Here is a 54,723-nt window from a genome sequence, read left to right as displayed (position 1 = left end):
CGCCCACCTCGGCGGGCGCGAGCTGGAAGCCGCCTGTGCCCTGTCGACGGCCGATCGTGCCTGGCTGGCCGGGGTGCTCGAACGCCTGCGCCTGTCGGCGCGCGCCTACCACCGGGTGCTGCGCGTGGCGCTGACGCTGGCCGATCTGGCCGCCAAGCCGCACCCGGAGCGCAGCGAGCTGATGGAGGCGATCGGGTATCGGCAGTTGGATCGCCAGCTCCGTCAGGGATAGGGGGTCACAGCGCCGTGGCGTCGAAGGCGCCTTCGATCTGGGTCTGCCACAATGCGCTCTCCGCGTCGGGGCGATAGAGCGACAGGGTGAGGCGGTAGGGCAGCAGGTCGCGGTCGGAGAGGGTCAGGCGGGGGGCGGTGGCTTCCAGGCGGCTCTCCATGCGCCACTGGTGATCGCCACCCTCGCCGCTCATGGCGGGCCGCCAGTCGAGCACCTGGGGGCCGTCGCTGGCCCCCAGCAGGGCGCGAGTGAGGCTCTCCAGGAAGCGCTCGCCGTCGATCTCGAGGCTGGCGTCCACCTCCGGCGCCACCAGCAGCAGCACCTGGTCCTGGGGGGGCTGCAGGGCGTCCACGTCCAGCAGGCGGGCGACGGCGCGGTCGCTCAGGTTCTGCAGGGCGCGGCGGATGGGGTCGGGTTCGGGGGGCTGGGCGGCGCATCCGGCGAGCAGCGCGACCAGCACGAGCAGGGCGAGGGGTCTCAGCATCGGGAGAGGCGCTCCCGGGCGGCCGGCGACAGGCCTTGCTCCAGCTCGGCGACGAAGGCGTCGAGGGCGGCGAACAGGGTGGTGCGTATCGGCTCGGCTTCGTTGACCAGATGGTGGCGCGCTTCCGGGTGACGGTGGATACGGGCGTTGGGAAACTTGCGCTCCAGCACCGCCAGGTTCCACTCCCAGTCCACCGTGACGTCCTGCTCCCCCTGCAGGATCAGGGTGGGCACCTGGCTGGGGGGCAGGGCGAGCAGCTGGGGCATCCAGCGGCGCATGGCGCTGACCCAGTTGAGCGAGAGGTGCTCCGGCTGCAGCGGGTCGCGTTCGCGCAGGAAGGCGGCAAAGTCGGCATCGGTGGAGTTGGCCGCGAAACGCCGCGGCACGCTCTGCACGAACGGCCCCACCAGGGTGTGTAGCCACCCCGCCTGGGGCCAGCCGAAGGGCCGCACCAGGGGAGCGAGCAGGGCCAGGCCGGCCCAGTGCGCTTCGCCGGGCCGGCTCAAGGCATCGGTGGCGAGAATGGCGGCACCGGTGCTCTGGCCGATGCCCAGCCACGGGCGAGGGGCCAGGTCGCGAGCGTCCAGCTGCGCCTGCAGCGCATGCAGGCATTCGCCATAGTGGGCGAAGTCGTCGATGCAGGCGCGCTTGCCGCTGGACAGGCCGTGCCCCGGCAGGTCCCACAGCACCACCCGCCAGCGGCGCTCCAGCAGCCGTTCCAGCAGATGGCGATAGAGGCCGAGGTGGTCATAGTAGCCGTGCACCACGAAGGCCGTGCCGACCGGCTCCGCGGGACTCCACACCTGGGTCCACAGCTGGTAGCGCTGTGCGTCCACGTAGCCCACGTAGAGCCCGACCTGCTCGGTGAGCAGCGGGGCGAGGCCGTAGTGCGCCAGGTAGCCGCTCAACGAGGGTTCGCCGGCGTCGGCGCGGAAGGGGGCGATCGGTCCCAGGCTCTGCAGGGGGGTGAAGTCGGTCATGGCGTTCTCCAGCGGGTCAGGACATTATCCCCTCGAATCCTTTCGTCTGCAGCGGCACACGAGCGTGCAGCAAGTCTACCTAACGGCCATGCTGTTGGGTGAGGCATCGCTGTGATAGAGCATCTTTTTCTGACCAAATGGTCAAAATATCGGATCTTAACCCTATGTCTAGTAGGGTAACCCCTCCTTCGGGTTTACATATGGAACAGTTTTCCACAAAATTGGCGCCTTCGCAGTGGTATCACCCCCACGAATTGCGGCTGGCCGAGAGCATGCATCGGCCCGCCACGCAGGAGGAGACTTCCCATGTCAGAACGTGTCACTCGCCATCGTCTCCAGGTGGCCGCTGAACTCGACCGCTTCATCAACGACCAGGCCCTGCCCGGCACCGGCCTGGATGCCGCGAGCTTCTGGGCCGGGGTCGATGCCATCTTTCATGATCTGACACCGAGAAACCGTGAATTGCTCGCCGAACGGGAGCGGCTTCAGGAGCAGCTGGATACCTGGCATCGCGAGAACCCCGGCCCGGTGCGCGACATGAGCGTCTACCGCGCCTTCCTCGAGGAGATCGGCTACCTGGTGGATGCCCCCTCCCAGGTCACCGTCTCCACCGCCAATGTCGATCGCGAGGTGGCCATTCAGGCCGGCCCGCAGCTGGTGGTGCCGGTGAGCAACGCCCGCTACGCCCTGAACGCCGCCAACGCTCGCTGGGGCAGTCTCTACGACGCGCTCTACGGTACCGACGCCATCGCCGAGGAGGACGGCGCCGAGAAGGGCAGCGGCTACAATCCCAAGCGCGGCGAGAAGGTCATCGCCTACGCCCGCGGCGTGCTCGACCTGGCCGCGCCGCTGGCCACCGGCTCCCATCGCGAGGTCGTCAAGTACGCCCTGCGCGACGGCCACCTGGTGGCTTCCCTCGAAGGCGGCCGCGAGACCGGCCTGAAGGAGCCGGGCAAGCTGATCGGCTACCGCGGCGAGGCGGCAAGCCCCGAGGCGATCCTGCTGGCCAACCACGACCTCCATCTCGAGATCCAGATCGATCCCAGCCACCCGATCGGCAAGACCGATCCGGCCGGCGTCAAGGACCTGCTGGTCGAGGCCGCGCTGACCGCGATCATGGACTGCGAGGACTCGGTGGCGGCGGTCGACGCCGAGGACAAGGTCGGCGTCTATGCCAACTGGCTGGGCCTGATGAAGGGCGACCTGGAAGAGGCCATCGAAAAGGGCGGCAAGACCTTCACCCGTCGCCTCCACGCCGATCGCGACTACACCACGCCGAGCGGAGGCAGCCTGACCCTGCCGGGACGCTCGCTGATGTTCGTGCGCAACGTCGGCCACCTGATGACCACCCCGGCGGTGCTCGACGCCGACGGCAACGAGCTGCCCGAGGGGATCCTCGACGGCATCGTCACCAGCCTGCTGGCCATGCATGACCTGAAGAAAGGCGAGAACGATCCGCGCAACTCGCGCCAGGGCTCGGTCTACATCGTCAAGCCGAAGATGCACGGTCCCAAGGAGGTCGCCTTCTCCAACGCGCTGTTCGGCCGCATCGAGGACCTGCTCGGCCTGGCTCGCGACACGCTCAAGATGGGTATCATGGACGAGGAGCGCCGCACTTCGGTCAACCTCAAGGCGTGTATCGCCGAGGCCGCCTCGCGGGTGGTGTTCATCAACACCGGCTTCCTCGACCGCACCGGCGACGAGATGCACACCGCCATGGAAGCGGGCCCGATGATCCGCAAGGGCGACATGAAGAATGCCGCCTGGATCGGCGCCTACGAGCGCAACAACGTCCAGGTCGGCCTGGCCTGCGGCCTGCGCGGCCGCGCCCAGATCGGCAAGGGCATGTGGGCCATGCCCGACCTGATGGCCGCCATGCTCGAGCAGAAGGTCGGCCATCCCAAGGCCGGGGCCAACACCGCCTGGGTGCCGTCGCCCACCGCCGCGACCCTGCACGCGCTGCACTACCACCAGATCGACGTTGCCGCCATCCAGCGCGAGCTGGAGGCCCAGGGCGAGCCGGACTTCCTGGACGAGCTGCTCACCGTGCCGGTGGCCGAGAAGGCCGACTGGTCCGACGCGGAGCTGCAGCAGGAGCTCGACAACAACTGCCAGGGCATCCTCGGCTACGTGGTGCGCTGGGTCGAGCACGGCGTGGGCTGCTCCAAGGTGCCCGACATCCACGACGTGGGCCTGATGGAGGACCGTGCCACGCTGCGTATCTCCAGCCAGCACATCGCCAACTGGCTGCACCACGGCGTGGTCGACGCCGAGCGTGTGCAGAAGACCCTGGAGCGCATGGCCAAGGTGGTCGACGAGCAGAACGCCGGCGACCCGGCCTACACCCCGATGTCGGCCGACTACCAGGGCTCCAGTGCCTTCCAGGCCGCCAGCGACCTGATCTTCAAGGGCCGCGTGCAGCCCTCCGGCTATACCGAGCCGCTGCTGCACCACTGGCGTGCGGTGCACAAGGCCAAGGTGCACTGATCGCGACCTGGCGCCAAGCGCAAGCGCCCCTGCCGGACACCGGCGGGGGCGCTTCATTTCAGGCTGCGGGATCGATGCAGCAGCCTCGCGTCACTCTGGGGGAGCGCCGCGCCAACGATCGAAAGCCGCGGCATTTTCCCTGGTGACCAGTTGGGTGGGGAGCCGGATCACCTGATTCTCCCGCCGCTCGCTCGACGCCAGGTGCCTCAGGCTTTCGCGAATGGCCGTTTCCGCCATTTGCCGGGGGGATTGCGCAGCGGTGGCAACCAGCAAGGGCGGGGACTCTCGCAGCGCTGCAATACCCTCGGGGGAGCCGTCTACCGAAACGATGAACAGGTGCGACTGCCCGGCCAGGCGAGCGGCATTGGCCGCTCCCATGGCCGATGGGTCGTTGATGGCAAACACTGCATCCAGCTCGGGGTAGGTACTGATCAGGTAGGTCATGGCCTCGAGGCCACCACTGAAGGTGCCACCGCCGTTGTGGTCATCGCTGAGCAGTTCGATCCCGGGGTGCCGATTCAGCACCGTGCGGCAACCGCTCACGCGATCCGCCACCGACGAGACCGGCGCGCCGTTGATGATCGCCACTCGCCCGCTGTGTCCCAAGCGCTCGGCCATGTAATCGCAGGCCATCTCTCCCGCCTGTCCGTTGTCGCTGGTGACGGTGAGATCCGCCCCTTGGGCGTCGATGTCGACCGCTGCCACCACGATGCCGGCCTGCTGGGCCCGGCGGACGGCCGGCCCGATGGCTTCGCTGCTGGCGGCGGCCAGCACGATGATGTCCATGCCCGCTTGGGTGAAGGCGTCGAGCTGGCGGACCTGCCGTTCGAGGTCGTAGGCGCTCGATCTGACCTCCAGCGCCACGTCGCCGGGGTGCAGCGCCCGCGCCGAGTCGCCGATGGTCTCTGCCAGGGTGGCGAAGAAGGGGTTGCCGAGATCCGCCACGCTGACGCCGATCCTGAGCGGTTCGGCGTGGAGAGGTGCGGCATATAGCGACAGCAGGGCGATGAGCAGCTTGCGCATACGGTCTTCCTGAGCGAGAGCACGAAGCGGCGACGGATGTCGCCCCCGCTTCGCAGCGGATAATGCCGCATAACGCCCGGGTCATGCCACGCCGGGTTCTACCTCCGTGGCGCCGGTCATGATGGCGACGGCATCGGACATGCTGTGCGTATCCGGGCGGATCACGGCAGCTCGGCGACCCAGGCGATGCACGTGGATGCGGTCGGCGACCTCGAACACATGCGGCATGTTATGGCTGATCAGCACGATCGGCAGCCCCTGGTCGCGCAGCTGGCGGATCAGGTTCAGCACCCGTCGCGACTCCTTGACCCCCAGGGCCGCCGTCGGCTCGTCCAGGATCACCACCTGGCTGCCGAAGGCCGCCGAGCGGGCCACCGCCACTCCCTGCCGCTGGCCGCCGGAGAGCGTCTCCACGGCCTGGTTGATGTTCTGGATGGTCAGCAGCCCCAGCTCGGAGAGCTCCCTGCGTGCCTGGCGCTGCATCTCGGCCTTGTCCAGCATGCGGAACACGGAGCCCAGGATACCGGGCTTGCGGATCTCGCGACCCAGGAACAGGTTGTCGGCGATGCCCAGCGCCGGTGACACGGCCAGCGTCTGGTAGACCGTCTCGATGCCGGCGGCGCGGGCCTCCATCGGGTTGCCGAAGCGCACCGGCCGGCCATGCAGGCGAATGACACCCTGGTCGGGCATCACGGCGCCGGACAGGGCCTTGATCAGCGTCGACTTGCCCGCGCCGTTGTCGCCGATCACGGCCAGCACTTCGCCGGGATAGAGGTCGAAATCCGCCCGGTCCAGCGCGGTGACCCGCCCATAGCGCTTGATCAGGCCGTTCGCTTCCAGTATCGGAGTGACGCCAGTCATGCCGCGACCCTCCGAATCCACTGGTCGGTCGTCACGGCGACGATGATCAGCATGCCGACGGTGAATTCCTGCCATAGCACATCGACCCCGGCCAGGGCCAGCCCGTTGCGAAATACCCCGACGATCAGGGCGCCGATCAGGGTGCCGAAGATGGAGCCGCGCCCGCCGAACAGGGACGTGCCCCCGATCACCACGGCGGTGATGCTGTCCAGGTTGGCGGTGAAGCCGGCCTGGGGACTGACCGAGCCGGTGCGCCCGATCAGCAGCCAGGCGGCGATGGCGCAGATGAGGCCGGCGACGATATAGACCGACAGCAACACCCGGCGCGTGCGGATCCCGGCCAGCTCGGCGGCATCCTTGTCGTCGCCGGTGGCGTAGACATGGCGGCCCCAGGCGGTCCAGTTCAGGGCGTACCAGACGCCGCAGAACAGCGCCAGCATCAGGATCGAGCCGTAGGTGAAGCGCGCCCCGAACAGCTCGAAGGCGGTGCCGCCCCACTGCAGCAGCGGTGCCGTGGCCGCGATCTCCTGGGAGCGGATGGCCTCGCTCTTGGAGTACCACAGGTTCAGCGCGAAGAAGACGTTCCAGGTGCCCAGGGTGGCGATGAACGGCGGCAGCTTCAGCCGGGTCACCAGGCCGCCGTTGATCAGCCCGCAGATGGCGCCGGTGGCAAGGCCGACGGCCAGCGCCAGCGACGGCGGCAGGCCGTAATCGACGGCCATCCGCCCCATCACCACCGACGAGAGCACCATGATGGCGCCCACCGAAAGGTCGATGCCCATGGTCAGGATGATCAGTGTCTGGGCGATGCCCAGCGTGCCGATGATGGTCACCTGCTGCAGCACCAGCGACAGGTTGAACGGCGCCAGGAAGCGCTCCCCCACCAGCACGACGAAGGCCAGCACCGAGACGACCAGCACCAGGGCCGGCGCCGCCGTCGGGTTGGCATGGAAGAAGCGATGGATCCGCCGGCCCAGCGAGAGTGCCTCTTCCTCGAATCGGGCCACCTGTCCGACCGAGGTTTCCGCCGCATGCTCATGGGCCGTCAGGTCGTGAGGGCCTGATGGCTTGGGTTGTGTCATAACTCACCTGTGGGTAGGTCGGCGCCCGGCGGGGCGCCGACGGACAGCGACGGCCTCAGCCCCAGCACGTTTCCAGGCCATTGGCGGAGGAAGCCGACGGCAGCTCGGCCACCGGGGCGTCGGTGATCAGCTCGACGCCGGTATCGACGAAGTCGAGCCCGTCCGATGCCTCGGGTCTCTCCCCGTTCCTGGCGTACTCGACGATCGAGTCGACCCCCATGGACGCCATGCGCAGGGGGAACTGCATCGAGGTGGCACCGATGACGCCGTCGGCGACGTTGCGCACGCCCGGGCACCCGCCATCGACCGAGACGATGAGCACCGCATCCTCCTGACCGGCGGCCTTCAGCGCTTCATGGGCGCCGGCCGCGGCGGGCTCGTTGATGGTGTAGACGAGGTTGATGCCGGGATCCTTCTGCAGCAGGTTCTCCATGGCGCGCCGGCCGCCCTCCTCGGAGCCCTGGGTCACGTCGTTGCCGACGATGCGCGGGTCGTCTTCGTCGCCGATGTCGTTGGGGTCGTTGAGGTCGATGCCAAAGCCCTGCAGGAAGCCCTGGTTGCGCGCGACGTCGACGGTGATCTCGCTGGTGCTCAGGTCCAGCAGCGCGATCCTGGCGCTGTCGGCTGCGTCGCCCATCGTGCTGCGCGCCCACTCGCCGATCAGTTCCCCGGCCTTGAAGTTGTCGGTCGCCAGGGTGGCATCGGCGGCATCGGCCGGGTTCAGGGGGGTGTCCAGCGCGATCACCAGCACGCCGGCATCGCGGGCACGCTCGATGGCGGGCACGACCGCCACCGGGTCGTTGGGGGTGATCAGGATGCCCTGGGCGCCGGAAGACACCAGGTTTTCGATGGCCTGCACCTGGGAGTCGTTGTCGCCGTCGAAGCGGCCGGCAAAGGTGCGCAACTCGACACCCAGCGCATCGGCCTGAGCCTGGGCGCCTTCGCGCATCTTGACGAAGAAGGGGTTGGTGTTGGTCTTGGTGATGAGGCCCACCAGCACCTCGTCGGCCAGCAGGGACGGCGTGACGAGGGTTGCCGCCAGACCCAGGGTCAGCGCGGAGAGCGTCTTCTTCATGGTGTACTCCTGAGCGTTGTTGTTGTGGCAGTGGCTCGGGACACCATGGCCGCCGGATGCTAACCGACGATTTCAGCGCCGCCGGGAGAACTGAAATATTTGCAACAAACCTTCCCGGCTTCAGCGTTCGGCATGGGGCGCGTCGAAGAAGGCCTGCCACTGCTCGGGTCGGATCGGCTTCTGCAGGAACGCATCGCCCATGGAGAGCCCGTATTCCCGCTCCAGTGCCTCGCGCGGCATGCCGGAGGCCAGCACCACCGGGATCGTGGGCCACCGACGGTGTATCCGCTCGCGCAGGTCGACTCCGCTGAGTGCACCGTCCAGGTTGACGTCGGTGAGCACCAGCCCCGTCGTCGCGGCATTGTCGCGCAGCCAGTCGAGGGCCTGCTCGGCATGGCGGAACGACGCGACGTGACGGTGGCTGGCGATGAGGGCCGCCGTGACCCGCCTGACCTCGGCGTCGTCTTCGACCACGACCACGCACGCCTCGGGGGGAACCCGCACGGCGAGCAAGGGCGAGGTCACCGCCAGGGGGGCGGTGCTGGCGCTCGGTAGCGGCCAGCGCAAGCGCACCGCCGTGCCCCGGCCCGGTTCGGACTCCATGCTGAACTCGCCGCCGCTCTGGGTGACGAAGCCGTAGACGCTGCTCAGCCCCAGGCCACTGCCCTGGCCCATCGGCTTGGTGGTGAAGAAGGGTTCCAGCACCCGCGCCTGCAGCTCGGCCGGTATGCCCTGGCCGGTATCGCGGACGCTGATCGTCACCGCCGGCTTCTCGCCCGGAGTGACCTTGGTGGCGATGACCAGCTGGCCGCCCCGTGGCATGGCCGCGCTGCTGTTCAACGCCAGGTTGAGGATCGCATTCTCCAGCTGCGACGGGTCGATATACAGCCGCGTCTGCGGTGCCTGCAACCGGATCAGCAGCTGGGTATGCGCCGAGACGCTGTACTCGAGCAACTCCTCGAGCCCGTCGATCAGGGCATCGATCTCGACCCACTCCGGCTGCAGGTGCTGCTTGCGGCTGAAGGCCAGCAGGCGCTGGACCAGTTGGGTGCCCCGCTCACCGACATCCAGGGCGCGCTGGGTGTAGCGTCGCGCCCTCTCGGGCAGGTCGGTCTGCTGTTCGAGCAACTGCAGGTTGCCGAGCAGCGCCGCCAGCAGATTGTTGAAATCGTGGGCCACGCCGCCGGTCAGCTGGCCCAGCACCTCCATCTTCTGGGCTTGCTGCAACTGCTGCTCGATCGTGCGGCGATCGCTGAGGTCGCTGTAGAGCGTCACGAAGCCGCCGCCGGGCATGGGCTGGCTGCGAAACTCAATGACCCGGCCGTCGTCGTAGTGACGCTCGAAGCTCTGGTAGACCTGATGGCGGCGGAGGTTGATCGTGCTCATGTCGACCGAGCGGTTGGCCAGCGTCACGTTGCGATGGGGGTGGCGCGCCATCTGGCGCTGCACCTCGGCCAGGGGCATGCCGGTACCGATCGCGTCTGGCGTCAGGCCGAACATGTCCAGGTAGCGGCGGTTCCAGGCGATCAGGCGGTCGTCGGCGGAGAACACGCTCAGTCCGTCCTGGATCTCATTGAACACCGTCTCCAGCAGGTGCTTCTGGGCGCGCAGGTCGTGCCCGGCCTGCTCGATGCGCCCGGCGTGGTCGCGAAAGACCTCATAGGCCCTGGCCAGCGTGCCGATCTCGTCGTGGCGGCTGATGGCGATATGCTTGGGGGCCTCGCCGCCCTGCGCCAGTTGCACCATGTCCTGGGTGACGACCCCCAGGTCGCGCAGGGTCTTGAGGTGGCTCATGTAGTGCAGGATCACGCCCAGGATCAGCAGCCCGGTCATCAGCATCATCCCCAGCAGCACCCGGTCGACCTGGGCGTGCACGGTCTGCTGCTGGATCACCACCTCGCGCTGCAGGGTGCCGGCGAAGCCGTTGACCTCGCCGGTCAGGCGCTCGGACCGGGCGCGCAGGCTGGCCAGCAGGAAGGCCTTCTGCTGGTTGATCCGCGCCATCCTCGCGGCGCTGCTGTCAGCCAGCTCCAGCAGCCGCCGATAGGCCTCGGCATGGGGCATGTCGGGATCGGGAGGCGCCGCCAGGGTCGCCCACTGCCCGATCCACTGGTCGGGCTCGCTGAGGCCCTGATACAGCGCCTCCAGGATCTGCCAGCGGGTCAGGGGAGGCGTTCCGCCTAACTCGGCGCCCTGGGCGGCGATCTGGGCGACCTCGAACTGGGCCGTCAGCAGGTCCTCGCGCAGGAAGAGCTCGGTCTCCATCAGGTCGGTCAGGCGATCGATGTCGGCCTGCAGCGCGTTCAGCCGGGCCTCCAGCATCTCTCGGAAGGGCCGGTCGCGGATCGAGGCGGCCACGGCCACCAGCGACTGGAAGCGCCGGGTCAGGCGGTCGCGCTCGATCTGCAGCAGAAAGGGCTTGGCGGCCGAGGCCACGTAGGGGGCCAGGGCGGCCAATTGCGCCACTTCCTCGGAGAGCGTCAGCGCGGTGCGAATCTCCGGCAGCGTGCGGGCCTCGAACTCGCTGACGGCATTGCGGGTCTGGGTCAGGCCGAACCAGGCGACCAGCACCAGGCCGAGCGCCAGCAGCGTGGCCACGACCAGCGCCGCCAGGGCACGGCGCTGCAGGGTCCAGCGTCCCATCAGCGCTTGCGAACCTGGGCCTGGAAGACGTAGCCCAGGCCCCGTTCGGTCAGGATGTAGCGGGGGTGCTTGGGGTTGGCTTCGATCTTGCGGCGCAGGCGCAGGATCAGCACGTCGATGCTGCGATCGAAGCAGTCGCTGTCGGTGCCGCGGGTGCGCTCGAGCAGGCTGTCGCGGCTCAGCACGTGGTTGGCCGAGGTGACCAGGCTCTCGAGCAGGTTGTACTCGCCGAAGGTGAGGTTGACCGGTCGATTGCGGGGGTCATAGAGTACGCGCCGGGTGAGGTCGAGCCGCCAGTCGTCGAACCACAGGCAGTCATGGTCCTGGTCGACGTCCTGCAGCGTCACGCTGAGCTGCTTGGCGCGGCGCAGCAGGGCGTGCACCCGCGCCATCAGTTCGCGCAGGTTGAAGGGCTTCATCAGGAAGTCGTCGGCCGCCACCTCAAGACCCAGGATGCGATCGGTTTCATCCCCCTTGCCGGTCAGCATCATGATCGGCACCGGGTTGGTCGCGCGGATCTCGCGAGCCACCTGCAGGCCGTTCTCGCCGGCCAGCTTCAGGTCGAGCACGACCAGGTCCGCCGGGTCGCGGGCGAGCAGTTCATGCAGCGCCTGGCCGCTGCGCAGGGCACTGACCCGGTAGCCCTCCTCCTGAAGGACATCCTGCAGCACGTCCAGCATGTCGACTTCATCGTCCACCACGGCAATGTGGTAGCGGGCCTGGCTCGTCACGGGACTGGGCGTTGTCATTGTCTCTCCCGCCAGGGCGCACGCGCCCCCCAACCTGTCGAAGGAATCCTTGCACCGGGATGTTAATGGAAGATTTCACCGTTAGCGGTATGCTCGACCATTGAACGATCCGGTTCATGCTGTCGTCGCGCGGGGGCGCAAGGTTTCCTGGGAGGACGACTGGGCGGAAGGGTTGGCTTGCGTTATCTTGAGCCTCGCTTCCATCGCCTACTGCCAGGAGAGTCTCATGCCCGTGATGACCGCCGCCGCCATCGAGGATTTTCTCGACGAGGTCTTCCCCCAGCGCGCCGGCACCATCGAGGCGGTCGATCACATGCGGGCGACCATGAGCCTGGCCATCGAGGACGAGCACCTGCGCCCGGGCTCCAGCGTTTCCGGGCCGACCATGATGGGGCTCGCCGACGTCTGCCTCTACGTGGCGATCCTGGCCCAGATCGGCCCCGAGCCGATGGCCGTGACCACCGACCTCAACTGCCATTTCCTGCGCCGCGCCCGCGGCGACCGCGACCTGATCGCCAACGCCCGCGTGATCAAGCTGGGCCGGCGCCTGGCGGTGGGCGAGGTGCAGCTGTTCTCCGCCGGCGACGAGCGCCCGGTGGCCCACGTCACCGCCACCTACGCCATCCCCGACTCCGACTGAGCGGGGCGCCCGGCGCGCAGCGCAGAGACGGCCAGCGCCAGCCAGCCGGCGATCATCAGCACGCCGCCGAACGGCGTGATCATGCCCAGGCCGCGCAGCCCGGTGAGTGCCAGCGCATAGAGGGAGCCGGAGAACAGCAGCATTCCCGCTGTCCAAAGGCCGAGCACGAGGTACTGGCCGCGGGAGGGACGTGCGGCGCGCCAGCCCAGCACGCCGAGCATCGCCAGGGTGTGCCACATCTGGTAGTGCACCCCGGTCTCGAAGGCTGCCGCCAGCCGTTCGGGCAGCTGGCCCTGCAGGGCATGGGCGGCGAAGGCGCCCGCCATCACCGCCAGCGCGCCCGAGAGCGCCGCCAGGCACCACCAACCGCGATCGTGCATCGTGTCTCGCCTCCTGTGGGCAGGGGATAGCCGCCTACCGTACCGCGGGGGGCGCGAAGGGGCTACAATATCGGCCCGCGACACCCGTCAACGTGGAGAGGACGCCATGCAGATCCAGCTCAACGGCGAGGCCCGCGACCTGGCCCCCGGCCTCACGGTGGCGCAGTTGGTCGACAGCCTAGGTCTGAGCGGACGGCGCATCGCCGTCGAGCGCAACGAGGAGATCGTGCCGAAGAGCGAGCACGACACCACGCCCCTGACCGACGGCGACCGTATCGAGATCGTCCACGCCATCGGCGGCGGCTAGTCCCTCGCCCGACCGTTTCCCGACCCCGACAAAGGCTCATGCGATGACAGACATCTACCAGGACCAACCGCTGCGGATTGCCGGCCACGCCTTCTCTTCCCGCCTGCTGGTCGGCACCGGCAAGTACAAGGATTTCGACGAGACGGCCGAGGCCATCGCCGCCTCGGGCGCCGAGGTGGTCACCTTCGCCGTGCGCCGCACCAATCTCGGCCAGGAGGCCGGGCAGCCCAACCTGCTCGACGTGGTGCCGCCGGAACGCTTCACCCTGCTGCCCAACACCGCCGGCTGCTATACCGCCAAGGATGCCGTGCGCACCTGCAAGCTGGCGCGCGAGCTGCTCGACGGCCACAAGCTGGTCAAGCTCGAGGTACTGGGCGACGACTCGACCCTCTATCCCAACGTGGTCGAGACCCTCGCGGCGGCGGAGGAGTTGATCAAGGACGGCTTCGACGTGATGGTCTACACCAGCGACGACCTCATCGTGGCCAAGGAGCTCGAGCGCCTGGGCTGCTGCGCGATCATGCCGCTGGGCTCGCTGATCGGCTCCGGCCACGGCATCCAGAACCCGCACAACATCCGCCTGATCATCGAACAGGCCGGCGTGCCGGTGCTGGTCGATGCCGGCATCGGCACCGCTTCCGACGCCGCCATGGCGATGGAGCTGGGCTGCGACGGCGTGCTGATGAACTCGGCCATCGCCCACGCACGCCAGCCAATCCTGATGGCCAGCGCCATGAAGAAGGCCGTCGAGGCCGGGCGCGAGGCCTTCCTCGCCGGGCGCATGCCGCGTCGCCAGAGCGCCGACCCCTCCTCGCCCTTTGCCGGCCGCATCAACGGCTGAACCACCGGAGCAACAGCGAATTCCATGAGTGACCCGCAACGCGACACCGCCACCACCGGCCCGGAGGGGCCGGAAGCCCCGCTGCATCGTCGCGGCATCAAGAGCTACGTGCTGCGCGCTGGGCGCATGACCCAGGCCCAGACCCGCGGGCTGGAAGAGGTCTGGCCGAGGCTGGGTTTGACCCTGGCCGACGGGCGCCAGGACCTCGACGCCCTGTTCGGGCGCCGGGCGCCGCGGGTGGTGGAGGTCGGCTTCGGCATGGGGGCCTCGCTGATCGAGCAGGCCGAGACCCACCCCGATACCGACTTCATCGGCATCGAGGTGCATGCCCCGGGGGTGGGCAAGCTGCTCGACGAGGCCGACAAGCGCGGCCTGACCAACCTCCGCGTCTATCGCGAGGACGCCCTGGCGGTACTCGAGCAGTGCCTGCCGGAGGCCAGTATCGACACCCTGCAGCTGTTCTTCCCCGACCCCTGGCCGAAGAAGAAGCACCACAAGCGGCGCATCGTCCAGCCCGCCTTCGTCGCGCTGATCCGCACGCGGCTGAAGCCCGGCGGCAGGCTGCACATGGCCACCGACTGGCAGGCTTACGCCGAGTGGATGGCCGAGGTGATGGCGGCCGCTCCCGGCTTCGTCAATACGGCGTCGCCCGAGACGGCGCCCTATGTGCCGCGTCCGGCGTTTCGCCCGCTGACCAAGTTCGAGGCACGCGGTGCGCGCCTGGGACACGGCGTGTGGGACCTGATCTTCGCGCGCTGCGAATAGCCAGGCCGGCGCCCACCCCGGCGAGTGCCATTCCCGTCAGCCCGACCGGGCCGAGGCGCTCGCCGAACATCGCCGCGGCCCAGACCAGGGTCACGGCGGGGGTGAGGTGCACCAGCGCCGAGGTCCGCGTGACGCCGAGCCGGCGCAGGCTGGCGACGAAGAAGCCGTAGCCGCCCAGGCTCGACAGCACCACCAGCCAGCCCAGCGTGGCCAGCAGGGGCGTCTCGAACCGCGGCGGCGGCAGGGGAGCGCCCTCGGCCACCAGGGCCGCCAGCAGGAAGATGCCGCTGGCCGCGAGCAGCTGGGCCAGCAGCGCGGCCGATAGCGGCATGGCGGGTGCCTGACGCACCGCCAGCACGCTGCCGAGCGTGACCGAGGCCACCGACAGCAGCGGCAGCAGGTAGGCCCAGCCCGGTGCGCCCAGCGAGCGCTGCATGTCATCGCCCACGCACAGCGCCACGCCCAGGGTGGCGATTCCCATCCCCAGCCAGCCGGCCCCTCCCAGGCGCTCGCCCAGCCAGCGCCCGGCCAGGGCCGCCGCCAGCAGCGGCTGCAGGGCGGTGATCAGCGCCGCGATGCCGGCGCTCACGCCGAGGTCGATGGCGAGGATCACCCCCAGCAGGTAGCCGCCCATGGTCAGGCTGCCCACGGCCATCTCGCGACGCATCTCGCGGACCCTCGGCAGCGCGCCGAGCGCCAGGCGGCACCATAGCGCCACCAGCACGGTGGCGAGCAGGAAGCGCCAGGCGAACAGGGTGAGCACCGGGGTCTCGAGGGCGCTGGCGAGCCGGCCGCCGACGAAGCCGGAACTCCAGCACACCACGAAACCGGCCGCGATCAGCAGCGAGAGGAGTTGGGCTGGCATCGTCGTGATCCTCCTTGTCAGGGTGGACTTGAGCTTGCCGCCCATACCGGCTTCAATGAAGCGATATTCCTTGCAGGCAGGTTTCAAGATGGCTGAAGTCTCGACGGCGACGCTGGATCTCGAGCTGCTGCGCAGCTTCCTGGCGGCGGCACGGCTCGGCTCACTGGCGGCGGCGGCCGAACAGCGGCACCGCACCGTCAGCGCCGTCAGCATGCAGATCAAGCGCCTGGAGTCGCTGCTCGATACGCGGCTGCTGGAGCGTGGCCCGCGTGGTGTCGTGCCGACGGCCACGGGCGAGGCGCTGCTGCAGGAGGCGCGCGAGCTGTTGCGCATGCACGACGGTATCGTCGCCCGCTACGCAGGATGCGGCCTGCGCGGCAAGGTGCGTTTCGGCCTGCCCGAGGACTACGCCCGTGAACTGCTCGGCGATGTGCTGCCCGAGTTCACCGCGCGTCACCCCGAGGTGCTGCTGCAGGCGGTAACGGCCACCAGCGGCGAGCTGGCGCGTCAGCTGGGGCGCTCGCGGCTGGACCTGGCGGTGGTGCTGGACCGCCCCGTCCCGCTGGCCGGCGGTGAGCCGCTATGGCGCACCACGCCGGTATGGGCCGCGCCGCGGGCCGCCAACCTGACCGAGCGGGCCAGCCTGCCGCTGGCCCTGCACGAGGTCGACTGCCCCTACCGGACGCTGGCGAGCGAGGCGCTGGAGCGGCTGGGCAGGCCCTGGCACGCGGTATTCACCAGCACCAGCATCCACGCCATCGAGCGCGCGGTGGAGACGGGCCTGGCGATCAGCGTGCTCGACCGCGAGCGGCTGACCCCGGCCATGCGCGAGCTGGGCGAGGCTGAAGGATTGCCCGTGCTTGGGCGCTGCGAGGCGCGGCTGCACGTCGCCCGCCTCGTCGAGCCCGGCTCTCGGCCCGCCATGGAAGCCCTGGCCGACCTGCTGCGCGAGCGCCTGCGCGGGCGCGGCCCCTGGCGCGGCGCCGGCGCGGGGTGATGGGCGGGCAGGCGCAGGCAAGACTCTGATCTTGTAAAAAGCAGCAATGAGGAGTGTTGTCTCGACAAAAAAGCGCCTCCAGAGGAGGCGCAGGCGAGACCCTGATCTTGTAAAAAGCAGCAATGAGGGGTGTTTTCTGAACAAAAAGGCGCCTCCAGAGGAGGCGCAGGCGAGACCCTGATCTTGTAAAAAGCAGCAATGAGGAGTGTTGTCTCGACAAAAATAGCGCCTCCAGAGGAGGCGCAGGCGAGGCCCTGATCTTGTAAAAAGCAGCAATGAGGGGTGTTTTCTGAACAAAAAGGCGCCGCCCGAGGAGGCGCAGGCGAGACCCTGATCTTGTAAAAAGCAGCAATGAGGAGTGTTGTCTCGACAAAAAAAGCGCCTCCAGAGGAGGCGCAGGCAAGACCGTGACTAGCAATGAGGGGGAGAAACCATAGCGGGAAACTGGCGGTTCCCCTAATGGCCGTGGTGCCTCATCAACACCACGCCTTCAATGTAATCCATTCTCATTATCGGTGTCAACACGAATGCGAACGTTTTTTATTATCAGCTTCCGGCCAGGTGCAGCCAGGCGGGCAGCGTGAGCATGGCGAGCAGCGTCTGGCCGGTGATCAGGGCGGCCATCAGCTCGGCATCGCCGCCCAGCTGGCGTGCCAGGATATAGGCCGAGGTGGCGGTGGGCAGGGCGGCGAACAGCAGCGCCACGTCGCGGCTCACGGCATCCAGCCCCAGCAGCAGCGCCACGCCGAACACCAGCGCCGGCATCAGCACCAGCTTGACCAGATTGGCCGCCCACACGCCGCGGTCCAGCCGCAGCAGCGCCTGCGGGCGCAGCGCAACGCCGACCGCGACCAGGCCGAGCGGCAGGGCGGCTTGCCCCAGCAGTGCCACCGCCGTGCCGCTCCAGCCGGGCAGGCCGATGCCCGACAGGTTGAGGCCGATGCCGGCCAGGCAGGCGAGAATCAATGGGTTGCGTACCAGCGCCGCCAGGCTCCTGCCCAGGCTGGAGGGTCCGAGCGTGCCGGCGGCGATGAAGCTGGCGACGCACAGCACGTTGACGATCGGTACCATCAGCGCCACGGCGACCGCCGCCACGGTGGCGCCGGCGGAACCGTGCAGGGCGGCGGCGCCGGCGACCCCCACGTAGGTGTTGAAGCGCAGCGCCCCCTGGAACACCGAGGTGAAGGCCGCGGCCGGCAGCCCCAGCCTCGCTTGCGTCGCCCACAGCAGTGCGGCGAACAGCAGCATGCCGCCCAGCAGGGCCAGCGCGAGGCGGAACACGGGCACTTCGCCCACGTTGGCGTTCGCCAGGGTGGCAACCAGCATGGCGGGGAACAGCAGGAAGTAGATCACCTTCTCCAGTTGTACCCAGAACTCGCCGTTCGGCTGGCGCAGCCGGCCCAGCGCGGCGCCGAGCAGGATCAGCAGGAACAGGGGGCCCAGTGCATCGGCGACGCCTTGCATATCGGTATCCTTCTGGCCGTTGGCCATTAAATGAGCGTTAAACCCTGCGACAACGGTACACGCCTGGCCGCAAGAAAAATGCTGTTAAGCTTACCGCTCTATCCGTTGAAGTGCTGCCTCCGCCGCCATGCCCTCACCCTCCCTGCCCGATGCGGGCGAATCCCGTTTCCCGAGGCTGCGCCTGATGATGCTGGCCACGCTGTTGACTCTCAGCGTGGCGCTCTGGTACCTGGCGGCGCATCTCCTGCGTGGCGAATCCGATGTCGACTGGCACCTCGCCAGCCGCCCCTGCGACCTGCATCAGGCGGCCTGTCGTGCCAGCCTCGGCGACGGGCGCAGCCTCAGCCTCGGGATCGACGCCCCAGGGGCGATCCGCGCCCTGGAGCTGCTGCCGTTGACGGTACAGGTGGAGGGTGTCGAGGTGCTGTCGGCCAGTGTCGAGTTCGTCGGCCGCGGCATGGACATGGGCTTGCATCGCTTTCCCTTGAGCGAGCAGGATAGTGGGCGTTTCGAGGGGGTTGGCCAGGTGCCGATCTGCACCGAATCGGTCATGCCCTGGCAGGCGCGTGTGGTGGTGGAAACCCCGCAAGGGCGGTTGGGAAGCCGATTCGATTTCACGGTGGAGCGGAGTGTGCCATGAGGCGGCAACGGATCTGGATGGGGCTGGCTGCGCTGGTCGCGGTGGCGGCTCTCGGCGTGCTGTACGGCTATCAGCAGTTGCACCGGGCCGGGGAGGACGGCCCGCGAGGGGGGCCGGTGGAGCTGCCCTCGACCCAGGGCGATTTCTCGCTGACCCAGCTCGAGGACGACCAGCTGGCCGTGCTCTTCTTCGGCTACACCTACTGCCCCGATGTCTGCCCGATGAGCATGTCGGTCATGCGCCAAGTGATGCAGGGGCTGGACGAGGAGCAGCGGCGCCGCGTGGTCCCGCTGCTGGTTTCGCTGGATCCCGAGCGCGATACGCTCGAGCGCCTCGACGAGTACGTGGGCTTTTTCGGCGAAGCCTTCATCGGCGCCAGCGGCAGCCAGGAGCAGCTCGAGGAGCTGACGCGGCGCTATGACGTGAAGTGGCGCCGGGTAGAGGCGCCTGACTCGGCGATGGAGTACACCATCGACCACACCTCGTCGCTGTTCCTGGTCGATCGTGACGGCAAGATCCTTCAGCGAGTGCTCTACTCGCCGACGCCGCACGCGCTGCGTGCGGCGCTGGAACAAGAGCTCGGCGAATAGGAGCGTTCGTCGCCGCACCTGGCCGGCCGCTGCCCGGACGGCTACTCTTCCGGCGCTTCCTCGAGGCGTTCGATCATGGCCATCAGGGCCTTCACCTGAGTGCCTTCGCGGGTGTCGTGCAGCGGGTCGAGCTGCCAGGTGCTCTCGGCAAAGCCCCACCAGTCCCAGCAGCCCTGGGGGTTGGCCAGGCTGGTACTGGCCTGGGGATAGAGCACGATGCGGCGGTTGGCCGCGGCCCATTCGTTGAGTCCGCTGTGTTGCACGAAGGCCTCGTCGATCTGCTCCTCGCCCATGCCGCAGCCGTGCAGCGCCACGGTCAGGCTGCAGCCTCCCGACTCGCACTCCTCGGGGACCAGCACGTAGCCGGCATCGGCCAGGCCGCGGGCCTCGAACGGGGCCTGGTCGAAGCGTAGCAGCTGGGCCGATGGCGTCTCGGCGGGAGGCTCCAGCGCGCCGTGCAGCCAGCGCAACGCCTCGCCGGCGATATCCATGCCGCAGGCCAGCACGTGGGTACCGCCGCCGCCGCGGCACTGGGCCAGCTGAGTGGGGGGGATGCGCTCGTCGGCCTCGATCGGCCAGCCATGGCCGATGTCGGGCGACTGGAGCAGCTTCAGCTGCTTCTCGGGATCGGCCAGCCAACCGGACAGCTGCTCGGCCAGCGCCCTGCCGAGCGAGGGGTCCACCACGCTGTCCGCCTCCCCATGCCAGACGAAGGCGCGCAGCTCGGCGAGATCGTCGGCCTCGCCCACCAGGCCGCGCGCCTGGTAGTCGCGCAGGCGTACGTCGAGCGCATCGAGATCGGGGCTCCCTCGGCGCTGCGACATGCACTGACCGAGCGCCTGCCCGAGGCCGCCCTGGGCGCAGCTCCACGGGCCCGCGGCGAGCACGGCCACGCCCCGGAACCGCTCGGGCCAGGCGACGGCCAGCTGGGTGGCCATGTAGCCCCCCGAGGAGATGCCGATCACGCTGCTGTCGCCCGGATCGATGCCAAGCCCGGGCAGCGCCGGCAGCCGATCGTCGGCATGGGCGACCGACGCCAGCAGCGCGGTCGCCAGTAACGGCAGGATTCTCATGCGCGTGCTGTCACTCCATGACCTCGATCAGCTCGACGCGGAAGATCAGCGTCTCGTTGGGCCCGATGGGGCCCTGGCCCTGGGCGCCGTAGCCGAGCTCGGGGGGGACGAAGAGCATCCAGGTGTCGCCGACGCTCATCAGCTGCAGCGCCTCCTGCCATCCCTCGATCACCTGGTCCACCCGAAAGCTCAGCGGCTGGCCGCGATCGAAGGAGCTGTCGAACACCGTACCGTCGACCAGGGTGCCCTCGTAGTGCACCTCGACATGGGAACTCGGCCCGGGGCTCTCGCCATCGCCCTCTTCCAGCACCTCGTACTGCAGTCCCGAGTCGGTGGTGGTGACATCTTCGCGCTCTGCATTCTCCTCCAGGAAGGCCTTGCCCTCGGCCAGGTTGCGCTCGGCCATCTCCTCGGCCTCGGCCTGGCGATTGGCCAGCGCGTTTTCCTGGAACTGGCTCAGGGTCTCGGCCATTTCATCCGCTTCCATGGCCAGGTCGTTGCCCTCGATGAGGTCGCGGATGGCGTCGGTGAAGGCCTCGACGTCGAGGTCGGGATACTCCTGGGCAATGCTCTGGCCGTAGGCGACGCCCAGGCTGTAGCTGAGGCGCTCGTCCTCTGTCTCCGGCGCAGCCAGAACGGATGGCGCCGCAACCACCAGCGCAGCCAGGGAGGCGGAAGTCAGCAGAATCTTCATGCAGAGTCCTATCGATTGGTCATTGGGGCGGCGTGCAACAGTATTCGGACCCTATCAGGGCGGGGCCGGTTCCGCACTTGCCGAACGGAACCGCGTCGCGGGCGCAGACCACCGGCGCGGGGCCGGTGCCGACCTTGCCGCACGGAACCGTGCCGCGGACTCACACTACCAGGGTGGGGCAGTGGGCGGAGCCCGCCACGCGCTGGGCCACGCTGCCCAGCAGCAGGCTCTTCTCGCCGTTGGTGCCCTGGGCACCGATCACGATCAGGTCGCACTCCCGCTTGCGCGCGAAACGCACGATGGTACGCGAAGGGCGCCCGCCCTTGACGAAGGCGCGCAGCCTGGCCGGGTCGGCCCCCAGCTCCACGGCCTCGCTCTTGGCGTGCACGGCGACCTCGGTGGCGTACTCCTTCAGGGCGTCATCGGGGATGTCGAGCCGAGCAGGCCGCACCATGGAGAGCGACGCCTCCAGCAGGCTGTGGTGCTTGAACACGCACAGGATGTAGAGCTCGGCACCGGTCAGCAGGTGCAGGCCCACGGCCTTCTCCAGCGCCTTCAGAGCCCCCTTGGAACCATCCACCGGTACCAGTATGCGGTTGAACATCACTGCCTCCTCAACATCGGTCGGCTCCGCCCTCAGACGTACGCCACGTCACGCAGGAACAGGGCGATCTGGGGGAACATGATCAGCAGCGCCGCGGCCAGGATCAGGATGAAGATGAAGGGCGGGGTACCCTTGATCACGTCCCAGTAGGGCCGCTTGAAGATGGCGATGGCGGTGAAGATGTCGCAGCCGAAGGGTGGCGTCGCCGAGCCGATGGCTACCTGCAGGGTAATCAGGATGCCTACCAGCACCGGGTCGAGGCCGGTGGCCTCGATCGCCGGGGTGAAGATAGGCGTCAGCACCAGGATGACCACGATGGGGTCGACGAACATGCAGGCGACGAAGAACGCCACGCAGATGGCGATCAGCACCCCGGTGGGCCCCGCCTCGTCGATGCCCACCGCGGCCAGGATCTCCTGGGGGATCTGGGCGAAGGAGATGATCCAGGAGAAACCATTGCCTACCGCCACCAGGATGAACACCACCGCGGTGATCAGGCCGGTGGACTTGGCAATGGCGTAGATGTCACGCAGGCCGAGCGAGCGGAACACCACGAACTCCAGCAGCACGGCATAGAGCACGCAGGCGGCGGCGGCCTCGGTGGGGCTGAAGACGCCGCCGTAGATGCCCCCGACGATGATCACGGGGAAGCCCAGCGGCCACAGGGCGTCGCGTATGGCCAGGGCGCGCTCGCGCCAGCTGGACCTGGGCTCGGTGGGGACGTCGCGGACCACGGCGTAGATCATGCTGTAGATCGCGAACATGAGCAGGATCAGCAGCCCCGGTCCGATGCCGGCGATGAACAGCTCGCCGATTGAGGTGCCCGAAATGACGCCGTAGATGATCATGCCGATGCTCGGCGGAATCAGGAAGGCGATGTCGCTGGCATTGATGATCAGGGCCAGGGTGAAGGAGTCCGAGTAGCCGGCCTTGAGCATCCGCGGCCGCAGCGGCGAGCCAACCGCCACCACGGTGGCCTGGGTCGAACCCGAGACGGCGCCGAACAGGGTGCAGGAAGCCGCGGTGCTGACCGCCAGGCCCCCCTTGATGTGGCCGATGAAGGCCATGACCATGTTGATCAGGCGCTCGGCGGACTGGCCTCGGGTCATGATGTCGGCGGCGAGGATGAACATCGGCACCGCAATCAGCGAGGTGGGCCGGATCCCCGCCATCATCTGCTGGATCAGCGTGTCCATCTGGCCGAGCCCATTGAACATCATGAAGAAGCCGAGGGCCGCGGCGGTGGCCAGCGGGATCATCATGGGGAAGCCCAGCAGCAGCAGGACTATCATCGTGGCGATCATTATTGTCGTCATAGTGTGCTCTCCTGGGCACAGCGCCCTGCGTCAGACTTCCGTTTCCGTATCCTTGTAGCCATCGACCACCACGGTGGACAGGTAGACATCACGGGACGTGACATTCTTGATGGCCGTGAGCAGGTACTGGGTGCCGGTCACGGCGAAGCCGATGGGCACCCAGAGATAGATCAGGTAGACGGGGACTCCCAGCGATGGCAGCACCCTCCCCTTGCCGTAAAGGTCGAGGATGTAGACGACGGAGTAGTAGCAGAGGAAGAACATCACCAGCGAGGTGAACAGGGCGATGAGCACCATGAGCACGCGCCTGCCTCCCAGCGGCAAGGCATCGTAGATGGCCGACATGCGGATGTGACGGCCGTGTCGCGCGGCATAGCCGATCCCGGCGAAGGTGATCATCACGATCAGGATGCGATTGACCTCCTCCGAGAAGAACAGGCTCGAGCCGAACACGAAGCGGCCGATCACGTTGGCGACGGTATTGATCGCCATCAGCAGGACACCCAGCGCCAGGATCACCGCTTCGGCCTTGCTGATGGCGGTGTCGATCTTGCCCAAAAACCCCGGCATGCCGGAGCGATAATTCCGTTCGGAGTCTTCTTCTGTCATGGCGGCTACTCCCAGTTCAGGCGTTACGCCGTAACGATCCGTGCCGATGCAGTCTAACCCTCGCCCGGGGCGCGAAGGTCAACGCTGGGTGCACGGTAGCGGCCGGCAAACGACGGGGGGCAGCCGTAGCTGCCCCCCCAAGCGCGGTATCGACCGCGGTCAGTCTTGCTGGACGGCTTCCAGGTCGGCCTTGAACTGCTCCAGCAGCTCCTTGCCACCGTCGCCGGTCATCTCGAGGAACTCCTCCTCGACCTGCGGGGCACGCTCGCGGAAGGCCTCGATCTGGTCTTCATCGAGGCGGGTCACGGTGCAGTCGTCACCGCACTCCTCCTCGATCTTGGCCAGCGCTTCCTCGGCCAGGCCCGTAATGTGCTCGATGGTGTGATCGTAGGCCGCCTCGGCAGCTTCCTGCACCAGCTCCTTGTCCTCGTCGGACAGGCCATCGTAGAACTCCTGGTTGGCCATCATGGCGGTGGTGAACCAGCCATGGCCGGTGAAGGTCAGGTGAGGGGAGACCTCGTAGAGGCCGCCGGATTCGATCCAGAAGATCGGGTTCTCCTGACCGTCGATCACGCCGGTCTGCAGGCCGCCGTAGACCTCGCCCCAGGGCAGCGGTGTCGGCGTCGCGCCGAAGGCCCGATAGGTCTCGGAGAGCAGCGGGTTGGTCATGGTGCGGATCTTCTTGTCCTCGAAGTCCTCCGGCGAGCTGACCGGCTCGTCGGTGGTGATGACCATCTCGCCTTCCGGATACATCTTGAGCAGCTCGAGCCCCTGCTCGGCGTAGAGCTCGGGGAACATCTCGTTGATGGCCTTGCTCTCGTCGAAGAACTCGAGAACGGTCTCTTCGTCGGTAGGCAGCAGGTAGGGGATGAAGAAGATCTGAGCTTCGGGGATCAGCGAACCGGTGAAGCCGGGAGACTGGTTGACGAATTGGAGGATGCCGTTCTGGGTCTGCTCCATGATGTCGTCGGATTCACCCAGCTCGCCGAAACGGTAGATCGTGACGGTGTGGTCGGAATTTTCCTCGATATACTCCTTGAAGGCGACAGCAAAGACATCCTGGACGTCATCTTCGTATTCTTCGTGGGCGTATTTCCATTCGGCGGCCTGGGCGGCGGCCGCCATGCCGAATACCAGAGCGCCCATGCCGGCGGTAGTCAATAGTTTCGTCGTTGCCTTCATTCTTTTGTTCTCCTCGCAAATTGGCCCGTGAAAAAAGCGCAACATCAACAGGCATCGATAGCCACAAAAGGCTACACAACTTTTTTCAGGCTAGCGTGCCGCCTACAGAGGGTCAAGGCGGTATTCGAGGGTTTGGATTGCCAAAAGTTGCGCTTTTTTCTGTAATTTCCAGCGACTTGCCAAGGAAATTTCGAGGCTTGGAGCGGCTGCGGGGAGGGGGATCAGCTCCACCGCCTGGGCGGCGAGGGATTGCAGGCGCTCCAGGGTTTCGCGCTCGGCGGCGAGCTCGGCCCGCTGGATGCGTCGACGCACCTCGGCGACGCCGCTGCCGTGGGCGGCCTCGGCCTTCAGCCGACGCCGCAGGCCACGCAACGGTCGCGTGACCTCCTGCTGCCAGCGGCGAACGTCCGCGAGCCCGGGGGGATCCTCGGCCAGGGTCAGGCCGTGGCGGTAGAGCCAGCAGAGCCACAGCAGCTCGCACACGTCGACGCCCGCTTCGTCCTGCAACCGCAGGCATGCGGCCTCCACCCCGGGTCGCGCGTAGAAGGCCAGGGCAAAGTCCCACAGCGGATCGGCGGATAATCCGAGCCGCAGAGAGGCGGTCGTTACGGTAGAATCGTCACCCATGATCGGCGGTCGTCGGCGGCTGTCTCGATAGCGAGCGGAAGCGACGACCGCACTCCTGTATTGCCAGTTGGAGCCTGCATGATTGCACTGCGCCAGGTTGCCCTGCAACGCGGCACCCAGACCCTGCTCGAGGACGCCGAGCTGACCCTGCACGCCGGCCACAAGGCCGGCATCGTCGGCCCCAACGGCGCCGGCAAGTCCAGCCTGTTCGGCCTGCTGCTGGGCACGCTCGGGCCCGACCGCGGCGAGGTCGAGCTGAGCGGCGGGCAGCGCATCGCCCACATGGCCCAGGAGGTCGACGCACTGGAGCGCGCCATCGTCGACTACGTGCTCGACGGCGATCGCGAGCTGCGCCAGGCCGAGTCGGCGCTGGAGGCGGCGCGTCAGCGCGGCGACGCCCACCGCGAGGCCGAGCTGCACGGGGTCATCGAGGCGCTGGACGGCTACAGCGCCCCGTCGCGCGCCGCCCAGCTGCTGATCGGGCTGGGCTTCACCCAGGCCGACCTGACGCGGCCGCTGTCGGCGTTTTCCGGCGGTTGGCGCATGCGCGCCAACCTGGCGCGCACCCTATTCATGCCCTCGGACCTGCTGCTGCTCGACGAGCCCACCAACCACCTCGACCTCGACGCCCTGCTGTGGCTGGAGCAATGGCTGACGCGCTACCCCGGCACGCTGCTGCTGATCTCCCACGACCGCGACTTCCTCGACGCGGTGTGCGACCACATCGTCCACTTCGACCGGCGTCGACTGGTGCTCTACCGCGGCAACTACTCCACCTTCGAGCGCACTCGTGCCGAGAAGCTGGCCCTGCAGCAGGCCGAGGCGGCCAAGCAGCAGGCGCGGCGCGAGGAGATCGAACGCTTCGTGGCACGCTTCAAGGCCAAGGCGAGCAAGGCGCGCCAGGCGCAGAGCCGCATGAAGATGCTCGAGCGCATGGGCGACATCGCCGTGGCCCATGCCGACTCGCCGTTCCACTTCACCATTCCGGCCTCGGACAAGACCTCGCACCCGCTGCTGGTGCTGGATCAGGCCCGGCTCGGCTACCGCAGCGCGGCGGGCGAGGAGAGGGTCCAGCTCGACGAGGTCAAGCTGACCCTGCTGCCCGGCCAGCGGATCGGCCTGCTGGGTCCCAACGGCGCCGGCAAGTCGACCCTGATCAAATCGCTGACCGGTGAGCTGCCGCTGCTCGCCGGGCGGCGCATCCCGGGCGAGCACCTCGCCGTCGGCTACTTCGCCCAGCACCAGCTCGAGGGGCTCGACATGGCGGCCACGCCGTTCATGCACGTGCAGCGGCTATCGCCCAGCGCCAGCGACCAGGCGATCCGCACCTTCCTCGGCGGCTTCGGCTTCCAGGGCGACGACGCCTTCGGCGAGGTGGGGCGTTTCTCCGGCGGCGAGAAGGCGCGCCTGGCGCTGGCCCTGGTGGCGTGGCGCAAGCCCAACCTGCTGCTGCTCGACGAGCCCACCAACCACCTCGACCTGGAGATGCGCGAGGCACTCACCGAGGCCCTGGCCAGCTTCGAGGGCACGGTGATCCTGGTCTCCCACGACCGCCACCTGCTGCGCGCCACCGTCGACGAGTTCTGGAAGGTGGCCGACCACCGTGTCGAGCCCTTCGACGGCGACCTGGAGGACTACCGCGCCTGGCTCAAGGCGCGGCTCGAGGGCGAGCGGCGCGAGGCGCGGGCCGACAAGGCCGAGCGCCAGGCGGAGAGTGCCGCGCCCCGCGAGGACCGCAAGGCGAGCCGCCGTGCCGCCGCCGAGCTGCGCGAGAAGCTGCGCCCGCTGAAAAAGGCGCGCGACCGCGCCGAGCAGGCCATGGAGAAGGCCCAGGGCGAGCTCGCTGTAGTGGAAGAGGCGCTGGCCGAGGCCGAGCTCTACACCGACCCGGCGCGCAAGGCCGAGCTCACCGAGCGGCTGGCCCGCCAGGGCGAGCTGAAGTCGCGACTGGCAGAGTTGGAAGCCGAATGGCTGGCCGCCGAGGAGGCGCTCGAGGCGATGGAGGCGGAGCTGCTGGAAAGCGGGGCCTGACAGACGCCGGGCAAGACATTACGGCAGCCAATGGCTGCTTTGCCTTGGCCTTGCCTAGGCGAGCGGCGCCGGGGACAGGCCCCTTCAACTCTCCAGCAGAAACGTCACCGGCCCGTCGTTGATCAGCTCGACCTGCATGTTGGCGGCAAACTCGCCGCTGGCAACTTTCGGCCAGGTCGCTTCGGCGCGATCGAGCAGGTAGTGGAACAGCCGCTCGCCGTCGGCCGGCGGCGCGGCGCTGGAGAAGCTCGGCCGTAGCCCCTTGCGGGTGTCGGCGGCCAGGGTGAACTGCGAGACCAGCAGCAGCCCGCCGTCGACCTGCTGCAGGTCGAGGTTCATCTTGCCCGCCGCGTCGCTGAACACCCGATAGTGCAGCAGCTTGTGCAGCAGGCGCTCGGCGGCGGCCTCGTCGTCGCCCTTCTCCACCCCCACCAGCGCCAGCAGGCCGTGGTCGATGGCGCCGACTCTGCGCCCCTCCACCGTGACGCTGGCGCGACGCACGCGCTGTATCAGGGCCTTCATGCGGCGAGCTTCCCCTTTCTGACCATGAATTTGCCGGAAAGGGTATCACGCCCGAAAGAGGTTGTTACCAGGCGCGGCACAGCATGATGTCGCAATGCGGCTCCGCCAGCAGCGCCTCGGTGATATGGCTGTGGCGCCCCAGCTGGCCGCGGCTGCTCAGGGCCAGCAGGTCGGGCGGCTGACGCCGCAGCCGGGTGAGCAGCACCTCGAGCGGCTCGCCCTGCTCGAGCACCAGCTCCACCTCCGGGACGCTGTCGAGCTCGCCGATCAGCTGGTCGGTCTCGCGTTCGAGCTGGCAGCGCAGGCGCTCCACCTCGCGATCGCGCCAGCGGGCGTAATCGTTGTCCGAGCCGAGCTCGCGTTCGCCGGGGATGTCCCAGGCGTGAAGCAGGGTCAGGCGCGCCTCGGGGAAGCGCTTGAGCGCCTCGCGCAGGGTGTTGCGACTGGCCAGCGAGAAATCGACCGGTACCAGGATCTCCTGCCAGTCGCGATTGGCCGGCTGGGTGGCCGACAGCACCGGGCAGGGCGCGCTACGCAGCACTCGCGCCAGGGTGGTGCCGGCGACCAGGTCGGGCTGGCCGCGCTTGCGGTGGGCGCCGAGCACGATCATGTCCACCTCGCGGTCGTGTGCCTCGCGGATGATCTCGGCATAGGTGGCGCCGGCCACCGTCTGCAGCAACACGCTCGGCTCCGGCAACGCATAGTCCTCGCGCACGTCCGTCAGGATGGCCTGCATGTCGGCCACCACGGCCTCTTCCAGGTCGTGCAGCACCCGGCGGGGCAGGTAGGGGTCGAGCACGTGGATGACGTCGAGGCGCGCACCGTTCTCGTTGGCCAGGCGAATGGCGCGGGCGAAGGCGGCACGATTCTCGGCCGAGAGGTCGCAGGCAAACAGCAGGGTCTGAGTCATCGAAGTCTCTCCGTTGCGGGTGAGCCTGGCAGGACAGACTTCAGCATGGGCGGCGCCCGGCGATGTCGCAAGCGCCGTCTCGCTACCACCAGCGGTGGAAGTGGTGCACCGGGCCATGGCCCCGGCCCACGTCGAGCCGGCGGCTCTCGGTCAGCGCGACCTCGAGCCACTGCTTGGCCGTGGCCACGGCTTGCACCAGGGTATCGCCCTGTGCCAGGCGCGCGGCGATGGCCGAGGAGAGCGAGCAGCCGGTGCCGTGCAGGTTGGAGGTGCCGATCCGGCTGCCTTCGATCCAGCGCGGGGCGCCGTCCCCCACCAGCAGGTCGGGGCAGCTCTCGTCGCGCAGGTGGCCGCCCTTGAGCAGCACGGCGGCGGCACCCAGCGCCGCCAGGCCCGGCGCCATGGCGAGCATCTCGCCGCGGCTGGCCGCTGGCGGGCTTGCCAGCAGCACCGCGGCCTCGGGCAGGTTGGGGGTGATCAGGTCGGCCAGCGGCACCAGCACCTCGCGCACCGCGGCGATGCCGGCGTCGTCGACCAGCACGTCGCCGCTCTTGGCCACCATCACCGGGTCGAGCACGATCCAGCGGGGGCGGCGTGGCTGCAGGGCATCGCGGATGGCCTCGGCCACCTCGCGGCTGGCCACCATGCCGATCTTCACCGCATCGAGCGCCACGTCGTCGAGCAGGGTGTCGAGCTGCAGGCGGATGAACTCCACCGGTACCGGATGCACGCCGCGCACGCCGCAGGTGTTCTGGGCGGTCAGCGCGGTGATGACGCTGGTACCATAGGCGCCCAGTGCCGAGAAGGTCTTGAGGTCGGCCTGGATGCCGGCGCCGCCGCTGGGATCGGAGCCGGCGATGGTGAGAACGTTGGGAATGGGGCGGTCGTGCGTCATGGCGTCTCGTCCTTCATGCGCGAACGATGGATGGGAGGCGCGGAATGCTGAGCCTGTTGCTGGTGGCCTTCGTCAGCGCCACGCTGCTGCCGGGCGGTTCGGAGGTCTGGCTGGCGCGCCAGTGGTGCCTGGGCCAGCCGCCGCTGGCGCTGTGGCTGGTGGCCACTGCGGGCAATACCCTGGGCAGCCTGGTCAACGTGTGGCTGGGGCGCTACGCGCGCCGCTTCCAGGACCGGCGCTGGTTCCCCGCCTCGCGGGAGGGGTTGGCCCGCGCCGAGCGCTGGTACTTCCGCTTCGGCGAGTGGAGCCTGCTGGCGAGCTGGGCGCCGGTGGTCGGCGACCCGCTCACCGTGCTCGCCGGGATCTTCCGTCTGCCGTGGTGGCGGGCCGTCCTGCTGATCACTCTGGCCAAGGGGGCGCGCTACGCCGTGGTGCTCTATCTGGCCCAGGCGTGGCTGGCCCCGTTGTGCGCTTGAAGCTACAGCACCGACGGCAGCCAGGTCGCCAGCCCCGGGAACAGCGCCAGCGCCACCAGCATGCCGAGCTGCAGCAGGATGAACGGCACCACGCCGCGGTAGATGGCCGAGGTCGGCACCGAATCCGGCGTCACCCCGCGCAGGTAGAACAGCGCAAAGCCGAACGGCGGCGTCAAAAACGAGGTCTGCAGGTTCACCGCGATCATGATGCCGAGCCAGATCGGGTCGAGTCCCATCATCAGCAGCACCGGCCCGACGATCGGTACCACCACGAAGGTGATCTCGATGAAGTCGAGGATGAAGCCGAGCAGGAAGATCACCAGCATCACCACCAGGGTCGCTCCCACCACGCCGCCGGGCAGCGCCTCGAACAGCTCGGTCACCAGCTCCTCGCCGCCGTAGGCGCGGAACACCAGCGAGAACAGCGCGGCGCCGATCAGGATCAGGAACACCATGCTGGTGACCTTGGCGGTGGAGCGGACCACCTCGCGCAGCATGGCCAAGTCCAGCCGGCGATTGGCCAGCGCCAGCAGCAGCGCGCCCATGGCGCCCACCGCCGAGGCCTCGGTGGGCGTGGCGAAGCCGCCCAGGATCGAGCCCAGCACGGCGACGATCAGCAGCACGGGGGGGATCAGGCCCTTGATCAGCAGCGGCAGGAGGCTGCCGGTATGGCCAAGCTCCTGCTTGAGCGCCTCGCGGTCGGCGGGCGGGGCGCATTCCGGCTTCCACCAGGCCACGACCAGCAGGTAGAGGATGTAGGCCACCACCAGCAGCAGGCCGGGTATCAGCGCGCCGATGAACAGGTCGCCCACCGACACGGTCTTGGGGCTCCACACCCCCATCGCCAGCTGGGCGCGCTGGTAGGCGTTCGACAAGACGTCGCCCAGCAGCACCAGTGCGATGGAGGGCGGGATGATCTGGCCCAGGGTGCCGGTGGCGCAGATGCTGCCGGTGGCGAGCGCCGGCGAGTAGCCGCGCTTGAGCATGGTCGGCAGCGACAGCAGGCCCATGGTGACCACGGTGGCCCCGACGATGCCGGTGGAGGCGGCCAGCAGCATGCCGACCAGGATCACCGAGATGCCGAGCCCGCCGCGCAGCGAGCCGAACAGCATCGCCATGGCGTCGAGCAGGGTCTCGGCGACCCGCGACTTCTCCAGCAACACGCCCATCAGCACGAACAGCGGCACGGCCAGCAGCGTCTGGTTGGTCATGATGCCGTACAGGCGGTTGGGCATGGCGCCCAGCATGCGCGCCTCGAAGGGCACCGCCACCCCCAGCTGCAGCAGCAGGTGGCCGAGGCCGGCGAACATCAGTGCGGTGCCGGCCAGCGCCAGGGCGACCGGGTAGCCCAGCATCAGCACGGCGCAGACGGTGAGGAACAGAAACAGCGGCATGAACTCGAGCAGGGCTTCCACCTCAGATCACCTCGTCGTGGTCGGGCGTGTTGCCCGGGGCCCTGCCGCGCAGGATCAGCACCTGGCGGATCACCTGTGCCACGCCCTGCAGCAGCAGCAGCGCCATCATCACCAGGATCAGCGACTTGAGCAGGAACACCCCGGGGATGCCGCCGTCGGGGGAGCGCTCGAGTATCGCCCAGCTGCTCTTCACGTAGCCCAGGCTCGAGATGGCGATGAACAGCACGACCGGGAACAGCAGGAACAGCGTGCCCAGCAGGTCGATCCAGGCGCGGCCACGGGCGGAGAGCTTGCGGTAGAAGATGTCGACGCGGACGTGCCCGTCGTGGCGCAGCGTCCAGGCGGCCCCCAGCATGAACACCATGGCATGCATGTACATGACCGACTCCTGCATGGCCACGCTGTGGAGTCCGAAGGCATAGCGCATCACCACGATGGCGAACTGCAGCGCCATCATGAGGAGCACCAGCCAGGCGATGGAGCGGCCCACGACCTCGGTAAAGCCGTCGAGCCATGCGAGCAGGAGCGGATCGCGGTTCGCGGTTTGCATGGTGGAGTCTCGTGTCGAAGCGAATCAGGGACCGCATCATCGCCGATTCCGCGGCGGGCGTCATCCTCGTGGCTCAACGCCTCCGCTTTGGCGGCACACGCGGCGGGTCAGCGGCGCTGCTGCCGCTGCAACGCCTGCAGCACCTCCAGGCAGCGGGGCGGCAGCGCCACGTCGACGGCGATGGGCAGGTGGTCGGAGAACAGGTGATCGAGCACGCGCACGTCCACGGCCTTGAGCGAGTTCGAGATCAGGATATGGTCGAGGGCTCGGCGTGGCTGCCACGAAGGGTAGCTGAGCAGCGGCCGCACCGGGTGCAGCGGCAGCGAGGCGCAGAAGCGCTGGTGGGTGTGCAGCTGGTCCGGCGTGCAGTTGAGATCCCCCATCACCACCACGTGCTGCAGCGGCTGGATGATCTCGCTCAGGTAGTCGAGCTGGCGCACCCGGCCGCGATGGCTCAGGGCCAGATGGGCGACGAACAGGTGCAGCGCGTCGGGGCCGTCGCCATAGCGGGCGTGGATGGCGCCGCGCCCGGGCAGGGTGCCGGGCAGCCGGTGCTCCTCGACCCGGGACGGGGCGAGGCGCGACAGCAGCCCGTTGCTGTGCTGGGCGAAGCGTCCCAGGTTGCGGTTGAGCTGCTGGTAGTGATGCGGAAAGCCGCCGCGGGTGGCCAGGTACTCGATCTGGTTGACGTGGCTGGAGCGAAAGCTGCCGCCATCCACCTCCTGCAGGCCGACGATGTCGAAGCGGCTCAGCACGTTGCTGACCATGTCCAGCCGCCGCACCCGCTGGGGGTGCGGCAACAGGTGCTGCCAGCTGCGGGTCAGGTAGTGATGGTAGGCCGACGTCTGGATGCCCACCTGCATGTTGAAGGTGAGCAGCTTGAGGTGCCCGCCTTCCAGGGTCGGGGTCCTGGCGTCGGCCAGATGCGAGTGCTCGGCGAACACGGTCAGTCGGTGCGCTCCTGGCGCACGCGTTCGACCAGCGCGTCGGCGATCTGCGGCATGTTCTCGAGGCTGCCGGCGCTGCTCGGGGTCACCAGGTAGCGCCCGTCGACGACCAGCGCCGGCACCCCCATCAGGCGCATGGCGCGCATCCGCGAATTGGCCTTGTTGACCTGGGCCTTGACGCCGAAGGCGTCCAGCGCCTGGCGGGCCTCCTCCTCGCTGACGTCGTACTGGCTGAAGAAGCGGGCGATGCTGTCGGTGTCGTTGAGCCGCTCGCCCTCCTCGTGGATGGCATGGAAGAAGTCGGCGTGGGCTTCCTCGCGAATGCCCAGCTCCTCGGCGGCATAGAACATCGCCGCATGGGTGTTCCAGTCGCCGCCCATGGTGGCGGGCATGTGCACCACCTTGACGTCCTCGTCCAGGGTCTCGTACCAGTCGGTCACGCTGCTCTGCAGGTTGTAGCAGTGCGGGCAGCCGTACCAGAACACCTCGGTCACCTCGACCTGGTCTTCCCCGGCGCTGGTCTCGACGGGTTCGGGCAGTTTCTCGTAGTGCTGTCCCTCGACCAGGTTGTCGGCGGTGGCCAGCGTCGCCAGGCCCAGGCCGGCCACGGCGAACAGGGCTGACTGGAGGGTGCGGAAAGGCTTGAACATGTACTGGGACTCCTGTGAAGTTCGCCGGCGGCGGCGGCTCAACCAGCTTGACGATAGCGTCGCTCACTTTGAGCGCCAATGCCGCCGACGGTTCCGGCGCGACCTGGGCCAAGACGCGGAAGGCGGCACAGGGCCGCCTTCAGTGCCGGTCGTGGCCGGCCGCTACCCGTCGACGCTGCGCTCAGTGCAGGCCGCTGATGTAGTTGGCCACGGCCTCCATGTCGGCATCGCTCATCTTGGAGGCGATGTCGCCCATCATGTTGTTGGGGTCGTTGGTACGCTCGCCGGCGGCGAATTTCTGCAGCGAGGTGACGACGTATTCGGGGATCTGGCCGGAGAGGGCCGGGTAGACGGCGGTGTTGATGCCGGAACCGGTGGGGCCGTGGCAGGCCGCACAGGCGGGGACGCCCTTGGCCATGTCGCCGGCGCGGTAGAGCTCCTCGCCGCGCTCCAGGACTTCCTCCTCCGGGTCGGCCTGGCCGACGTTGGCATCCTGCTCGGCGAAGTAGGCGGCGACGTCCCAGGCGTCCTGGTCGGAGAAGTCGTCGACCTGACCGGCCATCTCCGGCACCTCGCGGTTGCCGTCGCGGATGTCGATGATCTGCTTGGCCAGGTAGGAGGGCTGCTGGCCGGCGAGATGCGGGAAGGAGGGCGAGGAGCTGATGCCTTCCTGACCGTGGCAGGACGCACAGCTTTGGGCTTTTTCGCGACCAGCGGCAGCGTCGGCGTCTGCTTCCAGGTCGGCGTGAGCGACGCCAACGGCGCCGAGGGTAATTGCCAGGCTTGCCAGTAACTTTCTCATCGCTGATTCACTATGCCGTTATGGATTATACCGGTACGCATTCCTGGGAGCTGCCCAGCCTTGCTGAAACCAGGCCGGCCCTGCCCTGCCGTCGACGCGCCGCTCGGGTCGGTCGCTGCCGACAAGAGCACGATGTTACACTAGCGCGCCCAGGTCGCAGAAAAAAGACACCGCATTATAACGAAACAAGCCGGCATCGGAAATGCAGGGCGGGGGCCCGACGCTGCCCGCTGTGTTCCCACCGCCAGGAAGTTGAGGCCATGACCCGAATGAACTACCAGAGCGCGCGCTTCCTGACCAGCGCCCCCACGCTGGCCCAGTGCCCGCCCGACGACGGCGCCGAGGTCGCCTTCGCCGGCCGCTCCAACGCCGGCAAGTCCAGCGCGATCAATACCCTGACCCGGCAGAAGGCACTGGCACGCACCTCGCGCACGCCGGGGCGTACCCAACTGATCAATTTCTTTGCGCTGGGCGACGATACCCACCGCCGTCTGGTCGACCTGCCCGGCTACGGCTATGCCAAGGTGCCCGAGGCGGTCAAGCGCGAGTGGCAGCGCCACCTGGCCGATTACCTGCGCGGGCGCCGTGCCCTGCGCGGCCTGGTGCTGGTGATGGACGTGCGCCACCCGCTGACCGAGTTCGACCAGACCCTGCTGGGCTGGGCCGACGACCAGGACATGCCGGTGCACATCCTGCTGACCAAGGCAGACAAGCTGAAGTCCGGCGCGGCCAGGAGCGCGCTGCAGCAGGTGCGCAGCCGCCTGCGCGAGTGGGAGGACCTGGTGACGGTGCAGCTGTTCTCGTCGCTCAAGCGCGAAGGGGTCGAGGAGGCCTGTGCCCGGCTCGACGCCTGGCTGGCCGACCCCGTCCTCTCGTAGCGCGCATCTCAGCCCGGGACCGGCTGGCCCAGCCGGCGCAGCAGCGCGGGCAGCTCGCGCACGTGGTCGAGGCGATGGATGCCGGGCGGCATCGGCAGGTCATCCAGGTGGGGCGAGATCCAGGCCACCCGCATGCCCAGGCGCCGGGCCGGCTCGACGTCCTCGCGCCAGGAGTCGCCCACGTGCAGGCTGCGAGCCGGAGAGGCGCCGAGCCGCGCCAGGGCCGCCAGGAAGGGCCGCGGGTCGGGCTTGGGCGCCAGCATCTCGCCGGCGGCAATGGCCACCGGGAAGTGCCGGCCCAGCGCCAGGCGGCTGACATCCACGTTGCCGTTGGTGATGCTGGCCAGGCGATAGTGCCGGCCCAGCTGCGTCAGCAGCGGCTCGGCCTCGGGGTGCGGCTCGACCCGGTGGCGCAGCGCCATGAATTGCGCCATCGCCGCCCGGGCCCAGCGCTCCGCCGCGGCCGGGTCGAGGCCGTACTCCCCGAGCATTTGCGTGAGCGCCCGCTCGCGCAGCCAGGTGAAGTCGCCGCGGCGCAGCGGATGGGCGCGGGCCAGCGACCGGCGGCGCTGCTCGAAGCTCGCCAGCGGGAAACGCTCGGCGAAGGTCGGCGAGGCGGTCTCGCCGCGGGTCAGCCGCCAGGCGGCCAGCTCGCGGTCGAGCCAGGCATAGTGGCCGGTCTCGGTGGCGACCATCACGCCGTGGTTGTCCCACAGGGTGTCGTCGAGGTCGAAGGTGATGGCCTGCAGAGGCAGCGACGCCGCCATGGTCATGCCTCGTGCGAGTCGTCGCCGCGTCGCCGCGCACGGGGGTGCGCCGCGTCGTAGCTCGCCGCCAGGTGCTGCCAGTCGAGCTGGGTGTAGACCTGGGTGGTCGAGAGGTTGGCGTGACCGAGCAGCTCCTGCACCGCGCGCAGGTCCTGGCTCGACTCCAGCAGGTGGCTGGCGAAGGAGTGGCGCAGGCGATGCGGGTGCAGGTGCTCGGGGAGGCCGCGCCGGCGGGCCACCTCGGCGAGCCGCTTCTGGATGGCGCGATGGCCGAGCCGCTGGCCGCGCTTGCCCACGAACAGCGCCGTCTCCCCGGGGGCGGCCAGCGCCGGGCGACGGTCCAGCCAGGTGTCGAGCGCGCGCCGCGCGCTGCGTCCCACCGGTACCTGGCGCGGCTTGCTGCCCTTGCCGATGACCCGCACGCGGCGCGGCTCCAGGTCGCCGAGATCGAGGCCGGCCAGCTCCGCCAGGCGCAGGCCGCTGGAGTAGAACAGCTCGAGCATCGCCTGGTCGCGCAGCGCCAGCGGCGAGCCGTCGTGGGGAGTGTCGAGCAGCCGCGAGAGCTGGTCCACGTCCAGCGGCTTGGGCAGGTGGGCGCCCTGGCGCGGCGTCGGCACCAGCTCGGCGGGGTTGTGCTCGAGGACCCCCGCCCGGACCAGGAAGGCACCGAAATGCGACACCGCCGCGCGCCGCCGGGCCAGGCTGCGCGGAGCGAGGCCGCGGCTGCGTTCGGCGCCGAGGAAGCGGCGCACCTGGCCCACGTCCAGCTCGGCGCCGTCCTCGTGGCCGCGCCCTTCGAGGAATGCCGCCAGCGCCTCGAGGTCGCGGCGGTAGGCGCTCAGCGTCGCCGGGCTGGCGGTGGTCGACAGCGCCGCCAGGCAGGCCTGCAACTGCCGCCGCAGCGGACGGTCAGCCATGCTTCGGCGGGGTCTCGTGGGTCGGCGGCGCGTGGCGCAGCAGCAGCCGTGCCACCACGTCGCCGAGGTACTCGGTGAACAGCGTGTCCATGCTGGCGCGGAAGTGATCGGGGTCGGGACTGGCCAGCACCAGGTAGCCCATCGGTTCGCCCAGGGTCAGCCGGGCCAGGGCGCAGGAACCGGCCTGGCGCGGTGGCCGTGCGTGGGGCAGCAGGCGACCCCAGTCGGTGGGCGTGAGCCGCGTGCAGCGGCTGGTGCGGCCGTCGAGCAGCGCGGCCAGGCGTACGCCGGCGTGCTCGTCGAGCACATGGCGCGGCGGCTGCGGCGGCAGCGGCTCGTGGTCGGTGAGCTGGGCCGGGCACCACAGCGCCACGGCCGGGATCTGGAAGTGCTCGGCCATCTGGGTGGCCAGCGCCTGGCCCAGGGCGTCGGCGTCCTCGGCTTCGAGCAGCGCCAGCACCAGCTCGCGGGTGCGTCGATACTGCACCTCGTTGTGGCGTGCCGACTCGAGCAGCTGTTCCAGGCGCCACTCGGCCTGCTCCGCGCGGCGGCGCAGGTCGTAGACCAGGCGCTCCAGCAGCGAGGTCGTGCCGTGGGCCTCAGGATGCGGCACCTTGAGCTGCTGCAGCAGTCCCTCGCGGCCGACGAAGAAGTCGGGATGGCGGGCCAGCCACTCGGCGACCCGGTCCGGATCGAGGGTCTTGCGCGGTTCGGGGACGGCTCGGGTCATGCTTGACTCCTTCGGTTCGGGTGGGCCCGGCAGGTCAGGCCAGGGCGATGCGTCCCTCGAAGACGCGTTCGGCGGGGCCAGTCATCCGCAGCGGGGCATCGCCGCCGGGCCAGTCGATGCGCAGGTCGCCGCCGCGCAGGTGCACCGTGACGGGACTCTCGAGCAGGCCCTGGCGCATGCCGCTGGCCACCGCGGCACAGGCGCCGGTGCCGCAGGCCAGGGTCTCGCCGCTGCCGCGCTCGAACACACGCAGGCGGATCTCGTTAGGCGAGACCACCTGCATGAAGCCGACATTGACCCGTCGCGGGAAGCGCGGGTGGCGCTCGATCAGGGGGCCCAGGCGCTCGACCGGCGCCGTGTCGACGTCATCGACGCGCAGCACCGCGTGGGGGTTGCCCATCGAGACGGCGCCGAACTCGACCGTTTCGCCATCCACCTCGAGGCGATGCAGGGGGCGGTCCTCGGCGGCATCGAAGGGCAGCGTCGCCGGGGCGAAGCGCGGGCTGCCCATGTCCACCGTGACCTGGCCGTCGTCCTGTACCAGCAGCGTGAGCGGCCCGCCGGTGGTCTCCACGTGGATCTCGCGCTTGTGGGTCAGGCGCTGGTCGCGCACGAAGCGGGCGAAGCAGCGGGCACCGTTGCCGCAGTTCTCCACCTCGCTGCCGTCGGCGTTGAAGATCCGGTAGCGGAAGTCCATGTCGGGGCTGCGCGGCGGCTCGACGAGCAGCAGCTGGTCGAAGCCCACGCCGAAGCGGCGGTCGGCGAGGCGGCGGATCTGCTCGTCGCGCAGCCGCGCCCGCTGGGTGATCAGGTCGACCACCATGAAGTCGTTGCCGAGGCCGTGCATCTTGGTGAAGTGCAGCAGCATCAGCGACTCTCCTCGCCCCGAGAGTCGGGCAGCAGTGCCTCGCCGGCCCACAGCGACTCGACGGTTTCGCGACGGCGTACGACATGGAAGGCATCGCCGTCGACCATCACCTCGGCGGGGCGCGGCCGGCTGTTGTAGTTCGAGGCCATGACGAAACCGTAGGCGCCGGCGGAGCGCACCGCCAGCAGGTCGCCGGCAGCAATGGCCAGCTCGCGCTCCTTGCCCAGGAAGTCGCCGGTCTCGCACACCGGGCCGACCACGTCATAGGTGGCGCGCTCGCGCACGGGGCGGGTATCGGCCGGGATGATCGCCTGCCAGGCCTGGTAGAGCGAGGGCCGGATCAGGTCGTTCATGCCGGCGTCGACGATGGCGAAGTTCCTGGTCTCGCCGGGCTTGAGGAACTCGACCCGGGTCAGCAGCACGCCGGCGTTGGCGGCGATCGAGCGGCCCGGCTCGAACAGCAGGGTCAGGCCGGCGCCGTGCTCCCAGCGCGCCAGGCGCTCGAGCAGCGAGGCGGCATAGTCGAAGGGCTGCGGCGGGCGCTCGCCGCGGTAGGGCACGCCGAGGCCGCCACCGAGGTCGAGGTGCTCCACCGTGATGCCGCGCTCGCGCAGGCGCTCGAGCAGCACCAGCAGGCGGTCCAGGGCGTCGAGGAAGGGGGCGAGCTCGGTGAGCTGCGAGCCGATATGGCAGTCGATTCCGACGACCTTTACGCCCGGCAGGCGGGCCGCCAGTTCATACACATCGAATGCCTGGTCCACCGGAATGCCGAACTTGTTGTCCTTGAGCCCGGTGGAAATGTAGGGGTGGGTGCCGGCGTCGACGTCGGGGTTGACCCGCAGCGACACCGGCGCCACCTTGCCCAGCCGCTCGGCCACGGCGTTGAGGCGCTCGAGCTCGGGGCGCGACTCGACGTTGAAGCACTTGATGCCGACCTCGAGCGCGCGGGCCATCTCGCCCGCCTGCTTGGCCACGCCGGAGAACACCACCTTGGCCGGGTCGCCGCCGGCGGCCAGCACGCGCTCGAGCTCGCCCAGCGAGACGATGTCGAAGCCGGCGCCCAGGCGTGCCAGCAGGTTGAGGACCGCCAGGTTGGAGTTGGCCTTCACCGCGTAGCAGATCAGGTGCGGGTGGCTGCCCAGCGCCTCGGTGTAGGCGCGGAAGTGGCGGGTCAGGGTGGCCCGGGAGTAGACGTAGCAGGGCGTGCCGACCGCGTCGGCCACCTGGGTCAGCGGCACCTCCTCGCCGTAGAGCACGCCGTCGCGATATTCGAAGTGGTCCATGGGTCAGTCCGTTTCCTCGTCGGCGTCGTCGTTCTGCTCGTCCTGCTGCGCCGCGGGGCTGCCGTAGCGCTCCTCGGCGGCTTCGTCGCCGGGCAGGTAGAGCGGCCCCTTCTGGCCACAGCCGGCCAGCAGCACCAGCACCAGCGCGGCCAGCGCCAGCGGGCGGGCCCCGGGTGTCGCTTGCGTGCTCGTCATGCGCATGGTTCAGCGGCCCAGCTTCGCCAGCGCCTCGCGGGCCCGCTGCGCGGCGGCGCGCACCTGGTCCGGGGCGGTGCCGCCGATGTGGTTGCGCGCCGCCACCGAGCCCTCCAGGGTGAGCACCTCGAACACGTCGGCCTCGATGGCATCGGAGAACTGGCGCAGCTCGTCGAGGCTCATCTCGGAGAGGTCCTTCTTCTGGCGGATGCCGAAGGCCACCGACTGGCCGACGATCTCGTGGGCGTCGCGGAAGGCGACGCCACGGCGTACCAGGTAATCGGCGAGATCGGTGGCGGTGGAGAAGCCGCGCCGCGCCGCGTCGTACATGTTCGCCTTGCGCGCCTCGATGGCCGGTACCATGTCGGCGAACGCCTTGAGGCAGTCGCGCACCGTGTCGAGGGTGTCGAACAGCGGCTCCTTGTCCTCCTGGTTGTCCTTGTTGTAGGCCAGCGGCTGCGACTTCATCAGCGTCAGCAGCCCCATCAGGTGGCCATAGACGCGGCCGGTCTTGCCGCGCACCAGCTCGGGCACGTCGGGGTTCTTCTTCTGCGGCATGATCGAGCTGCCGGTGCAGAAGCGGTCGGGCAGGTCGATGAAGTCGAACTGGGCGCTGGTCCACAGCACCAGCTCCTCGCTCATGCGCGACAGGTGCATCAGCAGGATGCTGGCGAAGCTGGCGAACTCGATGGCGAAGTCGCGATCGCTCACGGCGTCGAGCGAGTTCTCGGCGGGGCGCTCGAAGCCCAGCAGCTCGGCGGTGACGTGGCGGTCGATGGGGTAGGTGGTGCCGGCCAGCGCGGCGGCCCCCAGCGGCATGACATTGGCCCGCTTGCGACAGTCGAGCAGGCGCTCGTGGTCGCGGGCGAGCATCTCCTGCCAGGCCAGCAGGTGGTGGCCGAAGGTCACCGGCTGTGCCGTCTGCAGGTGGGTGAAGCCGGGCATGATGGTGTCGGCCTCGCGCTCGGCGAGCGCGATCAGCCCTTCGCGCAGGCGCGCCAGCTCACCTTCGACCACGTCGATCTCGTCGCGCAGGAACAGGCGGATGTCGGTCGCCACCTGGTCGTTGCGCGAGCGCCCGGTGTGCAGCTTCTTGCCGGTGATGCCGATCTTCTCGGTCAGGCGCGCCTCGACGTTCATGTGCACGTCCTCGAGCTTCACCGACCACTGGAACTCGCCGCGCTCGATCTCGCCGCGGATCTCGTCGAGCCCGGCGACGATGGCGTCGCGCTCGGCGTCGCTCAGCACGCCGACCCGCGCCAGCATGGTGGCGTGGGCGATGGAGCCCTGGATGTCCTGCAGGGCGAGGCGCCGGTCGAAGTCGACCGAGGCGGTGAAGCGGGCGACGAAGGCATCGGTGGGTTCGCTGAAGCGACCGCCCCAGGACTGGTTGGTGCCGGGGGTTGTGGAACTAGAGCTCATCGGCGTGGACATCCTGCGTGTTGCATGCTGTGGCGTTCTCGGGAAGCCGCGCACGGCGGCGTAGGTCAGGTCTTGCAGTGTACCAGAGTCGGCGCGAGTGGCGAGGGCGTGGCAGGCCACGACGGGTCCAATTTTTCCTGCCTGGCCCGGTGCTTTATGATGAAGGTCAATGACCGCCTACCGGCCGTGACCGATAATGTCGCGGCAACGACAGCTGAGCAGGGGCAGTCGGGCCCGCTGCAGGGGAGAACCACGTGCGATCCAACACTACGCTGCGCATTGCCACCCGCAAGAGCCTGCTGGCCATGTGGCAGGCCGAACACGTTCGCGACCTGCTGATGGCCGAGCATCCCGGGCTCGAGGTGGAGCTGGTCGCGCTCTCCACCCGCGGCGACAAGATCCTCGACACGCCGCTGGCGAAGATCGGCGGCAAGGGGCTGTTCGTCAAGGAGCTGGAGGAGGCGATCCTCGACGGCCGCGCCGATATCGCGGTGCACTCGATGAAGGACGTGCCCATGCACTTCCCCGAGGGGCTGGGGCTGTCGGTGATCTTCGCCGGCGCCGAGCCCACCGACGCCTTCGTCTCGAACCACTACGCCGCGCTGGACGAGCTGCCCGAAGGGGCGCGCATCGGCACCTCCAGCCTGCGCCGCGGCCTGCAGATGCGCGAGCAGCGCCCCGACCTGGAGATCCTCACCCTGCGCGGCAACGTGCAGACCCGCCTGGCCAAGCTCGACGCCGGCGAGTTCGACGCCATCATCCTGGCCACCTCCGGGCTGAGGCGCCTGGGGCTCGGCGAACGCATCGCCCAGGAGCTGCCCCCCGAGGTGTGCCTGCCGGCCTGCGGTCAGGGGGCGCTGGGCATCGAGTGCCGCATCAGCGACCCGGAGCTGATCGCGCTGCTGGCCCCGCTGGACGACCCCATCACGGCGACCCGGGTCCGCGCCGAGCGCGCCATGAACACCCGTCTCGAGGGTGGCTGCCAGGTGCCCATCGGCGGCTATGCCACCTTCGAGGACGACGGCCAGACGCTGTGGCTGCGGGCGCTGGTGGGCAACCCCGAGGGCACCGAGGTGCTGCGCGCCGAGGGGCGCGGCTCGATCCACGAGCCGGAGGCGCTGGGCGTGCGCGTGGCCGAGGAGCTGCTGGAGCGCGGCGCCGGCGACATCCTGGCGCAGGTCTACGGCGGCTGAATGGCGGCCGGGCTGCCGGTGCTGATCTGCCGGCCGGGCGAGCGGGCCGCGGCCCTGGCGGCGGCCATCGAGGCCGCCGGCTTCGCGGTGGCGAACCTCGAGGTGATGGCGCTGGAGGCGCTGCCGGAGAGTCCGGCGATGCGCCAGGCGTGGCTCGATTTCGATCACTACCACAAGGTGGTGGTGGTCAGCCCCTTCGCCGCCGAGTGCCTCTGCCAGGCGCTCGATCGCTACTGGCCCCAGCTGCCGCTGGGCACGGCCTGGTATGCGGTGGGGGCGGCCACGGCCGAGGTTCTGCACGAGCGGCTCGGCGCCAGGGTGCACCTGCCGCCGGCCACTGCCGGCGAGGACACCAGCGAGGCGCTGCTCCAGCTCGCCTCGCTGCGCGCGCTCGACGGCCAGCGGGTGCTGCTGGCGGCCGGCGAGGGCGGGCGCACGCTGCTGGCCGACAGCCTGGCGGCGCGCGGCGCACGGGTCACGCGGCTGGCGCTCTATCGGCGGCGCCTTCTGCCGCCGCCCCCGGCCCTGCGCGAGTGCCTCGTTCGGGGCGACTACCGGGCCTTGGTAGTGAGTAGCGGAGAATTGCTCGAACATCTGGCAAGATGGTGCACCAAGGCCACCTTGAGCCAACCGTTAATCGTGTCCAGTCGCCGCTTGGCCACACTGGCCGGCGACCTGGGATTTCGCACTCCCGTGGTGGCAGCGGGAGCCACACCGGCGGCGCTTGCCGGCGCAGTGGCCGCGGCCTGCAGCCAGGAGGATGCCGATGTCGATCAAGATGATCTCGAAAAGGGCTAGCGACAGATGAGCAAGCAGAGCAACGAACAGGACGAGCAGAAGGCGCCTTCCGCCAAGGGCCGGGACGACAAGGGCCGTGAGGCCGCGGCCAAGGACAAGCCCGGCAGCGACGCCGGCAAGGGTCGTGCTCAGCGTGGCGATTCATCTGCGCCGCTCGCGGCAGGCAAGGCGGACGACACGCCCGCCGACGGTGCCAAGCCCGCCGACGGTGCCAAGCCAGCCGGCGGTGCCAAGCCCGCGGACAGCGCCAAGCCCGCGGACAGCGCCAAGCCCGCGGACAGCGCCAAGCCCGCGGACAGCGCCAAGCCCGCCGGCGGCGCCAAGCCCGCCAGCAGTGCCAAGCCCGCCGGCGGCGCCAAGCCCGCCGGCGGCGCCAAGCCCGCCGGCGATGCCAAGCCCACCGCCAGCGGCGCGGGCAAGACGGCACCGGCCGGAGGTGGCGGCACGCCGCCGCCCGCGACCGGCAGCGACGGCGGCGGCAAGGGCGGCGGCCGTGCCGCCGGCGTGCTGGCGCTGATCCTGGTGCTGTTCCTCGGCATCGGGGCGGGCCTGTTCGCCTGGAACGCCTGGGAGCGGCTCGACGCCCAGCAGCAGCGCCTGGCCGAGCTCGAGGAGCGCGCCGGCGGGGCCGCCACCGCCGACGAGCTCGAGGCGCTGCGCGAGCGTCTCGAGAGCGGCGAGCGCGAGCGTGACGCCGAACTCGCCGAGGCGATCGACGCCATGCAGGGCGAGTTCGGCAGCTACCGCGGCGAGGTCGACGAGGCGCTCGACCAGGTACTCGAGGAGCTTTCCACCACCCAGGACACCGACGAACGCGAATGGCTGCATGCCGAGGCGGCCTATCTGCTGCGGCTGGCCAACCAGCGCCTGCAGCTCGAACGCGACGTGGAGGGGGCCAAGGCGCTGCTGCGCACTGCCGATGCCCGCCTGAAAGAGGCCGACAACGCGGCGCTGCTCTCGGTGCGCCGCGCCATCGCCTCGGAGCTGTCGATCCTCGACGGCGTGCCGGAGGTCGACCGTACCGGGATCTACCTCGCCCTGAACGCCCAGCAGGAGCGCCTGGCGCAGTTGCCGCTGTCGCGCGAGCTGGAGGAGATCCCGGCGCGCTCCGGGATCGAGGAGGCGCCCAGCGGCGGCTGGCAGGACCAGCTGTCGCGCTTCGGCCAGGAGCTCAAGGAACTGATCGTCGTGCGCCATCACGACGAGGCGCTCGAGGGGCTGGTCACCCCGGAGCAGGAGTCCTACCTGCGCCAGAGCGCGCGCCTGGTGCTGGAGCAGGCCCAGCTGGCGCTGCTCAAGGAGGAGCAGGCACTCTACGAGGCGAGCCTCGACAAGGCGCTGGCGCTGATCGAGAGCTATTACGACACCGAGCGCGGCGAGGTCCAGGCCGTGATGGAGCAGCTCCAGGCGCTCAAGGGCGAGACCATCCAGCCCGAGCTGCCCGACATCAGCGGCTCCCAGGAGGCCCTGGCCGAATTCATCGAGCGGCGTTTCGGTTCGCGCGGCGGCCAGGGAGATGAAGCATGAGAAAGTTGCTGCTGATCGTCCTCCTCGGCCTGGCGCTGGGAGCGCTGTTCGGCCAGCTGATGGTCTCGGTGCCGGGCTACTGGCTGGTGCGGGTGGGAGAGACCTCCTACCAGACCTCCTTCTGGTTCGGCCTGGTGCTGCTGCTGGCGGTGTTCCTGGCCCTGCATTTCGTCCTGCGCGTACTGCTGCGCCTGAGCCATCCCGTCAGCCGCCTCAAGGTGTGGAACCGGCGGACCCGCCACCGCAATGCCATGAAGCGCACCGTGCGCGGCCTGGTGGCACTGGCCGAGGGGCGCTGGAAGCGCGCGGAGAAGTCGCTGGTCAAGGCCGCCGACGACTCCAGCACACCGCTGGTCAACTACCTCTCCGCCGCGCTGGCGGCCCACTACCAGGGCCGTTACGAGCAGGCCGACACGCTGCTCAAGCGGGCTCATCTCTCCACCGAGGGGGCCGATACCGCCGTCGGGCTGATGCAGGTCCAATTGATGCTGGACCGCCAGCAGTACGAGGAGGCGCTGGCCATCCTCACCCGGCTCGACCGCCAGCTGCCCAACCATCCCCAGGTGCTCAAGCAGCTCAAGCAGGCCTACCTCAGCGTCAACGACTGGGACGGCCTGCGTCGGCTGATGCCGCGGCTGGCCTCGCGCCAGCTGATTTCGCCCCAGGAGCGCAACCAGCTGGAGCTGCGCGCCTACAAGGAGCTGCTGGTCCACGAGGCGCGCGACCCCGGCAACGTCGAGCGCATCCGCAACCTGTGGGCCGACATGCCCGATGCGCTGCGCGGCAACGTCGAGCTCGTGGTGCTCTACACCGAGGCGCTGGTGCGCGGCAACGAGGAGGGCATCGCCGAGCGGCTGCTGCGCCACTCGCTCAAGGAGCACTGGGACAGCCGGCTGGTGCTGCGCTACGGGCTGCTCAACGTCGACCCGGCACGCCAGCTGGTGCACGCCGAGAAGTGGCTGCAGGAGCGTCCCAACGATCCCGACCTGCTGCTCACCCTGGGCCGCCTGGCACTGCGCAACGCCTACTGGGGCAAGGCGCAGGAGTACTTCGAGGCGAGCCAGCGCCAGCGCCCGAGCGGCGTGGTCTGCGCCGAGCTGGCGCGGCTCTACGCCAACCTCGGCGAGCACAACAAGAGCCAGCTCTACTACCGCCAGAGCGTCGAGCTGCTCGACAAGTCGCTGCCCTCGCTGCCCCAGCCCGCCGAGCCGGCAGTCCAGCCTGAACAGTCAGCCGCGGCGAAGAAGAAGACCGGCTGAGTGCCGATGGCATGATGCGAAAGACCAGAAGGGCGCCGCGAGGCGCCCTTCTGCTGGGTGGCGTTGCGGCGCGGCGCTCAGTCGGGCAGGGCGAAGGAGACCACCTGGTCGCTGACCTTGGGCAGCAGGATCGAGTTGCCGCCCACCGCGAAGGTGACGTACTGCTTGCCCTCGAAGGTGTAGACCGCCGGCATCGAGACGGCGGGGGCGTCCACCAGGTGTTTCCACAGTACCTCGCCGCTTTCCAGCTCGAGCGCGCGCACGCGCGAATCCATCGAGGCACCGATGAAGATCAGCCCCGAGCGGGTGATCACCGGCGCGCCGATGGTGACCGACCCCCACGACTCCGGCATATAGAAGCCGTGCTTCTGCACCTGGCCGAACGGTTCGTTCCATAGCCGCTCGCCGGTGGTGAGGTCGTAGGCGGCGAGGGTGCCGTAGGGCGGCTTCCAGCACGGCATGCCGGCCCAGTTGAGGAATGTCTCGAGCTGGAAGCCGTAGGCCGTGTCGCCCTGCTCGTAGTAGCCGCCCGTCTCGCCTGACTGCTCCAGCTGCTGGTAGTCGTCCCGCGGAATGAGGCGGTAGATCTGCACCACGCTGTTGGAGTTGATCACGAACACGCCGCTTTCGGGATCGACGGCGCCACCGCCCCACTGCGAGCCTCCCGTCGTCGGTGGGTAGGCGAGCGTACCTTCGACGCTCGGCGGCGTGAAACGGCCTTCGTAGCGCAGCCCCTCGGCCTTGCGGCTACACTCGCCCAGGCCGACGATGTCGGCCAGTTTCGAGATGCCCGGCCACTCGTCGGGAACGGTCGGCTCGGGGACGTCGACAAACGGCTGGGTCGGTGCGGCCTGTTCGCCTTCGGCATCCGAAGCCGGCACCTCGCGCTCCTCGATGGGGTAGATCGGCTCACCGGTCTCACGGTTGAGCACGAACAAAAAGCCCTGCTTGGATGGCTGCACCAGGGCGGGCACGCGCTCGCCATCCTTGTCGATGTCGACCAGCGTGGGCGGCGCGACGGTGTCGTAGTCCCAGATGTCGTGATGCACCAGCTGCCGGCTCCATACCACCTCGCCGGTCTCGGTGTTAAGCGCCGTCACCGAGGTGGCCAGGGGCAGCTCCTCGGTGCGTTCGCCACCGTAGTAGTTGGGGCTCGGCGAACTGATCGGAATGTAGAGAAGCCCGCTTTCGGGGTCCAGCGACATCGAGGCCCAGACGTTGGCCGTACCGGTGCGGTCGACCACCTCCTCGGGCAGCGCATGGAAGGTCCACTTGCGCTCGCCGGTGCGTGCGTCGAGCGCGAAGACCGTGCCAGGCGGTGCGACGGCGTCCGTCCAGTCCTTGCCGGCCCAGCCGAGGAATAGCGTGTCGTCGTACACCGTGGGCGGCTGGAACAGCGACAGCGGCCACTTGTCGTTGACGGTATTCCACTGGTTGACGTCGACCATGCCATCGTCGCCGAAGTCGGCGCAGGGCTCTCCCGTGTCGGCATCGACGCCGTAGAGCTTGGCGTCCATGGTACCGATGTAGACCATCTTCTGGCAGGCTTCTCCCGCCCGCGGTTCGTCGGCCTGCCAGTAAGCCACGCCGCGGCCCTTCATGTTGGGCTGGGTCAGGGCTTCCAGGGGAGCCCCTGGGTCGAAGGTCCACTTCTCTTCGCCGCTGCCCGGGTCCAGCGCGATGATGCGGTAGAAAGGCGTGCCCAGATAGAGCGTGTCGTTGACGAACAGGGGGGTTGCCGACCATACCGACATGGGCACGTCGTCGCTGCCATCCGCGACATCGCCGGTGCGGTACTCCCAGGCCTGCTCGAGCTCGCCAACGTTCTGTGGTGTGATCTGCTCGGCCGGCGAATACTTCTGGGCGCGCAGGTCGCCGTTGAAGGTCGCCCAGCTATCCGGCGATTCCATCCAGGTGTCCGGCCCCTGGTGGGGCGGCTCGGGCTGGTCGGCTCCACTGGGGGATTGCCCGGCGGAGCCCGTCTCCACACGACCGCCGGGGCCGGTCGGCGTCACCGAGGGCGCTTCACTGTCATCCCGGTCCGCTTGCGACGTGTCGCCGCCGTCATCCTGTTCGGCCTCGCCGTCCTGGGGCTCGGTGATGCCCTGTGGCTGGCCGCCTTCCTCGTCGGCGGGAGGCTCCTCCTGAGCCAGCACGTGGCCGATGGAGCCAGCCAGCAGCAGCGAGGCGACAAGGGCAATGGCGTCTTGGCGTGTCATGAAGAGGCCTCCTGGCGTTGCGTCATGTGCTGGTCGCGCTTGCCCGTGGCGGGGTCGGCAATCACATGGGTGAGCCACGCCACGAGCCCGACCCCCATGCAGCCGAGCAGCCACTCGGCCTGCAGCAGGTAGGCCGCCAGGCCCGTGCCCAGCAGGTCGAGCAGGATCAGGAGGGCGAGAAGCCCGCCCAGCCAGCGCGGCATTCCGCGCGCCAGGGCCAGCAGCAGCGAGCCGAGCAGCAACAATGCGGTGGAGGTCAGCACCAGGTAGGTGCCCGGGGTGTGGGCAATGCCGTTGCCCTCGTCGAACGTGGCGACCGCCGCGAGGATCAGCGCGATGGCCGATGTCGCGAGCAGCAGCCAGGCACCGTAGGCGGTGCCTCGTACCTTGCTTGTCATCATGGTCCCGTCCCTAGAACGCCGTCGGAGCATGAGCAGGGGATGCGGCGCAACGCAGGCCGCGCCGGAGCTCAGCAACAGTATAGGCACGCGTGGCGATTCTGCCGGCGCCGGGGCGGTTCCCGCGACGAGACGGCGGCGCCTCCCATCGCGTCCGATGGGAGGCGTGCGTTCAAGCGGCGCGCTTCACCGCTCGTCCTCGTGGTCGCCCGGGGGGGGTGGGTCGGATTTGGCGCGCGGGTCGTTCTCGCTCTCGCGGCTGCTCTCGCCGGAGCGTGGCTGGCCGCCGGGGCGGCCGTCGATGTCGAAGTCCTGGCGCATCAGGCGCACATTGGCCGGCGGCGCCTCGGCCCCCTTGCCCACGCCGAAGTAGAGCGTGGTGTGAGGGAAGGGGATCTCGATGCCCTTGGCGTCGAAGTGCAGCTTGACCAGGCGGTTGTAGGCGCGCCCCACCCCCCACTGGGTCCCGGGGGTGGTCTTGATGCGCACGCGGATGTTCACCGAGCTGTCGGCCAGGGCGATCACGCCCGCCACTTCCAGCGGTGCGACGATGTTCATCTTGTGGTCGTCGTCGGCGGCCAGTTCGTCGAAGGCCTCGCGCAGGGCGACGATCGCCTCGTCGATGCTCTCGCGGTAGGCGATGCCGTACTCGCCGACGTGGTAGCCGAACTCGCGCATGTAGTTGGAGACGGTGTCGACGCTGGAGAAGGGCACGATGTGATAGGCACCCGCCAGGTCGCGGATGCCCACCGAACGGATGCTGAGACGCTCGGCGGTGCCGGTGATGCCGCCCACCGTGACCACGTCACCGGTGTTCATGGCGTTCTCCACCTGGATGAAGATGCCGGTGATGATGTCCTGCACCAGCTTCTGGGCACCGAAGCCGATGGCCAGGCCGAGCACGCCGGCGCCGGCGATCAGCGGGCCGATGTTGATGCCGATCTCCGACAGCACGATCATCCCGGTCATGGTGATCAGGGCGATGGCGAGCGCGTTGCGGAACAGCGACAGCAGCGTCTTGGCGCGGGCATCGGGCTCGCCCTTGCCGGTCTCGGGGTTGAGCTTGTGCTCGATCAGGCTGGCCAGGGCCAGCCACACGGCGATGGCGACCAGCAGGATCACGGCCACGCTGACCAGCTTGCCGATCAGCCCGCGCCCCGCCTCGGAGGCGTACCAGGCGGCCAGGTCGAAGGCGCCCCAGGCGTTGAGCACCAGCAGCACCACCGCTATCAGAATCACGGTGCGGATGACGCGCAGCGTATTGGGCACGTAGCTGTTGAGCCGTGGCTCGAGCAGCGGCAGCTTGCGGCGCAGGTCGTCGGAAAGCCGGATGCGGCGGCCGATGGTCTGCGTCAGCAGGTTCGAGAGCAGCATGCCGACCACCACCACGACCACGGTCTTGAGCGTGGCGAAGAGCACGAACGGCAGGGCATCCGCCGGGCGCGTCAGGGTCAGCACCAGCACCATCAGGAAGTAGGCCAGGGCGAACAGGTGCCAGGTGCGGGCGAACAGCTGCAGCGAGATGCGGGTGGCGGTGAAGTCGGATCGGGCCGCCATGCCGTGGAGCTCGTCGCGGATGCGGGTGCGATTCTTCAGCACCACCGCGACGGCATAGAGGAAGGCGGCGAACATGATCAGCGCCCCGACGCCCTGGCCCAGGGTGGGGGCCAGGTAGAAGCCGATCAGCGGGACCACCACCAGCAGGCCGTAGCCGACCAGGCCGACCAGGCGCGCCAGCCAGCGGTTCCAGTAGGAGGCTTCGCCGGCCGAGATGGGCAGCAGCCTGAGCCCCTCGTAGCGCGACGAGAAGAGCATGCGCAGGGCCGCCTTGATCAGCTCGATGATCAGGAAGGCGTTGAGGAACAGCGAGGCGCGGGTCGACAGTTCGCCGGTCTCGCCCACGGCGAAGGTGGCGATCAGGTTGCCGCCCACGTAGGCCAGCGCGACCACCAGCGCGTCGATCAGCGCGGCGACGGCGACGCACAGCACCAGGCGAATGGTCGGGTTGAGCCCGCTGGGCTGGCGCGACCACCGGCTCAGGCGCGTGAAGAGCGGTCGCGACAGGCGGCGAAAGCCCAGGAACAGGACGAAGGTGGCCAGGATCACCAGCCCCAGGTTGATCACCGCCGTGGTGAAGTCGCCCCAGTCCAGCGCGGAGGTATCGGTATCGGCGGTGAACAGCCCCGCCACGATGTCGAACAGGTTGCGCACCTCGCCGCCGATGTCGCTGACGATGCGGCTGGTGACCTCGGCCAGCCGCCTGGGCAGCGAAACCTGCGCCGGTGCCGGGTCGGCATCGGCCAGGGCGGGGTCGGCGGCCTCGCGCCGCAGGTGGTCGATCAGTTGCTGGCGCGTCTGCTCGTTCTCGAGCAGCTCGGCAAGGGCCTCCGGCGCGGGGGCGGCGTCGCTGTCGGCAGGCTGGGCCAGGGCCGGTGCGGCGGCCAGCACGGCGAGGATCAGCCAGCCGAACAGCCAGGGGATAAACCGGTGTGCTATCACGCGTGACCTCCGTCTCGGGCGTGTCGGGCGGGGAAGGATGGGGATTCCGTCCCGCCCATGATAGGGCGTCAGGGCGTCGGGGACGAATGACGCCGATTAATTATGCAGGCATTGTACATTACGGGCCACGTGTGTCATATTTTCCCCGGCGCCCTTCCCGGGGCGCGATTCCCTGAACGAAGCTCCACATCTTGGCCATCCGCCCTCCGGATGGCCTGTTTTTTTGTTCGCACGCGGCGACTCCGCTAGCATCGGCGCTTGGGAATGGCGAGGGCAACGAATGAGCGCGAACGTGGGGCTGCTGGTGACGGTGGCTGTGGCTGTGGGGGGCGCGCTGGGCGGCATGGCGCGCCTGGCGGTCTCCGACCTGCTCGCCAGGCTGGCGGGCACGGCATTTCCGTGGGGCACGCTGGTCGTCAATCTCAGCGGCGCGCTGCTCGCGGGGGGGCTGGCCGGTTGGCTCGCCCCGCCCGAGGGGGATGGCTTGCCGGGCGGCTGGGCGCTGCTGATGGTAGGCCTGCTGGGGGGCTATACCACCGTCTCTTCGCTGAGCCTGCAGAGCCTGACGCTGTGGCAGAGCGGCCGCCGGCGAGCGGCGCTCGCCAATCTGTCGGCGACGCTGATCGCCGGGCTGGCGCTGGTTGGGCTGGGCTGGCGGCTGGCGGGGGGAGCGGCATGAGCGGCTGGCGCGGCTACGCGGCGGTCGGGGTCGGCAGCGCCCTGGGCAGCGTGCTGCGCCTGCTGTTGTCGCAGGGGACGCTGGCGGCGCTAGGCCCCGCCTTTCCCTGGGGCACGCTCGCCGTGAACGTGCTCGGGTCGTGGCTGATCGCCGCGTTTGGGGCATACGCCGCCTGCCGCGGTGGGGGCCGGGCGGCGCGCTGGCAGCCGTTCCTGATGGCCGGCTTCTGCGGTGGCTTCACCACCTTCTCGCTGTTCGGCCTGGAGACGCTGCACCTGCTCGAGCGCGGCCGCCCCGGCCTGGCGCTCCTCTACGTTCTGCTCGGCGTGCCGCTGTGGCTGGCGGCGGCCTGGTGGGGCGACCGTTTCGTGCGCTCGCGCCATGGCTGACGCGCGGCGGCGCCTCCCGCCTCAGCGCTTGGCCTTCTCCTCGCCCTTACCCTTCGCCCTGCCCTTGACGGCAGCGCCGCTTGCCGGGGCAGGGCGGAAATGCTCGCGTACCAGTGCCAGCAGGCCCTGGGTCGAGGCGTCGAAGTCCTGGCTGTGCTCGTCGATGCGCTCGCTGATCTCGCCGGCGATGCGCTTGCCCAGCTGAACGCCCCACTGGTCGAAGGAGTTGATGTTCCAGATCACTCCCTGGACGAACACCTTGTGCTCGTAGAGCGCGATCAGCGCGCCGAGGTTCCTCGGCGTCAGCTCGTCGAGCAGCAAGACGCTCGAGGGGCGGTTGCCGGGGCAGCTGTAGGGGTCGAGCTGGCTGCCCTCCTGGCTGCCCTCCATGAAGGCGTTGGCCTGGGCCAGCATGTTGGTGAGCAGGGCGAAGTGGTGCTCCTCCATGCCTGGCTCGGGCTTGAGCGAGGCGATGAAGTCGATCGGCACGTAGCGGGTGCCCTGGTGCAGCAGCTGGAAGAAGGCGTGCTGGCCGTTGGAACCGGTCTGGCCCCAGACGATGGGCCCGGTCTTGTAGTTCACCGGATGGCCGAAGATGTCCACCGACTTGCCGTTGGACTCCATGTCGAGCTGCTGGAGGAACGCCGGCAGCTGGTGCAGCGCCTGGTCGTAGGGCACGATGGCCTGGGTCTCGGCGCCGCGGAAGTTGATGTACCAGATCCCGATCAGCGCCATCAGCACCGGCATGTTGCGGGCGTAGGGCGCTTCGATGAAGTGCTGGTCCATGGCGTAGGCGCCCTCCAGCATCTCCATGAAGCCGTCGAAGCCGATGGATAGCGCGATGGGCAGGCCGATGGAGGACCACATCGAATAGCGCCCGCCGACCCAGGCCCAGAACTCGAAGACGTTCTCTTCTCGGATGCCGAACTCCATGGCCGCCTTGCGGTTGGTCGAGGCGGCGACGAAGTGGGCGCCCACGTCGGCGTCCTCGCCTGCGGTCTCGACGAACCAGCGCCGCGCGGTCTTGGCGTTGAGCAGCGTCTCCTGGGTCGAGAAGGTCTTGGTCGAGACGATGAACAGCGTCGTGGCCGGGTCGAGGCGGGCCAGCACCTTCTGGATATGGGCGCCGTCGACGTTGGAGACGAAATGGAAGTTGAGGTCGGGGTGGCGGTACTTGAGCAGCGCGCGACTGGCCATGTTGGGGCCGAGGTCCGAGCCGCCGATGCCGATGTTGACGATGTCCCTGATGCGCTCGCCGCTGTAGCCGCGCCACTCGCCGCTGCGCACCGCCTCGGAGAACTGGCGAATCTGCTCGCGGGTGCGCTGGATCTCGGGCATCACGTCATTGCCGTCGACCATCAGCGGGCCCTCGCCGAGATTGCGCAGGGCGGTGTGCAGGACGGGGCGGTCCTCGGTGACGTTGATGATGTCGCCGGAGAACATCTGTGAGCGGCGCTGCACCAGGGCGGAGTGGTCGGCCAGCTCGATCAGCTTGGCCAGCACCGCCTCGGAGACGTGGTGCTTGGAGTAGTCGAGGAACAGCCCGCCGACGCGCAGGCTCATCTTGTCGAAGCGCTGGGGGTCGGCGGCGAAGTAGTCGCTGATGCGGTCGTTGGCGGTGGCCTGCTGCAGCCTCTCGAGAGCCTGCCAGGTGACGCTGCGGGTAAGCTGGAACATGGTGTCCTCGCAAGGTTCGCGGGCCGGGGCCCGTCGGTCTCGTTGTTCTGTGCTACGGCGCCTGTTCGGAGCCACGAGAGGCCACCCAGGCATCGGCGTCGGGAACGGCCATCTCGTAGGGCTGGTCGAGCCACGGCGAGCTGGCCAGGAAGTCGGCGCTGGCAGCGTTGCACGCCACCGGCACGTTCCACAGGGCGGCCAGCCGCAGCAGCGCCTTGACGTCGGGGTCGTGGGGCTGCGGGGCGAACGGGTCCCAGAAGAAGATCAGCAGGTCGAGACGCTGCTCGGTGATGCGCGCGCCGATCTGCTGGTCGCCGCCCAGCGGCCCGCTCATCAACCCCTCCACCGCGAGGCCGAGGCTGGCCGAGAGGCGTCCGGCGGTGGTGCCGGTGCCCACCAGTTCGTGGGCGACCAGGGTATCGCGCCAGCGCTCGGCCCACTCGAGCAACTCCGCCTTCTTGCCGTCGTGGGCGATCAGGGCGATGCGCTTGCGTGCCGGCAGGGTGCGGCGCACGCTGCGCCGGGGTCGGCTATCGGTCATGGCTGGCTACCTCGAGTATCTTCATCGTGTTGGTCCCGCCGTGGGCGTTCATGTGGTCGCCCCGGGTCAGGATGAC

General features: G+C 69.0%; 54 protein-coding genes and 2 pseudogenes (1 of these 56 only partly in view). 18 read left to right on the top strand and 38 right to left on the bottom strand.

The genetic code is table 11. The annotated features are described in order from the left end of the window. Positions 1–232 carry the 3' portion of a YifB family Mg chelatase-like AAA ATPase gene (locus tag DIS04_RS16530; RefSeq protein WP_111414888.1) on the top strand. Its footprint begins 1,274 nt before the window's first position, so only the last 232 of its 1,506 coding nucleotides appear in the window; its start codon lies beyond the left edge, outside the window; it ends in the stop codon at positions 230–232. 4 nt (positions 233–236) lie between these two features. Here the strand turns inward: DIS04_RS16530 and DIS04_RS16525 are convergent, their stop codons facing one another. Beyond that, positions 237–716, bottom strand: coding sequence for a hypothetical protein (locus DIS04_RS16525; RefSeq protein ID WP_111414887.1), 480 nt, complete (start codon positions 714–716; stop codon positions 237–239). Next, the gene (locus DIS04_RS16520) at positions 710–1,696 is read right to left on the bottom strand and encodes an alpha/beta hydrolase (RefSeq protein ID WP_111414886.1); all 987 of its coding nucleotides are present in this window, start codon (positions 1,694–1,696) and stop codon (positions 710–712) included. The genes DIS04_RS16525 and DIS04_RS16520 overlap by 7 nt, the downstream gene beginning before the upstream one ends. A gap of 306 nt (positions 1,697–2,002) precedes the next feature. On the opposite strand from DIS04_RS16520, the gene DIS04_RS16515 reads away from it, so the two are divergent. After that, a complete protein-coding gene (locus DIS04_RS16515) occupies positions 2,003–4,183 on the top strand; it encodes a malate synthase G (protein WP_111414885.1) in 2,181 nt (726 codons plus the stop codon). A gap of 90 nt (positions 4,184–4,273) precedes the next feature. Here DIS04_RS16515 and DIS04_RS16510 read toward each other — a convergent pair whose 3' ends face one another. The 6 genes from DIS04_RS16510 to DIS04_RS16485 all read right to left on the bottom strand — a co-directional run bounded on the left by DIS04_RS16510 (position 4,274) and on the right by DIS04_RS16485 (position 11,616). Beyond that, positions 4,274–5,206 (bottom strand): substrate-binding domain-containing protein, encoded by a 933-nt coding sequence (locus DIS04_RS16510; protein ID WP_111414884.1) that lies wholly within the window; start codon positions 5,204–5,206, stop codon positions 4,274–4,276. Positions 5,207–5,287: 81 nt separating this feature from the next. After that, positions 5,288–6,067, bottom strand: a complete 780-nt coding sequence (locus DIS04_RS16505; protein WP_111414939.1) for an ATP-binding cassette domain-containing protein — start codon at positions 6,065–6,067, stop codon at positions 5,288–5,290. Beyond that, a complete protein-coding gene (locus DIS04_RS16500) occupies positions 6,064–7,149 on the bottom strand; it encodes an ABC transporter permease (RefSeq protein WP_111414883.1) in 1,086 nt (361 codons plus the stop codon). The genes DIS04_RS16505 and DIS04_RS16500 overlap by 4 nt, the downstream gene beginning before the upstream one ends. Positions 7,150–7,204: 55 nt before the next feature. Then, positions 7,205–8,224, bottom strand: a complete 1,020-nt coding sequence (locus DIS04_RS16495) for a sugar ABC transporter substrate-binding protein (protein ID WP_111414882.1) — start codon at positions 8,222–8,224, stop codon at positions 7,205–7,207. A 120-nt stretch (positions 8,225–8,344) separates the two neighbouring features. Then, positions 8,345–10,867, bottom strand: a complete 2,523-nt coding sequence (locus tag DIS04_RS16490; RefSeq protein ID WP_111414881.1) for a PAS-domain containing protein — start codon at positions 10,865–10,867, stop codon at positions 8,345–8,347. Further along, positions 10,867–11,616, bottom strand: a complete 750-nt coding sequence (locus DIS04_RS16485; protein WP_111414880.1) for a response regulator — start codon at positions 11,614–11,616, stop codon at positions 10,867–10,869. Before DIS04_RS16485 ends, DIS04_RS16490 begins: the two co-directional genes overlap by 1 nt. A gap of 226 nt (positions 11,617–11,842) precedes the next feature. On the opposite strand from DIS04_RS16485, the gene DIS04_RS16480 reads away from it, so the two are divergent. Next, positions 11,843–12,256, top strand: a complete 414-nt coding sequence (locus DIS04_RS16480) for a PaaI family thioesterase (protein ID WP_111414879.1) — start codon at positions 11,843–11,845, stop codon at positions 12,254–12,256. Here DIS04_RS16480 and DIS04_RS16475 read toward each other — a convergent pair. After that, positions 12,232–12,636, bottom strand: coding sequence for a DUF423 domain-containing protein (locus DIS04_RS16475; protein ID WP_111414878.1), 405 nt, complete (start codon positions 12,634–12,636; stop codon positions 12,232–12,234). The genes DIS04_RS16480 and DIS04_RS16475 overlap by 25 nt on opposite strands. Before the next feature lie 106 nt (positions 12,637–12,742). Here DIS04_RS16475 and thiS point away from each other — a divergent pair, with 106 nt between their 5' ends. The 3 genes from thiS to trmB are packed head-to-tail and all read left to right on the top strand — an operon-like array spanning position 12,743 to position 14,549. Further along, positions 12,743–12,943 carry a sulfur carrier protein ThiS gene (gene thiS / locus DIS04_RS16470; protein ID WP_111414877.1) on the top strand — a complete coding sequence of 67 codons (201 nt, stop codon included), beginning with the start codon at positions 12,743–12,745 and terminating at the stop codon, positions 12,941–12,943. Positions 12,944–12,986: 43 nt separating this feature from the next. Then, the gene (locus DIS04_RS16465; protein ID WP_111414876.1) at positions 12,987–13,784 is read left to right on the top strand and encodes a thiazole synthase; all 798 of its coding nucleotides are present in this window, start codon (positions 12,987–12,989) and stop codon (positions 13,782–13,784) included. A 24-nt stretch (positions 13,785–13,808) separates the two neighbouring features. After that, entirely contained in the window at positions 13,809–14,549 is a 741-nt protein-coding gene (gene trmB, locus DIS04_RS20785) for a tRNA (guanosine(46)-N7)-methyltransferase TrmB (RefSeq protein WP_111414875.1), read from the top strand. A 10-nt stretch (positions 14,550–14,559) separates the two neighbouring features. Here trmB and DIS04_RS16455 read toward each other — a convergent pair. Next, a pseudogene (locus DIS04_RS16455) lies at positions 14,560–15,414 on the bottom strand (DMT family transporter); the annotation flags it as partial. An 88-nt stretch (positions 15,415–15,502) separates the two neighbouring features. On the opposite strand from DIS04_RS16455, the gene DIS04_RS16450 reads away from it, so the two are divergent. Then, on the top strand, positions 15,503–16,411 hold the full coding sequence (locus tag DIS04_RS16450; protein ID WP_111414938.1) for a LysR family transcriptional regulator: 909 nt from the start codon (positions 15,503–15,505) through the stop codon (positions 16,409–16,411). Positions 16,412–16,957: 546 nt separating this feature from the next. Here the strand turns inward: DIS04_RS16450 and DIS04_RS16445 are convergent. Continuing rightward, positions 16,958–17,875, bottom strand: coding sequence for an AEC family transporter (locus DIS04_RS16445; RefSeq protein WP_111414937.1), 918 nt, complete (start codon positions 17,873–17,875; stop codon positions 16,958–16,960). A 127-nt stretch (positions 17,876–18,002) separates the two neighbouring features. Here DIS04_RS16445 and DIS04_RS16440 point away from each other — a divergent pair, with 127 nt between their 5' ends. Together DIS04_RS16440 and DIS04_RS16435 are read left to right on the top strand one after the other, a co-directional pair. Continuing rightward, positions 18,003–18,515 carry a hypothetical protein gene (locus tag DIS04_RS16440; RefSeq protein WP_111414873.1) on the top strand — a complete coding sequence of 171 codons (513 nt, stop codon included), beginning with the start codon at positions 18,003–18,005 and terminating at the stop codon, positions 18,513–18,515. Further along, entirely contained in the window at positions 18,512–19,105 is a 594-nt protein-coding gene (locus tag DIS04_RS16435) for an SCO family protein (protein WP_111414872.1), read from the top strand. Before DIS04_RS16440 ends, DIS04_RS16435 begins: the two co-directional genes overlap by 4 nt. A gap of 41 nt (positions 19,106–19,146) precedes the next feature. Here DIS04_RS16435 and DIS04_RS16430 read toward each other — a convergent pair whose 3' ends face one another. The 7 genes from DIS04_RS16430 to DIS04_RS16400 all read right to left on the bottom strand — a co-directional run bounded on the left by DIS04_RS16430 (position 19,147) and on the right by DIS04_RS16400 (position 25,210). Next, positions 19,147–20,178 carry a prolyl oligopeptidase family serine peptidase gene (locus DIS04_RS16430; RefSeq protein ID WP_111414871.1) on the bottom strand — a complete coding sequence of 344 codons (1,032 nt, stop codon included), beginning with the start codon at positions 20,176–20,178 and terminating at the stop codon, positions 19,147–19,149. Positions 20,179–20,188: 10 nt separating this feature from the next. Next, positions 20,189–20,872, bottom strand: coding sequence for a BamJ family beta-barrel-assembly machinery protein (locus tag DIS04_RS16425; RefSeq protein ID WP_111414870.1), 684 nt, complete (start codon positions 20,870–20,872; stop codon positions 20,189–20,191). A 160-nt stretch (positions 20,873–21,032) separates the two neighbouring features. After that, positions 21,033–21,476, bottom strand: coding sequence for a universal stress protein (locus DIS04_RS16420; protein ID WP_111414869.1), 444 nt, complete (start codon positions 21,474–21,476; stop codon positions 21,033–21,035). A gap of 32 nt (positions 21,477–21,508) precedes the next feature. Continuing rightward, complete coding sequence (locus DIS04_RS16415; RefSeq protein WP_111414868.1) at positions 21,509–22,792, bottom strand: TRAP transporter large permease; 1,284 nt, start codon at positions 22,790–22,792, stop codon at positions 21,509–21,511. A gap of 30 nt (positions 22,793–22,822) precedes the next feature. Next, the gene (locus DIS04_RS16410) at positions 22,823–23,401 is read right to left on the bottom strand and encodes a TRAP transporter small permease (RefSeq protein ID WP_111414867.1); all 579 of its coding nucleotides are present in this window, start codon (positions 23,399–23,401) and stop codon (positions 22,823–22,825) included. 159 nt (positions 23,402–23,560) lie between these two features. After that, on the bottom strand, positions 23,561–24,583 hold the full coding sequence (locus tag DIS04_RS16405; RefSeq protein WP_111414866.1) for a TRAP transporter substrate-binding protein: 1,023 nt from the start codon (positions 24,581–24,583) through the stop codon (positions 23,561–23,563). Between the two features lie 102 nt (positions 24,584–24,685). Next, entirely contained in the window at positions 24,686–25,210 is a 525-nt protein-coding gene (locus DIS04_RS16400; RefSeq protein ID WP_111414865.1) for a TIGR02444 family protein, read from the bottom strand. A gap of 78 nt (positions 25,211–25,288) precedes the next feature. On the opposite strand from DIS04_RS16400, the gene DIS04_RS16395 reads away from it, so the two are divergent. After that, positions 25,289–27,241 (top strand): ATP-binding cassette domain-containing protein, encoded by a 1,953-nt coding sequence (locus DIS04_RS16395; protein ID WP_111414864.1) that lies wholly within the window; start codon positions 25,289–25,291, stop codon positions 27,239–27,241. Positions 27,242–27,325: 84 nt separating this feature from the next. Here the strand turns inward: DIS04_RS16395 and dtd are convergent, their stop codons facing one another. The 3 genes from dtd to thiD all read right to left on the bottom strand — a co-directional run bounded on the left by dtd (position 27,326) and on the right by thiD (position 29,568). Beyond that, entirely contained in the window at positions 27,326–27,763 is a 438-nt protein-coding gene (dtd, locus tag DIS04_RS16390; RefSeq protein ID WP_111414863.1) for a D-aminoacyl-tRNA deacylase, read from the bottom strand. A gap of 64 nt (positions 27,764–27,827) precedes the next feature. After that, positions 27,828–28,673, bottom strand: a complete 846-nt coding sequence (locus DIS04_RS16385; protein ID WP_111414862.1) for a universal stress protein — start codon at positions 28,671–28,673, stop codon at positions 27,828–27,830. Between the two features lie 82 nt (positions 28,674–28,755). Next, positions 28,756–29,568 (bottom strand): bifunctional hydroxymethylpyrimidine kinase/phosphomethylpyrimidine kinase, encoded by an 813-nt coding sequence (thiD, locus tag DIS04_RS16380; RefSeq protein WP_111414861.1) that lies wholly within the window; start codon positions 29,566–29,568, stop codon positions 28,756–28,758. Between the two features lie 44 nt (positions 29,569–29,612). Here thiD and DIS04_RS16375 point away from each other — a divergent pair, with 44 nt between their 5' ends. Then, the gene (locus DIS04_RS16375) at positions 29,613–30,044 is read left to right on the top strand and encodes a YqaA family protein (protein ID WP_111414860.1); all 432 of its coding nucleotides are present in this window, start codon (positions 29,613–29,615) and stop codon (positions 30,042–30,044) included. 2 nt (positions 30,045–30,046) lie between these two features. On the opposite strand, the gene DIS04_RS16370 is transcribed toward DIS04_RS16375, so the two are convergent. The 5 genes from DIS04_RS16370 to DIS04_RS16350 all read right to left on the bottom strand — a co-directional run bounded on the left by DIS04_RS16370 (position 30,047) and on the right by DIS04_RS16350 (position 34,408). Next, a complete protein-coding gene (locus DIS04_RS16370; RefSeq protein ID WP_179951292.1) occupies positions 30,047–31,450 on the bottom strand; it encodes a TRAP transporter large permease in 1,404 nt (467 codons plus the stop codon). 10 nt (positions 31,451–31,460) lie between these two features. After that, a complete protein-coding gene (locus DIS04_RS16365; RefSeq protein WP_111414859.1) occupies positions 31,461–32,009 on the bottom strand; it encodes a TRAP transporter small permease subunit in 549 nt (182 codons plus the stop codon). Positions 32,010–32,116: 107 nt separating this feature from the next. Next, entirely contained in the window at positions 32,117–32,872 is a 756-nt protein-coding gene (locus DIS04_RS16360) for an endonuclease/exonuclease/phosphatase family protein (protein ID WP_111414935.1), read from the bottom strand. 83 nt (positions 32,873–32,955) lie between these two features. Next, complete coding sequence (locus tag DIS04_RS16355; protein WP_111414858.1) at positions 32,956–33,606, bottom strand: thiol:disulfide interchange protein DsbA/DsbL; 651 nt, start codon at positions 33,604–33,606, stop codon at positions 32,956–32,958. Positions 33,607–33,787: 181 nt separating this feature from the next. Beyond that, complete coding sequence (locus DIS04_RS16350) at positions 33,788–34,408, bottom strand: c-type cytochrome (RefSeq protein WP_111414857.1); 621 nt, start codon at positions 34,406–34,408, stop codon at positions 33,788–33,790. 260 nt (positions 34,409–34,668) lie between these two features. Here DIS04_RS16350 and yihA point away from each other — a divergent pair, with 260 nt between their 5' ends. Further along, positions 34,669–35,286 (top strand): ribosome biogenesis GTP-binding protein YihA/YsxC, encoded by a 618-nt coding sequence (yihA, locus tag DIS04_RS16345; protein WP_111414856.1) that lies wholly within the window; start codon positions 34,669–34,671, stop codon positions 35,284–35,286. Between the two features lie 8 nt (positions 35,287–35,294). Here yihA and DIS04_RS16340 read toward each other — a convergent pair whose 3' ends face one another. The 7 genes and pseudogenes from DIS04_RS16340 to argH form a co-directional block, all read right to left on the bottom strand. Further along, positions 35,295–36,053, bottom strand: a complete 759-nt coding sequence (locus DIS04_RS16340) for an HAD family hydrolase (RefSeq protein ID WP_340148176.1) — start codon at positions 36,051–36,053, stop codon at positions 35,295–35,297. A gap of 2 nt (positions 36,054–36,055) precedes the next feature. Further along, positions 36,056–36,970: a tyrosine recombinase XerC gene (locus tag DIS04_RS16335; RefSeq protein WP_111414854.1), complete on the bottom strand. Its 915-nt coding sequence runs from the start codon at positions 36,968–36,970 to the stop codon at positions 36,056–36,058. Then, positions 36,963–37,700 carry a DUF484 family protein gene (locus DIS04_RS16330; RefSeq protein ID WP_111414853.1) on the bottom strand — a complete coding sequence of 246 codons (738 nt, stop codon included), beginning with the start codon at positions 37,698–37,700 and terminating at the stop codon, positions 36,963–36,965. Before DIS04_RS16330 ends, DIS04_RS16335 begins: the two co-directional genes overlap by 8 nt. A 34-nt stretch (positions 37,701–37,734) precedes the next feature. Next, positions 37,735–38,568, bottom strand: coding sequence for a diaminopimelate epimerase (gene dapF / locus DIS04_RS16325; RefSeq protein ID WP_111414852.1), 834 nt, complete (start codon positions 38,566–38,568; stop codon positions 37,735–37,737). Further along, a complete protein-coding gene (gene lysA, locus DIS04_RS16320) occupies positions 38,568–39,851 on the bottom strand; it encodes a diaminopimelate decarboxylase (RefSeq protein ID WP_111414851.1) in 1,284 nt (427 codons plus the stop codon). Before lysA ends, dapF begins: the two co-directional genes overlap by 1 nt. A gap of 60 nt (positions 39,852–39,911) precedes the next feature. Beyond that, positions 39,912–40,046 (bottom strand): annotated as a pseudogene (gene lptM / locus DIS04_RS16315) (LPS translocon maturation chaperone LptM); the annotation flags it as partial. A 9-nt stretch (positions 40,047–40,055) separates the two neighbouring features. Next, positions 40,056–41,468 (bottom strand): argininosuccinate lyase, encoded by a 1,413-nt coding sequence (argH, locus tag DIS04_RS16310; RefSeq protein WP_111414849.1) that lies wholly within the window; start codon positions 41,466–41,468, stop codon positions 40,056–40,058. A gap of 254 nt (positions 41,469–41,722) precedes the next feature. Here argH and hemC point away from each other — a divergent pair, with 254 nt between their 5' ends. The 4 genes from hemC to DIS04_RS16290 are packed head-to-tail and all read left to right on the top strand — an operon-like array spanning position 41,723 to position 46,245. Further along, positions 41,723–42,661, top strand: a complete 939-nt coding sequence (hemC, locus tag DIS04_RS16305) for a hydroxymethylbilane synthase (protein WP_111414848.1) — start codon at positions 41,723–41,725, stop codon at positions 42,659–42,661. After that, positions 42,662–43,459, top strand: coding sequence for a uroporphyrinogen-III synthase (locus tag DIS04_RS16300; RefSeq protein WP_111414847.1), 798 nt, complete (start codon positions 42,662–42,664; stop codon positions 43,457–43,459). A gap of 6 nt (positions 43,460–43,465) precedes the next feature. Further along, on the top strand, positions 43,466–44,986 hold the full coding sequence (locus tag DIS04_RS16295) for a uroporphyrinogen-III C-methyltransferase (RefSeq protein ID WP_111414846.1): 1,521 nt from the start codon (positions 43,466–43,468) through the stop codon (positions 44,984–44,986). Next, positions 44,983–46,245, top strand: a complete 1,263-nt coding sequence (locus tag DIS04_RS16290; protein ID WP_111414845.1) for a heme biosynthesis HemY N-terminal domain-containing protein — start codon at positions 44,983–44,985, stop codon at positions 46,243–46,245. Before DIS04_RS16295 ends, DIS04_RS16290 begins: the two co-directional genes overlap by 4 nt. Positions 46,246–46,322: 77 nt before the next feature. Here the strand turns inward: DIS04_RS16290 and DIS04_RS16285 are convergent, their stop codons facing one another. The 3 genes from DIS04_RS16285 to ybiO form a co-directional block, all read right to left on the bottom strand. Further along, a complete protein-coding gene (locus DIS04_RS16285; protein WP_111414844.1) occupies positions 46,323–48,464 on the bottom strand; it encodes a pyrroloquinoline quinone-dependent dehydrogenase in 2,142 nt (713 codons plus the stop codon). Next, complete coding sequence (locus DIS04_RS16280; RefSeq protein WP_111414843.1) at positions 48,461–48,865, bottom strand: hypothetical protein; 405 nt, start codon at positions 48,863–48,865, stop codon at positions 48,461–48,463. Before DIS04_RS16280 ends, DIS04_RS16285 begins: the two co-directional genes overlap by 4 nt. A gap of 183 nt (positions 48,866–49,048) precedes the next feature. Then, positions 49,049–51,361, bottom strand: a complete 2,313-nt coding sequence (gene ybiO / locus DIS04_RS16275) for a mechanosensitive channel protein (RefSeq protein WP_111414842.1) — start codon at positions 51,359–51,361, stop codon at positions 49,049–49,051. 280 nt (positions 51,362–51,641) lie between these two features. On the opposite strand from ybiO, the gene DIS04_RS16270 reads away from it, so the two are divergent. Next, entirely contained in the window at positions 51,642–52,040 is a 399-nt protein-coding gene (locus DIS04_RS16270) for a fluoride efflux transporter FluC (protein ID WP_111414841.1), read from the top strand. Continuing rightward, positions 52,037–52,429, top strand: a complete 393-nt coding sequence (locus tag DIS04_RS16265; RefSeq protein WP_111414840.1) for a fluoride efflux transporter FluC — start codon at positions 52,037–52,039, stop codon at positions 52,427–52,429. Before DIS04_RS16270 ends, DIS04_RS16265 begins: the two co-directional genes overlap by 4 nt. A 21-nt stretch (positions 52,430–52,450) precedes the next feature. Here DIS04_RS16265 and pgi read toward each other — a convergent pair whose 3' ends face one another. Both pgi and DIS04_RS16255 read right to left on the bottom strand, forming a co-directional pair. Further along, the gene (pgi, locus tag DIS04_RS16260; RefSeq protein ID WP_111414839.1) at positions 52,451–54,106 is read right to left on the bottom strand and encodes a glucose-6-phosphate isomerase; all 1,656 of its coding nucleotides are present in this window, start codon (positions 54,104–54,106) and stop codon (positions 52,451–52,453) included. Between the two features lie 52 nt (positions 54,107–54,158). Further along, positions 54,159–54,647, bottom strand: a complete 489-nt coding sequence (locus tag DIS04_RS16255; protein ID WP_111414838.1) for a methylglyoxal synthase — start codon at positions 54,645–54,647, stop codon at positions 54,159–54,161. Between the last annotated feature and the right edge of the window lie 76 nt (positions 54,648–54,723).

It is taken from the genome of Billgrantia lactosivorans (assembly GCF_003254665.1).
Lineage (GTDB): Bacteria > Pseudomonadota > Gammaproteobacteria > Pseudomonadales > Halomonadaceae > Halomonas > Halomonas lactosivorans.
Note: the sequence above shows the minus strand (reverse complement) of the source record. Positions and strands in the feature narration are given on the sequence as shown.

Coding starts and splice junctions, on each gene's coding strand:
- DIS04_RS16355 (WP_111414858.1), bottom strand. CDS start 33,606: ATGTTCAAGCCTTTCCGCACCCTCCAGTCAGCCCTGTTCGCCGTGGCC.
- trmB (WP_111414875.1), top strand. CDS start 13,809: ATGAGTGACCCGCAACGCGACACCGCCACCACCGGCCCGGAGGGGCCG.
- DIS04_RS16480 (WP_111414879.1), top strand. CDS start 11,843: ATGCCCGTGATGACCGCCGCCGCCATCGAGGATTTTCTCGACGAGGTC.
- DIS04_RS16500 (WP_111414883.1), bottom strand. CDS start 7,149: ATGACACAACCCAAGCCATCAGGCCCTCACGACCTGACGGCCCATGAG.
- DIS04_RS16385 (WP_111414862.1), bottom strand. CDS start 28,673: ATGACTCAGACCCTGCTGTTTGCCTGCGACCTCTCGGCCGAGAATCGT.
- DIS04_RS16410 (WP_111414867.1), bottom strand. CDS start 23,401: ATGACAGAAGAAGACTCCGAACGGAATTATCGCTCCGGCATGCCGGGG.
- DIS04_RS16405 (WP_111414866.1), bottom strand. CDS start 24,583: ATGAAGGCAACGACGAAACTATTGACTACCGCCGGCATGGGCGCTCTG.
- DIS04_RS16270 (WP_111414841.1), top strand. CDS start 51,642: ATGAGCGCGAACGTGGGGCTGCTGGTGACGGTGGCTGTGGCTGTGGGG.
- thiD (WP_111414861.1), bottom strand. CDS start 29,568: ATGACGCACGACCGCCCCATTCCCAACGTTCTCACCATCGCCGGCTCC.
- thiS (WP_111414877.1), top strand. CDS start 12,743: ATGCAGATCCAGCTCAACGGCGAGGCCCGCGACCTGGCCCCCGGCCTC.
- DIS04_RS16285 (WP_111414844.1), bottom strand. CDS start 48,464: ATGACACGCCAAGACGCCATTGCCCTTGTCGCCTCGCTGCTGCTGGCT.
- DIS04_RS16415 (WP_111414868.1), bottom strand. CDS start 22,792: ATGACGACAATAATGATCGCCACGATGATAGTCCTGCTGCTGCTGGGC.
- DIS04_RS16255 (WP_111414838.1), bottom strand. CDS start 54,647: ATGACCGATAGCCGACCCCGGCGCAGCGTGCGCCGCACCCTGCCGGCA.
- DIS04_RS16300 (WP_111414847.1), top strand. CDS start 42,662: ATGGCGGCCGGGCTGCCGGTGCTGATCTGCCGGCCGGGCGAGCGGGCC.
- DIS04_RS16335 (WP_111414854.1), bottom strand. CDS start 36,970: ATGGCTGACCGTCCGCTGCGGCGGCAGTTGCAGGCCTGCCTGGCGGCG.
- DIS04_RS16495 (WP_111414882.1), bottom strand. CDS start 8,224: ATGAAGAAGACGCTCTCCGCGCTGACCCTGGGTCTGGCGGCAACCCTC.
- lysA (WP_111414851.1), bottom strand. CDS start 39,851: ATGGACCACTTCGAATATCGCGACGGCGTGCTCTACGGCGAGGAGGTG.
- DIS04_RS16400 (WP_111414865.1), bottom strand. CDS start 25,210: ATGGGTGACGATTCTACCGTAACGACCGCCTCTCTGCGGCTCGGATTA.
- DIS04_RS16450 (WP_111414938.1), top strand. CDS start 15,503: ATGGCTGAAGTCTCGACGGCGACGCTGGATCTCGAGCTGCTGCGCAGC.
- DIS04_RS16490 (WP_111414881.1), bottom strand. CDS start 10,867: ATGGGACGCTGGACCCTGCAGCGCCGTGCCCTGGCGGCGCTGGTCGTG.
- argH (WP_111414849.1), bottom strand. CDS start 41,468: ATGAGCTCTAGTTCCACAACCCCCGGCACCAACCAGTCCTGGGGCGGT.
- DIS04_RS16375 (WP_111414860.1), top strand. CDS start 29,613: ATGCTGAGCCTGTTGCTGGTGGCCTTCGTCAGCGCCACGCTGCTGCCG.
- DIS04_RS16445 (WP_111414937.1), bottom strand. CDS start 17,875: ATGCAAGGCGTCGCCGATGCACTGGGCCCCCTGTTCCTGCTGATCCTG.
- pgi (WP_111414839.1), bottom strand. CDS start 54,106: ATGTTCCAGCTTACCCGCAGCGTCACCTGGCAGGCTCTCGAGAGGCTG.
- DIS04_RS16420 (WP_111414869.1), bottom strand. CDS start 21,476: ATGTTCAACCGCATACTGGTACCGGTGGATGGTTCCAAGGGGGCTCTG.
- DIS04_RS16515 (WP_111414885.1), top strand. CDS start 2,003: ATGTCAGAACGTGTCACTCGCCATCGTCTCCAGGTGGCCGCTGAACTC.
- DIS04_RS16430 (WP_111414871.1), bottom strand. CDS start 20,178: ATGAGAATCCTGCCGTTACTGGCGACCGCGCTGCTGGCGTCGGTCGCC.
- DIS04_RS16265 (WP_111414840.1), top strand. CDS start 52,037: ATGAGCGGCTGGCGCGGCTACGCGGCGGTCGGGGTCGGCAGCGCCCTG.
- DIS04_RS16425 (WP_111414870.1), bottom strand. CDS start 20,872: ATGAAGATTCTGCTGACTTCCGCCTCCCTGGCTGCGCTGGTGGTTGCG.
- DIS04_RS16440 (WP_111414873.1), top strand. CDS start 18,003: ATGCCCTCACCCTCCCTGCCCGATGCGGGCGAATCCCGTTTCCCGAGG.
- DIS04_RS16350 (WP_111414857.1), bottom strand. CDS start 34,408: ATGAGAAAGTTACTGGCAAGCCTGGCAATTACCCTCGGCGCCGTTGGC.
- dapF (WP_111414852.1), bottom strand. CDS start 38,568: ATGCTGCTGCACTTCACCAAGATGCACGGCCTCGGCAACGACTTCATG.
- DIS04_RS16280 (WP_111414843.1), bottom strand. CDS start 48,865: ATGATGACAAGCAAGGTACGAGGCACCGCCTACGGTGCCTGGCTGCTG.
- DIS04_RS16485 (WP_111414880.1), bottom strand. CDS start 11,616: ATGACAACGCCCAGTCCCGTGACGAGCCAGGCCCGCTACCACATTGCC.
- DIS04_RS16295 (WP_111414846.1), top strand. CDS start 43,466: ATGAGCAAGCAGAGCAACGAACAGGACGAGCAGAAGGCGCCTTCCGCC.
- DIS04_RS16360 (WP_111414935.1), bottom strand. CDS start 32,872: ATGCAGGTGGGCATCCAGACGTCGGCCTACCATCACTACCTGACCCGC.
- yihA (WP_111414856.1), top strand. CDS start 34,669: ATGACCCGAATGAACTACCAGAGCGCGCGCTTCCTGACCAGCGCCCCC.
- DIS04_RS16330 (WP_111414853.1), bottom strand. CDS start 37,700: ATGACCCGAGCCGTCCCCGAACCGCGCAAGACCCTCGATCCGGACCGG.
- DIS04_RS16290 (WP_111414845.1), top strand. CDS start 44,983: ATGAGAAAGTTGCTGCTGATCGTCCTCCTCGGCCTGGCGCTGGGAGCG.
- DIS04_RS16340 (WP_340148176.1), bottom strand. CDS start 36,053: ATGGCGGCGTCGCTGCCTCTGCAGGCCATCACCTTCGACCTCGACGAC.
- DIS04_RS16465 (WP_111414876.1), top strand. CDS start 12,987: ATGACAGACATCTACCAGGACCAACCGCTGCGGATTGCCGGCCACGCC.
- DIS04_RS16510 (WP_111414884.1), bottom strand. CDS start 5,206: ATGCGCAAGCTGCTCATCGCCCTGCTGTCGCTATATGCCGCACCTCTC.
- DIS04_RS16435 (WP_111414872.1), top strand. CDS start 18,512: ATGAGGCGGCAACGGATCTGGATGGGGCTGGCTGCGCTGGTCGCGGTG.
- DIS04_RS16525 (WP_111414887.1), bottom strand. CDS start 716: ATGCTGAGACCCCTCGCCCTGCTCGTGCTGGTCGCGCTGCTCGCCGGA.
- DIS04_RS16505 (WP_111414939.1), bottom strand. CDS start 6,067: ATGACTGGCGTCACTCCGATACTGGAAGCGAACGGCCTGATCAAGCGC.
- dtd (WP_111414863.1), bottom strand. CDS start 27,763: ATGAAGGCCCTGATACAGCGCGTGCGTCGCGCCAGCGTCACGGTGGAG.
- DIS04_RS16365 (WP_111414859.1), bottom strand. CDS start 32,009: ATGCAAACCGCGAACCGCGATCCGCTCCTGCTCGCATGGCTCGACGGC.
- DIS04_RS16395 (WP_111414864.1), top strand. CDS start 25,289: ATGATTGCACTGCGCCAGGTTGCCCTGCAACGCGGCACCCAGACCCTG.
- DIS04_RS16520 (WP_111414886.1), bottom strand. CDS start 1,696: ATGACCGACTTCACCCCCCTGCAGAGCCTGGGACCGATCGCCCCCTTC.
- DIS04_RS16475 (WP_111414878.1), bottom strand. CDS start 12,636: ATGCACGATCGCGGTTGGTGGTGCCTGGCGGCGCTCTCGGGCGCGCTG.